Here is a 57,671-nt window from a genome sequence, read left to right on the forward strand (position 1 = left end):
CCGGAATCCGGGCAGCAACGGTTCGACGATCTCCCACAACGCATCCGGCACCAACCGGGAAGACAACGCATCGACCACGACCGTCATCATGCCGCACACACGATCTAACCCATAAGAGACACGCTCTCAGGGCGATCGCTGCCCCCACGATCGTGGCAACCACCGCAGCAACGGCCACCCACGCGACGAGCAGCGACACGATCACGTTCATGCCGTCTACACCGCTGCCGGACGGCGGAGGGTTACGCGGTTCCCGATCTTCACCCTGCGATTCACCCTGGTCCGAGTCCTGTTCGCGTGGTCGGTCCCGTTTGCGCCGCCCGGCAGAGGGTGCGGTGAGGTGGGCGGAGCCCGGGGAGCGGTCCGGCGTCGGGTCACCGGGCCCATGAGGCGTCCCACCCGGAACCGGCCGGAGGTCTGGCGGCGCCCCACACATAGAACCTGTTCCAATTTCGCCGTCTTGTGGCTATGGTCACATGCGTACACACGCACTGTGACGGAGGGCGATGCAGATGAAGACCAAGGGCGCGATCCTGTGGGGTCTCAACGAGCCGTGGTCGGTGGAGGAAATCGAGATCGGCGACCCGGTCGCGGGCGAGGTGCAGATCCGCATGGAGGCGGCGGGCATGTGCCACTCGGACCACCACATCGTCACCGGAGCGACGCCCATGCCGTCCTTCCCGGCGATGGGTGGCCACGAGGGTTCCGGTGTCATCACCGAGGTCGGCGAGGGGGTCGTGGGCCTCGAGGTCGGCGACCACGTCGTCCTGTCCTTCATCCCGGCCTGTGGCCGCTGCCCGTCGTGCGCCACCGGTCACTCGAACCTGTGCGACCTCGGCGCCGGCCTGCTCAGCGGCATGGCCATCTCCGACGGCACCTACCGGATCCAGGCGCGCGGCCGGAACGTGATCCCGATGTGCCTGCTCGGTACCTTCGCGCCCTACATGACGGTCAACCAGACCCAGGTCGTCAAGATCGACAAGGACATCCCGTTCGAGCTGGCCGCCCTCGTCGGCTGCGGCGTGCCCACCGGCTGGGGGTCGGCCACCCACGTCGCAGACGTCAAGCCCGGTGAGGCTGTCGCCGTCATCGGCATCGGGGGCGTGGGGATGAGCGCGCTGCAGGGCGCCGTCGCATCCGGGGCACGGCAAATCTTCGCGATCGACCCCGTGCCGTGGAAGCGTGAGCAGGCCCTGAAGTTCGGCGCGACGCACGCCTACCCGTCGATGGCCGAGGCGCTCATGCCGATCATGGAGACCACCTGGGGCCGCATGGCGGACAAGACGATCATCACCGTGGGCGAGATGCGCGGCGAATACGTCGAGGAGGCCCTGCAGCTGACGGCGAAGAACGGGCGCTGCGTGGTCACCGCGATGGGGCACATGACGGACATGGACGTGAAGCTGAACGCGTTCCTGTTCGCGATGCTGCAGAAGGATCTGCAGGGCAACATCTTCGGTGGCTGCAATGCTCGGGTCGACATTCCCAACCTGCTGGCGATGTACAGGTCCGGACAGCTCAACCTCGCGGACATGGTCACCCGCACCTACACCCTCGAGCAGATCAACGACGGCTACCAGGACATGCTCGACGGGAAGAACATCCGCGGTGTCATCAAGTACACCGACGCCGATCGGTGATCGCGCGGTAGCCTGCGCGGTCTTCTAGGCTGGGTACGTGAACAGCCTCGACGCGATCTCCGACTGGCCCGTCGACCACGCCGCCGCCGCGGTTCTCACCCGCGGCGGCGGTGTCGTCGCCGGGCACGGCGACCAGCTGCGGCTCTACCGTCTCGCGTCGGTCACCAAGCCGCTCGTCGCCTACGCGGTCCTCGTCGCCGTGGAGGAGGGTGCGCTCGAGCTGGATCAGCCCGCCGGTCCGGAGGGGTCCACCGTCCGCCACCTGCTGGCACACGCGTCGGGACTCGCCTTCGACGAGCGCCGGGCGCAGGCCGAGCCCGGGCGCAAACGGATCTACTCGAGCGCGGGCTTCGAGATCCTCGCGGAGCTCGTCGCGGGTGAGACCGGTATCCCGTTCCCCGAGTACCTCACCCAGGCCGTCTTCGAGCCGCTCGGCATGCGGGAGTCGTCGCTGCCGGGACCCGCCGGGCACGGGGGGCAGTCGTCGCTCGCCGACCTGACGCACTTCGCCGCGGAACTGCTCGCGCCCCGCCTGCTGTCCGCGCAGACCCTCGCGGAGGCCACTCGGGTGCAGTTCCCGGGGCTCGACGGGATCGTGCCCGGATACGGCATGCACAAGCCCAACGACTGGGGGCTCGGCTTCGAGATCCGCGGCCGGAAGAACCCGCACTGGACCGGTTCGGCCAATTCGCCCGAAACGTACGGGCACTTCGGTCAGTCCGGTACATTCCTGTGGGTCGATCCCCGCGCGGAGGTCGCGTGTGTCGCGCTGACCGACAGGGCTTTCGGCGACTGGGCCAAGCCGCGGTGGCCGGCGCTCGCGGACGACGTACTCGCTGAATTCTCAAATTCCTCATCCGTTCCCTAGCGAAACAGGAGTAACAGAGGCAGACTGTCCCCTGTCGCCACGCGCGACCGCTTCGATGTCAGGCCGTTGGGGAAGACGTCCCTCGTCGAAGTGGAGGTGTGTAGTGCGCGCGTCGAACCAGTTCGCGGATGCGACGACCGGGGTGGTCTACATCCACTCGTCGCCTGCTGCGGTCTGCCCGCATATCGAATGGGCAATGACCGCCACCCTCGATTGCCGTCCGGATCTCACCTGGATCGGTCAACCGGTCGACGTCGGACAACTGCGCACGACTGTGAACTGGGCGGGTCCCGTGGGGACCGCCGCACGCCTCGTCGACGCCCTCCGGGTGTGGCCGATGATCCGCTTCGAGATCACCGAGGACCCCAGCGACGGCGTCGACGGCGAGCGCTACAGCCACGTGCCGGGACTGGGGCTGTGGCGCGGCAACACGAGCGCGAACGGGGACGTCGTGGTCGGAGAGATGCGGCTGCGGGCGCTGCTCGCCGGCGGCAACATCGAGGAGGAACTGAACCGGGTGCTGGGAACGGCCTGGGACGAGGCGCTCGAGCCTTACCGCAGCGGCGGCGAGGGTGCCGAGGTGACCTGGTTGCGCCGGAACGTGGGGTAGGCCTAGGCCGCTGCGCGGCCGGTGCGTCCTTTGGGCTGCTGGGACAACCCGAAGGACGCACCGGCGGCGCAGCCGCCTACAGCGGGATGTTCTTGTGGCGGCCGCGGCGCGCCGGAGCCGCGGCCAGTGCCTGGGCGAGGGTGCTGCGGGTCGTCGCCGGATCGATCAGTTCGTCGACGACGCCGATCGACATCGCCCGGCCCACGCCGCCGGCGATGGCCTCGTGCTCGGCGGCGAGACGGTCGTGCAGTGCCTCCCGCTCCTCCTCCGGCGCTGCGGCCAGGGCCCGCTTGTGCAGGATTCCCACTGCCGCCTTGGCTCCCATCACGGCGACCTCGGCGTCCGGCCAGGCGAACACGGCGGTCGCGCCCAGTGCGCGCGAGTTCATCGCGATGTAGGCGCCGCCGTAGATCTTCCGCGTCACCAGCGTCACGCGGGGCACCTCGGACTCGGCGAATGCGTGCAGCAGCTTGGCTCCGCGACGGACCACACCCTCCCACTCCTGGCTCACGCCGGGCAGGTAGCCGGGCACGTCGACGATGACGACGAGGGGAACGCCGAAGGCGTTGCACAGGCGCACGAAACGCGCGGACTTCTCCGCGCTGACGGAGTCCAGGCAGCCGCCGAGTCGCAGCGGATTGTTCGCGATGACGCCGACCGTGCGGCCGCCGAGCCGGCCGAAGCCGGTGACGACGCTACGAGCCCACCCGGCCTGCAGCTCCTCGAAGGTGGACTCGCCCTCGACGTTGTCGAGCAGCTCGTGCACGATCGGGCGGACATCGTAGGCGCGGCGGGGGGATTCGGGCAGCAGCGCCCGCAGGTCGGTGTCGCCGCGACGGGCGGCGTCGAGGTCGAACTCGCCCTGCTCGGCGAGCATCGACACGAGGCGACGGGCCCGGTGCAGGGCATCGTCCTCGTCGTGGGCGGCGATGTGGGCGACGCCGGACTTCTTGGTGTGGGTGTCCGGCCCCCCGAGGGATTCCATGTCGACCTGCTCGCCGGTGACGCTGCGCACCACGTCGGGGCCGGTGACGAAGATGCGGGCCTCGGGCGCCATGATGACGATGTCGGTGAGTGCCGGGCCGTAGGCGGCGCCGCCCGCCGCGAAGCCGAGAACGACGGAGATCTGGGGGATCCGGCCGGAAGCGCGGACCATGGCCTCGAAGATCAGGCCGACGGCGTGGAGGGAGTCGACGCCCTCCGCGAGCCGAGCGCCGCCCGAGTGCCACAGCCCGACGATCGGGACGTCCTGTTCGAGGGCCGTGTCGATGGCGTCGACGATGTGCTTGCAGCCGTCCACGCCCATGGCGCCACCCATCACGGTGGCGTCCGAGCAGTACGCGACGGTCCGGACGCCGTCGATGGAACCGATCGCGGCAAGCATGCCGGACTTGTCCCGGGGGTGCAGCAAGCTCAGGGTGCCCGCGTCGAACAGCCGCTCGAGCCGCCGGAGCGGATCGCGGGGGTCGACGGCGGCATCGCGCGTCTGAGCAGGTTCCAGGACGGTCATCGCGTTCTCCTCGGGCAAGGCAAGAGCGGGGGATGGGCGCCGGGGGTGGGGGTCCCGTGACGAGACCCCCACCCCGACGGCGAGCGAAGTCCGGTCGGGTCAGACCCGGCCGAACGCGAGCGCAACGTTGTGCCCACCGAAACCGAACGAGTTGTTCAGCGCGAAATCGATCCGGCCGTAACGGGCTTCGCCCTTCACGACGTCGAGATCGATCTCTGGATCCTGGTTGTCCACGTTGAGCGTGGGCGGGATGACCCCGTCCCGCAGGCTCAGGACCGTCAGGACCGCTTCGAGCGCGCCGACCGCACCGATCGAATGCCCCAGGGCTCCCTTGGGTGCGTACACCGCGGCATGGTTGCCGACCGCGGCGTTGATCGCCTTCGCCTCGGCGATGTCGCCGATGGGCGTGGCCGTGGCATGCGCGTTGACGAAGCCGATGTCGGACGGCGACAGGCCGGCGCCACTGATTGCCTTCGTCATGGCACGGGCCGCGCCCGTCCCCTCGGGATCGGGTGCCACGATGTGGAATCCGTCCGAGGTGATGCCCGCTCCGAGCAGACGGGCGTGGATGGTGGCGCCGCGCGCCTTGGCGTGCTCCTCGGTCTCGAGCACCATCAGCGCGCCGGCCTCGCCGAAGACGAAGCCGTCGCGGTCCTTGTCGAACGGACGCGACGCCCCGCTCGGGTCGTCGTTGCGGGTGCTCAGCGCCCGCATCATGGCGAAGCTCGCGGTGGCGACCGCGTCGAGCTGGCCCTCGACGCCACCGGCGACGACGATGTCGGCATCGCCCATTGCGATCATCCGGTAGGCGTGGGCGATGGCCTCGTTGCCGGACGAACAGGCGGACACCGGCGTGAGCACGCCGGCCTTCGCGCCGAGCTCGAGGCCCACCGTCGCCGACGGGCCGTTCGGCATGACCATCTGCACGGCGAACGGAGACACCTTGCGATAGCCGGCGCTCCGCAGCTTGTCGACGGCGTCGATGAGCGCTTCGCCGCCACCGAGACCGGTGCCGATGACGACGCCGAGGCGCTCGCGGTCGACCTCCGGGCTGCCCGCGTTCTCCCACACGGTGCGGCCGAGGCCCAGCGCGAGCCGCTCGACGAAGCTCATGCGGCGGATCTCGACGCGCGAGAGGGTTTCGTCGGGGCTGGTCTTGAGCTTGCCGCCGATGCGAACCGGCAGGTCGAACTCGTCGACGAAACCGGTCAGCGTGTCGATGCCGCTCTCACCGGCGAGCAGGCCCTTCCACGTGGCATCCACGTCACCAGCGATCGATGTCGTGGCCGCGAGGCTGGTGACGACGACGTTGGGGAATGTCCCGGTGCGGGGAGAGGCGGAAGTCACGGTTGAGCTCACTCGTTGTCGTTCGTGGCCTGGACGCCCTCGGCCTCGAGCTTCTGGATGTAGGCGACGGCGTCACCGACGGTGCGGAGGCCGGCGAGGTCCTCGTCGGGGATCTTCACGCCGTACTTGTCCTCGGTCTGCACGGCGATCTCCACCATGGACAGGGAGTCGATGTCGAGGTCGTCGACGAACGACTTCTCGACGGTCACCTCGGAGGGCTCGATGCCGGTGACCTCTTCGATGATCTCCGCGAGACCGGCGATGATTTCTTCCTGGGTGGCGGCCACGTTGTGGCTCCCTTCTTCGTTTCGTCCTGCTGATCGGACCGGGTGGCGGATTCCGCCCGGATTCCGGGTGCCCGTCGAGGGCAGCTCCCGTACTGCGCGACGCGCGCGCAGCAAACTAGCCGACTCGGAGCGATTCGGCCAGCGCTGAGATCTCCTCAGGGGTCTTGAGTGCCGTGGTCGGCGTGCCGCGCATCTCCCGCTTGGCGATACCGACCAGGGTGCCGGCCGGGGGAAGCTCCACGACCGCCGAGACCTCGGCCGCGCGCAGGGTCGCGGTGCACAGGTCCCAGCGCACCGGTCGGGTGACCTGCGCGGCAAGCTTGGTCAGTGCGTCCGCTCCGGACGTGACGGGTGCCCCGTCGGAGTTGGACAGCAGCGTGCGGGTCGGATCGCTGGGCACGATCTTCGCCGCGGCCTCGGCGACGGCTTCCTGGGCCGGGGCCATGAACACGGTGTGGAAGGCGCCGGCGACCGGCAGGGGCCGGATCCGGGCCTTCTCCGGAGCATTCGCCGCGAGTTCCTCGAGTGCCGTGAGACGACCGGCGGCGACGATCTGGCCGGCCGCGTTGATGTTGGCCGGCGTCAGGTCGAGCTCGGCCAGCCGGGCGAGCACGTCCTCTTCCGTGCCGCCGAGCACGGCCGACATCCCGGTCGGCTCGAGCGCGCACGCCCGGGCCATCTCGGCACCGCGGACGGCGGCGAGCATGACCGCCTCGTCCGCGCTGATGACCCCGGCGATCGCCGCGGCCGCGAGCTCACCGACCGAGTGGCCGGCGACGATCGTGTCGTCCGGGACGAGGTTGCGGGACTCGAGTTCCTCGTAGGCCAGCAGGGCCGTCGCGACGACCAGCGGCTGGGTCACCGCCGTGTCGGTGATCTCCTCGGCCGTCGCGGTGGTGCCGAGGCGCTCGAGGTCGAGGCCCGAGGCCTTCGACCACAACTGGATGCGATCGCGGGCGCCGGGCTGCTCCAACCAGGAGGCGAGCATGCCGGGTGTCTGGGACCCCTGACCGGGGGCGAGCAGCGAAATCACGATGATCAGAGAACACCCTGGAGACGGCCTTGCGAGATGTCGGTAGGGATGAACTCTCGCGTGCTGTTTTGTAGGGTTCCAACAAAACAGCACGTCGGCGTCCACCATCGACGGAACGCCGCCTCCCGTTACGTGCCCGGTTCGCGCAGTGTGAAACGGGAGACTGGTGGGACTGGAGTTCGTAATTCGTTATGACTTCGAGCCAGCCTTCCCACGGTGGCGGCTATCCGCAACACGTAAGCATCACGGGGATTCGTCGGGTCGCGGCCGGTGACTTCTGTGATCCGCTTGAGCCGGTACCGGACGGTATTTGGATGAACAAACAGCTGTCGGGCACAGGTCTCGACAGCACCCCCACAGTCGAGGTATGCGTCGAGGGTGTCGGCCAGCGCCGCACCGGCCTCGGTGAGCGGAGCCACGACGTCGTCCTCGAGCGCGGCGATCGCCCCCGCGTCGCCGAGCAGCGCCCGCTCCGGCAGCAGCTCCGCCGCGTGCACCGGCCGCGGCGCTCCCCGCCACCCGGCCACCGCCCCCATACCGGCCATCGCCTCGACCGCGGACGCGTGCGCCGACGCGAGGGTGGGCGTGGTGGGACCGATCACCACCGGGTCGTCGGAGAAGCTGCGCATCAGCTCGGAGCGGAACGTCATCGCCTCGATGCTGCCGTGCATCTCCCCGCTGACCACCATCACGAGCCGCTCGCCCTGCACCACCGCCAGCGCGGCGCGGCCGTGCTGCTGCGCGATCGAGTGCACGGTCGTCACGACCGACACGCCCTCGTTCGGCGGGGGAGTACCGATGATCACGGTGGCCGGCGCCGTCGCATCCCAGTTCAGCGTCGCGGCGCGCGAGAGCATGTCCGAACCGGTGTCGCCGCGGACCACCGCGTCGACGACCAGCGCCTCGAGGCGGGTGTCCCAGGCGCCGCGGGACTCGGCCGCGCTGGCGTAGACCGAGGCTGCGGCGAAGCCCAGTTCCCGGCCGTAGCGCAGCGTCGCCTCGGTCAGCGCGACGAGTTGCTGCTCGTTGCGCGCCAGCGCGGGCAGCCACTGCTCGAAGAACTCCATGGCGGCGCGGACCATGTCCACGGTCTGGCGCAGCGTCAGCCGCCGCGCCAGATCCTGCGGGATCACCTGGAACGCGTCCAGGCTGAACCGCAGATCACTGTCGGGGTTGCGCACCCATTCGAGGAAGTCGACGACCGCCGTCTGGATGATCAGCTGCACGTTGGACCGCTGCGACGCGTCGAGATCCGCGAAGAACGGCAACTCCTCCTGCATCGCGTGGACGGCCTCGGTGGACAGCCGCCCGGAGAACTGCTTGACCCGGCGCAGGAGCGCGTCGGGTAGGGGATCACGCTCCGGCCGCGCCGGCGGCACCGGACGCCCGGTAGGGACGCCCGGTGCCCGCCTCGGACGCGGCTCTGCGGGTTCTGCGACCATGGGACGAAACTACGCCGTCGGCCGCAGCGGAGCGGGTCGGATCAGGCCACGCCGGGATCCGAGGTCTGCTCCGGAGCCGCCGCCACGTCGTCGATGCGGTACCGCTGGGCGGCCTCGACCGCCTGCGAGCGATCGATCGCGCCGTCCCGGCCGAGGGCGGCCAGCACCGCGACCACCGTCGACTCCGCGTCGATGTTGAAGAACCGGCGCGCGGCCGGGCGGGTGTCGGAGAACCCGAACCCGTCGGCGCCGAGCGTCGTGTAGTCGCCCGGCACCCACTGCCGGATCTGGTCCGGTACCGCGCGCATCCAGTCCGAGACCGCCACGAACGGACCGGCGGCGTCGGCGAGGACCTTGGCCACGTACGGCGTCGGGGCGTCGGCCCCCGGGTCGAGCAGCGCCTGCCGCTCGCACTCGACGCCGTCACGGCGCAGCTCGCCCCACGAGGTCACCGACCACACGTCCGCGGCCACGCCCCATTCGTCGGCGAGCATCTCCTGCGCCCGCAGCGCCTCGGGCATGAGCACACCGGAGGCGAGGATCTGCGCCTTGGGCCCGGCGCCCTCGCCGCGCCGGTACAGGTAGATGCCCTTGAGCAGGCCCTCGACGTCGAGGTTCTCCGGCTCGGCCGGCTGCACGTACGGCTCGTTGTAGAGGGTGATGTAGTAGAAGATGTTCTCGCCGCCGAACCCCTCGACACCCTCCGTGCCGCCGTACATGCGGCGCAGACCGTCCTTGACGATGTGCGCGAGCTCGTAGGAGAACGCAGGATCGTACGACACCACCGCCGGGTTGGTGGACGCCAGCAGCAACGAGTGCCCGTCGGCGTGCTGCAGGCCCTCACCGGTGAGGGTGGTGCGGCCGGCCGTCGCGCCGAGCACGAAACCGCGGGCCATCTGGTCGGCCGCCGCCCACAGTCCGTCGCCGGTGCGCTGGAAGCCGAACATCGAGTAGAAGATGTACAGCGGGATCATCGGCAACCCGTGCGTGGCGTACGAGGTGCCGACGGCGGTGAACGACGCGGTGGAACCGGCCTCGTTGATGCCCTCGTGCAGGATCTGCCCGACGACGCTCTCCTTGTAGGCGAGCATCAGTTCCGCGTCGACCGACGTGTACAGCTGGCCGTTGCGGTTGTAGATCTTCAGGGACGGGAACCACGAGTCCATACCGAACGTGCGGGCCTCGTCCGGGATGATCGGCACGATGCGCGGACCGATCTGCTTGTCGCGCAACAGCTCCTTCATGATGCGCACCAGAGCCATGGTGGTGGCCACCTGCTGCTTGCCGGAGCCCTTGCGGACCACCTCGTAGGCCTTGTCCTCCGGCAGCGTGAGCGGGGCCTTGGCGGTGCGGCGCTCGGGCAGGAACCCGCCGAGCGCGCGCCGCCGCTCGAGCATGTACTGGATCTCCGGGGAGTCGTTGCCCGGGTGGTAGTACGGCGGCATCTTCGGATTCGCCTCGAGTTCGGCGTCCGAGATCGGGATGCGCTGCAGGTCGCGGAAGTACTTGAGGTCCTCGAGCGTGAGCTTCTTCATCTGGTGCGTGGCATTGCGGCCCTCGAAGTGCTTGCCGAGGGTGTACCCCTTGATCGTGTGCGCCAGGATCACCGTCGGCTGGCCCTTGTGCGCCATTGCCGCCGCGTACGCCGCGTAGATCTTGCGGTAGTCGTGGCCGCCGCGCTTGAGGTTCCAGATCTCCTGGTCGCTGAGGTTCTTGACCAGTTCCTTGGTGCGCGGGTCGCGGCCGAAGAAGTGCTCGCGGACGAAGGCCCCGTCGTTGGCCTTGTAGGTCTGGTAGTCGCCGTCCGGCGTCGCGTTCATCAGGTTGACGAGCGCACCGTCCTTGTCGGCGTGCAGCAGGGCATCCCACTCACGACCCCAGACCACCTTGATGACGTTCCAGCCGGCGCCGCGGAAGAACGATTCCAGCTCCTGGATGATCTTGCCGTTGCCGCGGACCGGGCCGTCGAGGCGCTGCAGGTTGCAGTTGACCACGAACGTGAGGTTGTCCAGACCCTCGGTCGCCGCGACGTGCGCGAGACCCCGCGACTCCGGCTCGTCCATCTCACCGTCGCCGAGGAACGCCCACACGTGCTGGTCGGAGGTGTCCTTCAGGCCGCGGTCGTTCAGATAGTGGTTGAACCGCGCCTGGTAGATCGCGTTCATCGGGCCCAGGCCCATCGACACCGTCGGGAACTCCCAGAAGTCGGGCAGCAGCCGCGGATGCGGGTAGGACGGCAGGCCGCCGCCCTGGTCGGCATGGCTGGCCTCCTGGCGGAACCCGTCGAGCTGCTCGGCCGGGATGCGGCCCTCGAGGTAGGCGCGGGCATAGATGCCGGGGGACGCGTGGCCCTGGATGAAGATCTGGTCGCCGCCGCCGGAGTGGTCCTTGCCGCGGAAGAAGTGGTTGAAACCCACCTCGTACAGCGCCGCGGAGGAGGCGTAGGTGGAGATGTGGCCGCCGACCCCGATGCCGGGGCGCTGCGCGCGGTGCACCATGATCGCGGCGTTCCACCGGATGAAGGCACGGTAGCGACGCTCGACCTCTTCGTCGCCGGGGAACCACGGCTCGTTCTCGGTCGGGATGGTGTTCACGTAGTCGGTCGAGGTCAGCGCCGGGATCGAGACGTGCCGCTCGCCGGCGCGCTCGAGCAGGCGCAGCATCAGATACCGGGCACGCGCAGGACCGGCGGACTCGAGCAGTCCGTCGAAGGACTCGAGCCACTCCGTGGTCTCGGCCGGGTCTATGTCCGGCAGGTAGGAGGCCACGCCCTCGCGGATGACCCGCACGCGGCCGTCGGAGGCCCCGGTGGTGTTCGGCGAGGATCCCGCTTCCGAGGCGCCTTGTGTGTCGGCGCTCGTCGAGGAATCGGGCTCGTGGATCAGGTCTGTCAACGTCTGCTCCTCATCGTGGTGGGGCGCGCAGGTGTGGCGCCCGCTCCGTAGGCCGGCTCTTGTGGGAGCCGACTCATCGACATCTGAACGAGATGCACTGCTCATCTTCCCCCATCGCGCGGTGGGAGGCATCCCCCCGGGTGTGAAGCGGTCGCGAAGTGGGTATCCGGACCGTTCGGGCCCGCGCGGCGGAATCGGCGGTGCGGCGCTCCTCGCGGTAACGTCCCGGAAGAATGTTGTGACTTTCCTTGCGATTCGGCTTGCGTTGAGCCCCCCGAGGATGTTCGCTTTGAAAAATCGCTCGTGACATCCGGTACGCGGCAGGCCCGCGGCCCAACCGAAGGAGGACACCACCGTGGTCGCCGCGGCGGACGCCCAGAACTACGTTCAGAAGCTCGGTATCACCCACGACCAGGTGGTTCAGGAACTCGGTTGGGATGAGGACACGGACGACGACCTGCGGGCCGCCGTCGAGGACACCATCGGATCGGACCTGCTCGACGAGGACTCCGACGAGGTCGTCGACGTGGTGCTCCTCTGGTGGCGCGACAGCGACGGGGACCTCGTCGACGCGCTGATGGATGCGATCGGCCCCCTCGCAGACGAGGGCGTCGTCTGGGTGCTGACCCCGAAGACCGGCCGTGCGGATCACGTCGAGCCCAGCGAGATCGCCGAATCGGCCACGACCGCCGGCCTGACTCAGACCTCGACCGCCAACCTCGGCGACTGGGTGGGCAGCCGGCTGGTGCAGCCGAAGGCCGCCCGCACCAAGCGCTGAGCGCACCGCTCAGTTCACCTCCACCGAAGTAAGGACGACCGACGCGATGGCGATCGAGGTGGGTGCCGAGGCGCCCGATTTCACACTCAAGGACCAGAACAACCAGGAAGTGACCCTGTCGAGCTTCCGCGGGCACAAGAACGTGCTGCTCGTCTTCTACCCGCTGGCGTTCACCGGGGTCTGCCAGGGCGAGCTGTGCGCGGTGCGGGACGACCTGCCGACGTACGAGAACGACGACACCGCGATCATCGCCGTCTCGGTGGGGGCCTCGCCCACGCACAAGATCTGGGCGGCCGAGCAGGGCTACACGTTCCCGCTGCTGTCCGATTTCTGGCCCCACGGCGCCGTCGCCCAGGCCTATGGCGTGTTCAACGAGAAGTTCGGTTTCGCCAACCGCGGCACGTTCGTCGTGGACAAGGACGGCATCATCCGGTTCGCCGAGGAGAATCAGCCCGGCGAACCCCGTGACCAGGGCGCTTGGGTGCGAGCGCTGGCCGCGCTAAAGTCCTGAGGCACAGTCCGGCGGCGCGAGCCGTCGGATTTGCGGGCGTGTAGCTCAGTGGTAGAGCTCTGGTTTTACACACCAGCGGTCGGGGGTTCGAAACCCTCCGCGCCCACCACGGGGTGGTGGTGAAAGTCCTGTTCAGCGGCCGGTCCCTCACTGCTCGAGGGGTCTCTTGCCCACCCTTGCAGGGCTCGCGCCTCCGAAGGGCGCTCGCGACAGCAGCGAGGTCGTCGTCGAAGAGATCGGCGTACACGTCGAGGGTCATCGCCGCGGAAGCGTGAGCCAACGTCCGCTCCAAGGCCTTCACATCGACGCCTGCGGACACGGCCAGGCCGGCTGCGGTGTGCGGGAGATCGTGCGGCTCACCCGGGGTCTTTGGGCTCTGTCGTGGTCGGGCAGGGTTTGCTGTGCTCGTGTTGTGAAGGTGCCGCTGCTCACGTCGTTCGAGGGCTATCGGGCCAACCAGATAGGACGTGACCTGCTGGCTGGTTTGACGGTGTGGGCGGTTCTGGTGCCCGAGGCCCTCGCGTACGCCACGATCGCCGGCGTGTCCCCGGTGATCGGCCTGTATGCCGCGCCTGCGGCGCTGCTCCTCTACGCGCTGTTCGGCAGCTCCCGGCACCTGGTGGTGGGGCCGATGGCGGCCACCGCGGCGCTTTCGGGTGCTGCTGTTGCCAGCATCTCCGGTGACGCCGATGCGGCAGCGCTGACGGCCGGTCTGGCGCTGCTGGTCGGTGCGCTCGGGATTCTCGCGGGGCTGGCGCGTCTGGGGTTTCTGGCTTCCTTCATCTCCGAGCCGGTGCTGAAGGGGTTCATCGTCGGCTTGGCGCTGACGATCATCGTCGGCCAGCTCCCGAAGCTCTTCGGAGTCCCGAGGGGGGAGGGGGACTTCTTCGAAAAAGCCTGGCACCTGCTCACGTCGCTGGGTGAGACCAACGGCTGGACGTTGGCCGTCGGCACCGGCTCCCTTGCGGTCGTACTGGTCCTGCACAGGGTGTCGCCCCGGCTGCCCGCACCGCTGGTCGCGGTCGTCCTGGGAATCGTCGCCGTCTCGGTCCTCGGCCTCGACGCGAAGGGAGTGGAGATCGTCGGGCGGATCGAAGGCGGGCTACCTCCGCTTGGGCTCCCCAGCCTCCCTGGATCCGACTACGTCGCGCTGCTCGCGTCGGCGGCAGGGATCCTGCTGGTGGCGTTCGCCGAGGGCGTCGGTGCAGCCAAGAACTACGCCGCCAAGGAACACTACGAGATCGATCCGAACCAGGAGCTGCTCGGGGTGGGCACAGCGAACGTCGGCGCGGGACTGTTCTCCGGGATGATCGTCAACGGGTCCCTCTCGAAGACCGCGGTCAACGTCTCGGCCGGGGCGGTGTCGCAGATCTCCGGCATCGTCGTGGCGGCGCTGACGGTGATGACGCTGCTGTTCCTGACCGGTCTGTTCGCGAACCTGCCGGAGGCCACCCTCGCTGCCGTGGTGATAGCGGCCGTCACGAAGCTCGTCGACTTCCGGACGCTGCGCAAGTACGCGCGTCTGGCGACCCCGAGCCTGCGGCGGATCTACGGCGTCGCGGCGTACGCGGACTTCCTCGCCGCGGCGAGCGCCATGGTGGGTGTGCTGGTATTCGACATCCTTCCCGGACTCTTCCTCGGTGTCGCGGTGTCAGGCCTGCTCCTGCTGTTCCGGGCCTCGCGGCCCCACGTCGCCGAGCTGGGCCGCACACCGGACAGAAGCCGCTGGGTCGACCTGCAGCGCCATCCCGACGCGCTCACCGAGCCCGGGATCGTGGTGCTGCGCCCCGAGGCTGGGCTGATCTACGCCAACGCCGACAACGTGGCAGCCGCCGTACGCGGCTATGTCCGGGACGACACGCGGGCCGTCGTCCTCGACACCGCAGCTGTGCCGGGAATCGACATCACCGCCGTCGCGATGCTGGACCGGCTGTATGCCGAACTCGAACACCACCACATTCGGCTGCTCTTCGCGGGCGAGATCGGCCAGGTGCGCGACCTGCTCAGCGCGACCGGCATCGCCAGTGTCGTCACAGACGCATACCCGACCGTCGACGCGGCCGTCACCGCGGCCCGTCGCAACCTCGACCACCCGCCGGACACCGACCATAAACCAGCGTGATTCCCTGACGGCCGGTGGAGAGGCACCCGCCGTCAGGGCCGACCATTTCCGGTCGCTACCCGAGCGGTTCGATGTCGGGCAGTCTCCATGTCTTGTCGAACCACGGTTCCAGCGGACCGTAGAGCCGGAATGCCACGAACCAGCTCTTGCCGGGCAGCGTCTGGATCCAGTTTCGGCTGTCCTTGGGCCGTTCGGGACCGAAGTGGACGTCGACCGAGCTGTCGTCGTTCGGGGCGAGGTCCTCGTCTTGACTGGAAATCGACGGCCAGTCCTGTCCGATCTGCAGCATCGAGCGGGTCTGGGTGTCGTAGGCGATGACGGACCAGAAGTCGACGGCCGGAACATTCGCGGGCACGTGCAGCCGGTAGGTCTTGCCGCCGTCGAAGTGCGCGCCCTCGGCATCGACGAAGTCGAAGGCGTACTGGGATCCGGTGCCGATCATCTCGACCTCGAGGGCCGGACTGATCAATGCCCCCACAAAGTAGTACTGGGCAGCGGAATCCAGCAGGGCGACGCCGTCCTCCTGGAAGCGGTAACCGCCGAGAAACCCGGTGCGCCAGGCACTGTCCGGGTAGTAGTAGGACTCCGGCCGGCGGAACCGGTAAGCGAGGGCGCGGGCGGTGGCGTCACCCACGGCGGCGGCTTCGGTGAGGATGGCCCGCATCCGCTCGTCGGGGTCGAACGGCTGGCCGTGCCGGATGCCGAGCGAGGCGAACATCCCCAGCGTGAGGGGATCGGACGACTCGGGCGGCTCGGACTGGACGGTCTCGGCGAGCAGCTCCCACGCCCGATACCCGGCGGGTGGGACGAAGACGATCGATTCGGGGGACGTGTTCACGAAACGGAGCGGCGGCGGGTCGGCGGCCTCTGCCAGCGGATAGACCCGGGTCGTGGCCTTGACGGTCTCGACACCGGGGTGGGGATCGCCGTGCTCGTCGAGGAAGCCCCGCCACATCAGCCACAGGACGTAGGTGCGCGGCCGCACCACGAAGTAACCGTCGGGGACTTCTCGGTCGTACGCGGGCGGCAGGAACAGGTACTTGCCGCCCTGGCCCTTGTCCGGCCCGGTCAGGCCGATGTCGACGACCCACCGCTGCCAGGAATCGTTGATCATGCCCAGCACGCCCGGTGGGCTTTCGAGAACAAGCGGGCCGTCGTGCAGGTCGATCAGCATGGTGCTGTACGAGGTGTTGTTGTTGCCGGTGAGGACCACGCTGCGCGGGTAGACCAGATCTTCCCAGATCGCCATGGTCGAGTTGGCCGGACCCCACGCCAGCAGCGCCTTACGCACCGCTGCCACGCTCGGCGCCGGCAGGGCCAGCAGATACGCCTGCACCGCCCGCTGGAAGTCCAGGTTGTCGAACAACGTCCGGGTCGTCTCGTCGTCCGGGAAGCCGTCGAAGAACCGCAGCGTGCCCAACCGGGTGCGGACCTCGTCCGGCACCTCGATACCAGGCGGAATCGGGGTGCTGTTCGCATGTGAGGTCATCGAGTCCTCCTGTGTCGACAGCCCTTGCCGGGATGGTCCGCCGCCGACCCGACCGCTCGCGCCACTCACCAAGGATGGGCCATTCCTGCCCTCACTGTCTGCCGGATTGACGAGAGAACAGGTGACGGCGTGGTACACCCGTTACGGACTCGAGGGCGCCAACGGTGGCGTTCGTGAACCGCTGCCTTGGGTGGAAGGAGCACACTCACCTGGGTGAGGCCGACCTGGAGGACGCCGGCCGATCTGGCGAGCTTGCGCCTCCGAGAGGGCGCTCGCGCGACCACCTCGAGGTCGTCGTCGAAGAGGCGACGAGCTGTCAGTGCGTTCGTTGAGCCAGTCGAGCGTGCTTCGGTGATCTTCACCGAACCGTGTCGAGACCCGAACGATGGCCGCGGCGTCGAAGCCGGCTGCGTACATCAGGCTCTGTCCGGGTGCCCGTGATCGGTTCGCTCGAGTTGGTTCTCGATGATGACGGTGCGGCCGTTGTCGTCCTCCGCCTGGATGTCGAAGCAGAATTCGCCGACAGCGACCTGTGCGGGCGGCACCGGCCACCGGCGGCCGATTCTCCCAATCGATGGCCCGCCGCTTTTGAAAGGCACAGAAACGGGTAGGAGGAGTTCGCGAGGTTACCCCGGACTGGAAGGCCCAGCTTCGGTCCGTTGCGGTCACCGGGAGAGGTAGAGATGGGGTTCTGGCTCTACAAATGCAATGCCGCGGAAGGCGGGCCGTCCGTATACTGCGGTGACTGGCTACGGGGCGTGTTCAGTCGAGGTGCCCCTGTCGAGTGGGGCGGGGACTACTCGACGTTGTCGGGCGAGGTGTCCAAGCATCTCGCCGAAGAAGTGACGGCCGGGGACGTGGTGGCGGCCTATCAGACCGATTCGAAGTCCGTGGTCGGGTTCTGCACGGTCACCAAGCTGACTGGGGAGCCCGGCGTTCGCAGAATCTACTTGCAGCCCATCCACTGGCTGACGCCGGCGTTCCCGGTGCACGAGCGAAAAGCGGGGACGCCCCTGGAGAGCTCGAATGCAGTCAACGGCCCCGCGGTGTTCCGCGAACTGCCGGATGCCGAGATGCAGGCCCTCGTGACGCTCAGTGGCGCACCCGATCGTGTGCTCGAGGGCAAGCCCGCACAGGACGGATGGCGTCCTGTTCCGATACGCGATCCCAGTGAATTGATCGTGCCCCTCGACGAGGTCTGGGCCGGCCACACCCGCGGCTACTACGGCCTGGAAGAGTCGTGGCGGCAGGACGGCGTGGTTCTCGCACCCAAGTCGGTGACGTTCTTCGCGAGCTTGGACGATCTGCGGGACTACCTGCGGTGGAGGGTCGGGCAGTGGGAGGCGGACGGGTACGTGAAGACCGTCGGCGTGGAATTCCGAGCCACGGCGGCCCAACTCGTCGACGGTGACGAAGGCACCGGCGCAACGGTGACGTTGGAACCGTTCACCTACCGCGACACCCCTCCCGAGTTCGGAGGGACCGGCGACTGACGCCCGGAGGTGCCGTTCCGTCGGCTACCGCGTGGTCGTCCCCGCCCTCTCAGCCGCGCCGCAGGTCGAGCGCCTGAAGGATGCAGCCCAGCGCTGTTCGTCTGCTGCCGGCACTCGGAGAAAGTCAGTCGAGGGCGTAGTAGCGGTTGTAGGTCCCGTAGCCAGTTGGTTTGCGTCCGATGACTCCGCGCTCAACCAGTCTTTGCAGCCGGTCCTCGGCCTCACGGCGGGTGATGAAGAGCGAACCGGCGACGGTGCCCTCCGACTGGAAGGCGTCGTTCTCGACGAACAACTCGAAGGTTTGCCGGTCGCGGTCGTCGTCGAGCCGAGACTGTATCGCCCGACGGTGGTCGACGGACAGGCGATGTGCGGCCTCGGCGGGCTGGGCCTGGTGCGGTTCTTCGGCTTCCGCTTCGGCAGCCGTACCCCTGTCGCGGCGGGGGACAGCTCGAGCAGCGCAGCGGCACGCGCACTCGACAGCCGCTTGCGTCGGGAGACGAACAGGTCGTAGCTCTCGCGGTCGCGTCGGGTCGGTAGCAGGGCTTGCACCTCACGCCTGAAAGTCATGATCGCATCGAAGGGGTCGGGCTCCGCGGAGGGCACCGTCTCGGACTCTTCGGCCGGGGTGCCGGCATTCATCGCCGCGATGTTCTGACACTCGCTCTCGTCGACGTTGTCGGTCGGGCGGTAGATGCCGTCGGACAGTTGCTCGACCCGGCCCCTCACGACAAGCATCGCGAGTCGCTCCAGGGCGTCCTCCGGGGTGATGCCCCATCTCCTGGCGAGGTACGTGACGGTCACCGGCTTCCGTCGAGCACGCGCGATGTGCAGGGCTTCGAGTGCCCCGTCCTCCGAGCAACCGGCGGATCCTTCGTCCGGCACGTCATTCGGGGCGGGACCGGCATCGTCAACGACGGGTGCGAGGCCCGCGAGGGCAGCGGCCGCGGCCGCGGCAGCGGATGGGTCGTCGTCCTCGATGACGATGCCGTTGGGCAGAGTGATTTTCACGATTCCTCCGGTGGTGTACGGGGCCGATCTGCCGGGTCCGGTTGCAGAGCGTGAGGACTGTTCGACGTGCGAGTGAGGGGGTCGATCGCATCGACAAACGTCCTCCGCGAGGCCTTCGTGCCCCGGAGTGGCGTTGTCGTCGCCTGCTACGACCCGGGTCCACGCGAGTCGGGGGGCGAGACGAACTCGACGGGTACGTCGTTGACCACGTTTTCGGTGAACGAGAAGCTTCCGTCCTCGTAGTGGGTCGGTCTCGCCAGGCGTAGCAGCCTGCCCTCGTCGTAGACGCCCATCACCCGCCAATACTCCTCGGCCCACCAGACTCCCTGGCCGAGCCGAACTTCGCCGGGTCTCACGGGGACCTCCTGGTCGGAATCGAGTTCCCGCCGTCGACAGGAGTATCGGCCATGTGCCCGGTCATGTTCCCGCGCCCATCGCGGCAACCAGGACCGGCAGGTCGTCCGCGACGACGAGGGACAGGGGGCTCTCGTGGGGCTTGCCGCTGTGCGTGATGATCAGGGCGGTCGGCGGGAGTCCGCCGTCGGCGGGTGGGGAGAGCTTCTTGATGGCCTGCGGCACGGTCGTCTTGCGGGACAGATGGACGGCTCGATCGTGGGGCTCGACGAACTCCAGCGCCGCACCCACGGTCTCGCCTTCGACGATCTCGTCGGTGGCCAGGCGGTGCGCGAGCCAGCGTGCGATGCAGTTGGTGGTCAGCAGACCACGGTAGGTGCGGTCGTCGTAGATGGGAAACTGCGAGTAGTCGTGCCGGCGGATCTCCTCGAGGACCGAGCGGAGCGGATCGTCCAGCCCGAAAGACGCGAGAGGACGTTGCGGGAGCACGTGCAGCACCGTCGGCGGACTGATGATCTTGTCCCGCAGCCTCTCGATCGCCTCGACGATCTCCGGCACCGGGTCGGCAACGGGTCTGCCGCCGTAGTAGTCGTGGTGCACCAGGGCGTTACGCAGATCGGCGAACGCGCGCAACGCCGGCAGATCGAGCCGGGTGTGGTGTCGCCGCGCGTATTCCTCGGCCATCCTGACGAAGCCGGTCCGGCCGTCGTCGGTCTGGAGCCTCCACTTGAAATGGTTCTCGATCGCGGTGAAGGCGGCCAGGAATCGGATCGCACCGCTTACCTCGTCCATTACGTTCCATCTTCCTGAGACAGGTCTGCCCTTCGCAGACGGGAGTGGGCATCGATGAGATGTGACGCGTCTGTAGGACTCCCATCCTCCGCCTTCGCGGATACCTACCGCCGAGGGCCGCTCGGGGAGCCGGCAGCCGGCCGGGTGTCTCCGATCAGCACACCGCCCGACCGACCCCGCCCGGTTCGACCCTTCGGACCTGTTGTGGCCCAGACCGAACGGAGTCGCGAAATCGTCGGCGAACGGCGGAGCCAGGCACGCCGCCGATTCTCGCCGTCCGGCCGTCCGGAGCTCGTACCGTCGAACGCACGGGCCGGTGGTGGTGCCACCGGCCACGGGCAGAATCGAGGCTCGTCGTGCGCCTGCGTGGTACCGCAACGTTGACCGCCGGGGTTGCACCCGCTTTTCCGGGCATCGCCCTTCCGTCGCTGCCGCGGCAGCGGTCGATTTCTGCGGGGGCCCGCGGGCAGACGGGTGCGCCGGCACGCTCCTCCCAGGGGTTTTGCCGCTGGGAGAGCCTCGTCGCGCCGGGACTCGACAAATGGTGAGCCGGTGGGAACCGGACCTCAGGGCCCTGTTCCTCCCCCTCGCGGTCCAGAACTTCCTGATGGTCTACAACTCGACCGCCATGAACGTGGCCATGTCGGCCATAGTCGCGGATCTGCAGACCACCCTGACCGCCGTACAGTCGGCAATATCGCTGTATTCCCTCGTCATCGCTGCGTTCCTGATCACGAGCAGCAAACTCGGAGGCCGCCTCGGCTACCGACGAACCTTCGTCCTCGGCGCGGAGATCTTCGGGCTCGGCACGCTCGTCACTGCCGTCGGCCCGAATATCGCCTTCATGCTGGTCGGCTGGTCCCTGCTCCAAGGGATCGGCGTGGCACTCATGATCCCGGCCATGCTTGCCCTGCTCACCGACGCCCTGACCGGCGCCACGCGGACGAGGGCTCTGTCGACGATCGGGACGGTCGGCGGAGTCGCCGCGGCGGCAGGCCCCATCGTCGGTGGCGTGATCACCAGCTACCTGAGCTGGCGGGTGTCGTTCCTCATGGGAACCGTGGTGACGGTTGTCGTGCTGCTGCTCATGCGCCGGGTCGCCGAACCGGGACGACGCAGCGTTCCGGCGGAGGATCGTCGGTTCGACGTCCCGGGAGCGGTGTTGTCCGCGACCGGATTCGGACTGCTCGTCGTCGGGACCCTGCTGGCCGGCCGGTACGGCCTGGTCCGGGCCCGGCAGGACTTCGAGGTGCTCGGGTACACGGTGCTCGAACGGGGTGGGGTGTCGCCCGTGCTCGTGCTGGGCGGCGCCGGGCTGGTGGTCCTGGTCGCGTTCGCCGTATGGGAGCACCACCTCGTGACGAACGGTCGTGATCCGCTGGTGCGGATCGCGGTGCTGCGAAACCGGACGACGCGGGCCGGTTCGGAGACCCTGGCGATGCAGGCGCTGGTGACCGCGGGTGTCCTGTTCCTGGTGCCGGTCTTCCTGCAGACGACGCTGGGTTTCGACGCCCTGTGGAGCGGCCTGGCAATGCTGCCCGTGACGCTGGGGCTGATCATCGCCGCCTCGGCGGCGGCGCGGCTCGTCGCCGGCCGCCGAATGACCCATCGGGCCGCCCAGCTGTGGTCGTTCCTGTTCATGATCGCGGGCTGCGTCGCGGTGGCCGCCATGTTCGACCCGGGCGAGACGGGGCAGACCGCGACGGGCCTGGCGCTCGCGCCGGGACTCTTCCTCCTCGGTGTCGGCCAGGGCATGACGATGACGCTGACCGACCTGATCCAGTCGACGCCGCCGGCCGAGGAGATGAGCGACGTGACGGGACTGTCGCGGAGCATCAACTACCTCGGGAGCTCACTCGGAGTGGCACTGGCCGGTGCGTTCATGACGACGGCGCTGATCTACTCGTTCCAGTCCGGGGTGGACGACAGCGCCGTGCTGAACGCCGCGGAGAAGCAGTTCGTCCGGCAGACGGTAGACCAGCAGGTTCAGGTCACCGCGCTCAGCGACGACCAGGTCGGTGCCAATCTCGCGTCGCGGGGCGTCGGGGGTCCCGATGCCGACGAGCTCGTGCGGATCAACGCCGACGCCAGGAACCGGGCCCTGACCGTCGCCGTCGGCGCCATGGCCTTCATGTCGACCGTCGGCTTCGTTGTCGCGCTACGACTCCCGCGGGTACCTGCGCGGGGTCGGTGACGGGTGGCCGCGCCACCCGCGCGTCGCGTGCCCCCGGCACGAGTTCCTTGGCGGAACCGTGTCTTTCACGCACCGGGAGTGCATGCGTCTGGCATAGTCGGTCCCGGTCCGACGTCCGGGTGGTGGTGGGGTGTGCCGTGGCTTTCGTGATTCGCCGATCCGTCCGTAGCGCTGTGTTCGCCGTCGCGCTCGCACTCGTAGCGACCCTGTCCGGTGCCGGCGGTTCGGGCGCCGAACCGCTGCTGCCCGTTCCCGACCCGGACCGGTTCTACGCCGCGCCGGCCGATCTCGCGGCCCGCGCGCCGGGCGATGTGCTGCGGGTCCGGCAGTTGCCGCCGTCGTACTACTTCCCGGGCAGCACGGTGTGGGAGGTGCTGTTCCGCACCACGGATTCGCAGGATCGGCCCATCGCGGCGAACACGACCTTCGTGCGGCCGGCGCATCACGTGCCGAACGGACCGCTGCTGTCGTATCAGCACATCATCAACGCGCTCGGGCACAAGTGCAAGATCGTCTCCCAGCTCTACACCAGCCATCCGTTGCACCAGATCCGGGAGGCCGCCGGCCTCAATCTCGCGTTGGCACGCGGATGGGCGGTGGCGCTGCCCGACCATCTCGGCCCGCGGATGGCGTACGGCGCCGCCAAGCTCGGTGGCCGGGTCACGCTGGACGGAATCCGCGCCGTGCAACGAGTGCCGGAACTGCAGGTGGCGCACAGCAAGGTCGCGCTCGGCGGCTATTCGGGTGGCGGGATGGCCACGTCGTGGGCCGCGGCACTGGCGCCGGAATACGCCCCCGAGCTGAACATCGTGGGAGCGGCCGAAGGCGGGGTCCCGATGAACCTGGTGAAGATGGCCGAGAGCCTGGGCACCGCGCCGCACCCGGCGTTCGGCCTCGCCATGGCTGCCGCCCTCGGGCTCGAACGCGAGTATCCCGCCCGCATCCACGTCACTCCGCAGTTGAATGCCCAGGGGCACTGGCTGAAACAGTTGATCGCCAACGGATGCACCAACGAGATCATGTTCTGGGGCGTCGGTCGCAGTGCCGCCGAGATGACCGACAACCAGCACTTCCTCGACAACCCGGAAGCGCGGACGGTGATGGAGGAGAACAGCCTGGAGCTGTATCCCGGCGTGCCGAAGGCGCCGATATTCGAATGGCACAGCCCGACGGATGCGCTGATCCCCGTCGACTCCGTGGTCGACACGATGCGCCGCTACTGCGCAGCCGGCCTGCCGGTGCAGACCCTCCTGACCCCGACCCCGGACCACCTCTCCGCCGCCGCCCTCGGCCTGTTCCCGGCCCTCGACTGGGTCGACGCGCGGTTCCGCGACGAGCCTCCGCCCAGCACCTGCTGACACGCCCCGCACCCGGGTTTGCGCAACTGCCCACGTCGGTATCGGGGTGGTCCTACACTCGGCGCATGGCCGAGCTGCGGGTGGCGGACGAACCGGTGGACTCTTCGAAGCTCGACAACCGGGCGCCGTCGGTGGCCCGGCTGTTCGTCGACCGGGTCGCGGCGACGCCCGAGGCCGAGGCCTTCCGGTACCCGAAGGGCGACGGCTGGGAGAGCGTGACCTGGCGCCAGGTCGGCGACCGTGTGGACACGCTCGCCGCGGGCCTGATCGCCCTGGGGGTGCAGCCCGAGGATCCGGTCGCGGTCGCGTCGTCGACCCGGTACGAATGGGTGCTCGCCGACTTTGCGGTGATGTGCGCCGGCGCCGCGACCACCACGATCTATCCCACGACCAACGCCCCCGACGTCGCCTTCATCGTCGCCAATTCGGGCAGCGCCGTCGTGGTCGCGGAGGACCGGACCCAGATCGACAAGCTCGCCGCCCACCGCGCCGACCTGCCGAAGCTGCGGACGGTGGTGGTCATCGACGGCGAGGGCGACGGGGACTGGGTCATCACCCTCGCCGACCTGGAGGACAGAGGCCGGAAACTGCTCGCCGAGTCGCCCCGCGTCGTCGCCGACCGGGTCGAGGCGATCCGGCCCGAACAGCTCGCCAGCATCATGTACACCTCCGGCACCACCGGGAAGCCGAAGGGCGTACTGCTGCCGCACTCGGGGTGGACGTACACGGCTGCGGCCGTCGACGCGGTGAACATCCTCGGTCCCGACGATCTGAACTTCCTCTGGCTGCCGCTGTCGCACGCCTTCGGCAAGGTCATGCTGGCGCTGCCCCTGCAGATCGGTTTCACCACCGTGATCGACGGCCGCGTGGAGAAGATCGTCGAGAACCTCGCCGTCGTGCACCCCACCTTCATGGGCGCGGCACCGCGCATCTTCGAGAAGGCACACGCCCGCATCGAGGCGATGATCGCCGAGGAGGGCGGGGCGAAGAAGAAGATCTTCGACTGGGCCTTCGGCGTCGGACTGCGTGTCTCGCAGGCCCGGCAGGAGGACCGCGCACCGTCTCGCCTCGACAGGCTCCGGTACCGGCTCGCCGACCGTCTCGTGTTCTCCACCATCAAGGAGCGTTTCGGCGGTCGCCTGCGGTTCTTCGTCTCGGCGGCGGCCCCGCTCGACCGTGCCGTGGCGCAGTGGTTCGACGCAGCCGGCATCATCATCCTCGAGGGGTACGGCCTGACCGAGACGTCCGCCGCGTCGTTCATCAACCGCCCGTACGCGTACCGGCTCGGCACCGTCGGCTGGCCCTTCCCGGGCACGGAGGTGCGGATCGCCGACGACGGGGAGGTACTCCTGCGCGGGCCGGGCGTCATGGACGGCTACCACGAGCGGCCCGACGCCACAACGGAGGCCCTCGAACCCGACGGCTGGTTCCACACCGGCGACATCGGGGAACTCGACGCCGACGGTTTCCTGCGGATCACGGACCGCAAGAAGGATCTGTTCAAGACCAGTCAGGGCAAGTACGTCGCGCCGTCCGCGATCTCCGCCACCTTCAAGGGCATCTGCCCCTACGCCAGCGAGATCGTCGTGTACGGCGAGAGCCGGCCCTACTGCGTCGCCCTCGTCGGTCTCGATGCCGAGGCGATCACCGACTGGGCGGACAAGAACGGCATGGCCGGCAGGGAGTTCGGCGAGATCGCCCGGGACGAGCGGACCCGCGAGCTGATCGCCGGGTGCATCGACCGGCTCAACGATCGGCTCAACCGCTGGGAGCAGATCAAGAAGTTCACCGTCCTCGATCGGGAGCTGTCCATCGAGGCGGGGGACCTGACGCCCAGCATGAAGCTGCGCCGCAAGCTGGTGGTCGACAATTACGCCGACCGGATCGAGCAGCTCTACGTCTGACGTCCGTCGCCGGGTCCGGCACCCTGCCCCGCATCGTCCTCGCCCTCGGCCTGGTCCGGCTGGGTCCGGGCGCTCGATTTCAGCTGCTCGGGGTCGGCGTCGGGGTCCTGGGAAGCGTCGTACTATTCCGGGTTTCCGGTGTTCTCGGTCATGGCCGAGGGATGCACCGGTCGCGGCGGTCCTGAACCACCGTCGTCCTGGTCCGGTGTCCTGCGGGACCTGCTACCGGGTACTTGTGCCGACCGTCTCGTACGCCTCCGCCAGCAGCGCGACGACGCCGTCGTCGAGCTGATCCGGGGTGGCGATGCTCAACCGATGGGTCGTCACCTTTCCGGTGGTCGGGAAGGCCTCCCGCAGCTGCGGGTGATGGACCCGCCGCGGCAGGTCGATCGCGATCTCGAGCCGCGACGAATAGACGAACGCCGCCGCGAACACACGACCGCGCCCCCACCGCACCTCGGCGGGGCGGACCTGCTCCTCGACGTCGTCGCCGAGGCCGAGCACGAGCGTGCGGAGCCGGCAGAACATGTCGACGGCGGCGGCGTCCTTGTCGGCCAGGTAGTCGTCGATCGTCGCGTGCATCGCGGGCTCCTCGCCTGGGTGGCTCAACGGGACCGGCCGTAACGGTCGGCGAGTTTGTCTTCGGTGCTGCGCTCCGCCGGGGTGCGCTCCGCCGGAACGGGCACCGGTTCGGCCTCGGGTCCGGCAGCCGGCGCCGGGTTCTTCCGCTTGCGGCGCTCGCGCAGCTCCGCCCACACGAAGTACCCCAGGCCCAGCGGGGCCATGATCCCGAACGCCACCCACTGCAGCCCGTACGACAGGTAGGGGCCGGCGTCGAGCTGCGGCAACGGGATCGTGCCCAGCCCCCCGGCCTGGTTCTCGGACAGCTGCAGGTATCCGCCCGTGAGCTCCAGGCCGGTGAACGCCGTGATCTGTGCAGGGTCGATCGAGTAGACCTGGGTGTGGCCGGCGTCGCGGAACGGGAGCTTGCCCTCGGCGGTCCCCTCGGACATCCGGAGGCGGGCGTCGACGGTCACCGGACCGGCCGGTGCCGGGGCGAACGCGGGGATCTCGGTGCCTCGCTCCGGGCGCACGTATCCACGGTTCACCAGGACGGTGCGGCCGTCGGCGAGCCGGAAGGGCGTGAGCACCTCGTAGGCGGGGGAGGACTCGACGCTGCGCAACCGCACCAGCAGGTCCGCATCCGGGACGTAGGAGCCGGTCGCGACGACGCGCCGCCACTCGTCCTCCGGTGCCGGCGCGGGGCCGGTCAGCAGCTCCTCCACCGGCACGGGTTCCGTGGCCAGCGAGGCGGTGATCCGGTCGTTGCGCTCCTCGGTGGTGGTGTTCTTGCCGAGCTGCCACGGCGCGAGCACGGTGAAGCACGCGTAGGCGAAGCCGCCCACCACCAAGGCCAGCACCAGCCAGCTCGGGCGGAGCAGGAACGTCAGTCGTTGCACGTAACCACGGTAGCCGGTGACGCGGGCCTCATTGCCGTCGCACCCAGTCGAGCAGGCCCGGGATCGCCGCCTCGATCTGCCGCCGCACCAGTTCGAACTCGTGCCGGTCGCCGTAGTACGGATCCGGTACCGACTCGCCCTCGGCGTCCGGGTCGAAGCTGCGCAGCAGCACCCGGCGCTCGGCGGGCACCCCGAGCTGCGCGAGCACCCGGTCGTGGCCGGCGTCCAGTGCGACCACCAGATCGGCGGCGAGCTGCTCGTCGGTCACGCGCCGGGCGCAGTGCCCGGTCGGGTAGCCGTGCCGCCGCAACAGGTCCGTGGTGCGTGGATCCGCGTCCTCGCCGGCGTGCCAGTCGCCGGTGCCGGCGCTGGTGACCCGCACGCGCTCGGCGAGACCGGCCCGGCGGAGGTGCTCGGCGAAGATCTTCTCGGCCATCGGCGACCGGCAGATGTTGCCGGTGCACACGAACGTCACGTGCAGGCGCTCAGCGGTCACCGGTCAGCACTCTCGTCAGTTCGCCGACGCTCGCCGTGGACCGGTGCGCGACGGCCGCCTCGTCGGCCGCGCCGTACCCCCACTCGACGAACACCGTCGGAATACCCCACCGCGCCGCGCCCGTCACGTCGTGCTCGCGGTCGCCGACCATGACCACGCCCGCAGTGCCGCCGTCCTCGGCGGCGACCGGGTCCACCCCGAGCGACGCCAGACTGTGCGCGATCACGTCCGACTTCGCCCGCCGGCTCCCGTCGTCGCTCGCGCCGCCGATGAACTCGAAGTGGTCGGCCAGCCCGAAGTGCTCGAGGATGCGGACGGCGAAGCCCTGGTTCTTCGACGTCGCGACGGCGAGCCGGCTGCCGGCGTCGCGCACCCGTTCGAGCATCGCCGCCACCCCGTCGAACACGGAGTTCTCCGCCCAGCCGCGCGCGTCGTAGCGCTCGACGTACGCGGTCAGGGCCCGAGCCACCTGCTGTTCGTCGAGACCGAGCCCGCGCAGTGTGTCGATCATCGGCGGACCGAGGACCCGCTGCGGCTCGTCGTGCGCCGGTTCCGGAACGCCCACCGTGGCGAGCGCATGCCGGAACCCGTCGAGCACGCCGGCCGCCGAGTCCGTGAGGGTGCCGTCGAGGTCGAACAGCACGACGGGCGCGGGCAACAGCAGTGGGTGCAGGTCGGCGAGAGTCGTCACGTGCCCATTGTCCCGGCTCCCGGCGAAGCCCGCCGCGTAGGGTCACGGGCAGCATCCGGGGAGACGACGGAGGAGGAGCGATGACCGCGGTGACGCTGCGCGAGGTGATCGACGTGCTCGAGACGGCCTACCCACCGTCGCTGGCCGAATCGTGGGACTCCGTCGGGCTGGTCGCGGGTGACCCCTCCGAGGCCGTGAGCAGGGTACTGCTCGCGGTCGACGCCACCGCCGCCGTCGTCGACGAAGCCCTCGCCTGGGGTGCGCAGTTGCTCCTCGTGCACCATCCGCTGCTGCTGCGCGGCGTCGACACCGTCGGCGCGCACACCCCGAAGGGCGCCCTGATCCATCGGCTCATCCGCGGCGGCTGTGCGCTGTTCACCGCCCACACCAACGCCGACCGTGCCGACCCGGGCGTGTCCGATGCGCTGGCACAGGCGCTCGGCCTGACCGGCCTGCGGCCGATCGAGCCCAAGCCCGAACCGGCCGTCGACAAGTGGGTGGTCCTCGTGCCCGCCGACTCGACCGAGACGGTGCGCGCCGCCCTGTTCGACGCCGGCGCGGGCCGGCTCGGCAACTATCGCGAGTGCTCCTGGACCACCTCCGGGACCGGACAGTTCCGTCCCGGGGCCGGGGCGGATCCGGCGGTCGGCACCGTCGGCGAACTCGAACGCGTGGCCGAGGACCGCATCGAGGTCGTGGCCCCGCGGTCGGTGCGCGGCCGGGTGCTTGCTGCCCTGCGCGCGGCGCACCCGTACGAGGAACCCGCGTTCGACGTGCTCGAACTCGCCGATCTGCCCGGCTCGCGAGGTCTGGGCCGGGTCGGTGAACTCCCGGCGCCGCAGACGCTGCACGAGTTCACCGAGCGGGTCGCGGCCGCGCTGCCGGCCACCGAGTGGGGGGTGCGCGGTGCCGGCGACCCAGACCGGATGATCCGCACCGTTGCGGTGTGCGGCGGCTCCGGCGACTCCTTCCTCGGCGCCGTCGGCCGGCTCGGCGTCGATGCCTACGTCACCGCGGACCTGCGGCACCATCCCGCCGACGAGCACCTGCGCGCCGGCGGCCCCGCGCTTGTCGACGTCGCGCACTGGGCCAGCGAGTACCCGTGGTGCGCCCAGGCGAAGGGTGTGCTCGACGACGCGTTCGCCGACCGCGACGGCTGGTCGACCCGCGTCAGCGCGCTGCGCACCGATCCCTGGACCACCGCCGCCCGGTAGGTCCGGGTTCCCCGTGACCGGCCGCGCGGTACGGTAGGCAGCTACCACCCCCCTTGATCTCGCCGCCGAAAGCAGGAACCCGCCGAGTGAACGTCGAACCCGCCGTGCAGTCCAAGCTCCTGGCCCTCGCCGCTGTGGACGCCGAGGTGACCCGCCTGGCGCACCGGCGCCGCACCCTGCCCGAACAGCAGGAGGTCGAGCGGCTCGAGGCGGAACGCACCGCGCGCCGGGACGCCGCCGTCGCCGTCGAGATCATCCTCGACGACCTCGACCGCGACATCCGCAAGCTCGAGGGGGAGGTCGAGGCGGTCCGCCAGCGGGAGGAACGCGACCGCACGCTCCTCGCCGCCGGCAGCGTGGGCGCCAAGCAGCTGTCCGAACTCCAGCACGAGCTGACCAGCCTCGAACGCCGGCAGGCCCTGCTCGAGGACGAGCTGCTCGAGGTCATGGAACGCCGGGAGGCATCCAAGGCCGATCACGACCATGCCGGCGCGCGGCTGTCGAGCGTCGACGAGGAACTCGCCGACGCCGCCCGCCTGCGCGACGAGGCGCTCGCCGACATCGAGGTCGCCGAGCAGCGGTGCCTGAGCGACCGCGCGGCACTCGTGGAGGCGTTCCCGGCCGAGCTGGTCGACCAGTACGAGGCGCAGCGGACGAAGACGGGCATCGGCGCGGCCCTGCTGCGGGCGCGCCAGTGCGGCGCATGCCGCCTCGAGCTCGACCGCGGCGAGATCTCTCGCATCGCCGCCGCCGCCCCCGAGACCCTCGTACGCTGCCCCGAGTGCAACGCGATCCTGGTGCGTACCAAGGAATCCGGGATTTGAGCCGGGTAGTTGTCGAGGCCGACGGCGGCTCGCGCGGCAACCCGGGCCCCGCCGGCTACGGTGCCGTGGTCTTCGGCGCCGACCACGAGACGGTGCTGGCCGAGCGCAGCGCGAGCATCGGCCGCGCCACCAACAACGTGGCCGAATACCAGGGCCTGATCGCCGGATTGACCGCCGCCGCCGAACTCGGGGCCGACGAGGTCGACGTCCGGATGGATTCCAAGCTCGTCGTCGAGCAGATGTCGGGCCGCTGGAAGATCAAGCACCCGGACATGATTCCGCTCGCCGCCCGCGCCCGCGAGCTGGCCCGGGGATTCGCGCGGGTCGAGTTCACCTGGGTGCCGCGCGCGGAGAACGCCCACGCCGACCGGCTCGCCAACGAGGCGATGGACGCTGCCGACTCGGCCGCTTCGGGTTCCGAATCCGCCTCACCCGCACCGGCATCGGCTGCCCCGCCGGCGAAATCGCCCGGCTGGACCGGCGCCGTCGGCACGCCCACCCGGATGCTGCTGTTGCGGCACGGGCAGACCCCGCTGTCGGTGGAGCGCCGCTACTCCGGCCGCGGCAACCCGCCGCTGACGGAACTGGGCCGCGCGCAGGCGCGCGCGGCCGCCCGTCGCATCGCCGAGCGCGGCAACGTCGCCGCGGTGGTGTCGTCGCCGCTCGGGCGGGCCCGGGAGACGGCCGATGCCGCGGCGTCGGCGCTCGGTCTGCCCGTGACGGTGCACGAGGGCCTCATCGAGACCGACTTCGGCAAGTGGGAGGGGCTGACCTTTCTCGAGGCGGCGCAGCGCGATCCCGATCTGCACCGGCGCTGGCTGGGGGACACGTCGGTGCGCCCGCCGGGTGGGGAGAGCTTCGACGAGGTCCGCGGCCGTCTCGCCACCGTCCGCGACGATCTGGTCGCGGAGTACAGCGGGGCGAACGTGCTTGTCGTCTCCCACGTCACGCCGATCAAGACGCTGCTACGGATGGCGCTCGACGCGGGGCCGTCGCTGCTGTACCGACTGCACCTGGACCTCGCGTCGCTGAGCATCGCCGAGTTCTATCCCGACGGCGGCGCGGCCGTGCGGCTGGTCAACGACACCTCGCACCTGTAGGCGCCGTCGGCGCCGGTGCGTCCTTCGGGCCGCGCCCACCGCCCGAAGGACGCACCGCCGGCAACGTCCCGGCCGCTCACACCTGGAGTTTTCGGAGCGTGCGCAGGTTCCGCGTCGTGGTCACCGCCTTGTAGCGCGGTTTGCCCGTGTTCCGGCCGAAGGCGCTCTTGACCGTCTGCCCGCGCTCGACGTCCCAGTAGAGGACCCCGTTGCCCCGGGCGACGCGCTCGACCGCCGGGTCGAGACCGTTCGCCGTCGCCGCCAGTTCGTCCAGAACCGCGGGATCGGCGACGAACATCGCGTACGCGTGCCGGCCGTCGCGCTCCTCGAACGGGTAGGCGTCGACGATCGCCGCGACGGCCGGCTGAGCGTGGACGAACACGAACGCCTCGTACCCGAATCGATGACGCAGCGCCGCCTCGATCCGCGCCTTCGCGTCGGCGGTGTCGGCGGTGTCGGCATCGAACACCACGTTGCCCGAAGCGAGCACGGTGCGGACGTTGCCGAAATCGAGCCCGGCGAACACCTCCTTCAGATCCGCCATCGCGATGGTGATGCCACCGACGTTGATTCCCCGCAGCAGAGCCACATATCTCGCCATGGCGGTACCGTAGTTCGCATTTGCGACAGGTGAGGCAGTACCCTGATCGACGCGGACGAGTTGGCCGGGCGACCGCGGCTCAGGGAACCGGCACCGTGGCGGTGCCAGGCCCTGGATCGAGGAAAGTCCGGACTCCACAGAGCAGGGCGGTTGCTAACGGCAACCCGAGGTGACTCGCGGGACAGTGCCACAGAGAACAGACCGCCCACCCCTCGGGGTGGGTAAGGGTGAAACGGTGCGGTAAGAGCGCACCAGCGCCCCGGGTGACCGGGGCGGCTCGGTAAACCCCGCCCGGAGCAAGGTTGAAGGCCGCACCGACTCGTTCGGTGCGGCTGCGCAGGTGTCCGAGGGCTGCTCGCCCGAGCCTGCGGGTGAACCGCTCGAGGTACCCGGCGACGGTGTGCCCAGATGGATGGTCGCCACCCCGCCTCGGCGGGGTACAGGATCCGGCTTACAGGCCGGCTCGTCCGCCCACCCGGCTCAGATCGGGGAGACGACCAGCAGGTGCGCCCAGTAGGAGGCGGCCTCGTGCCCCAGATAGGGGAGCAGGAAGTCGTAGAGCAGGTACGACATGCGGTGCCTTTCGAGTCGTCGAGCGGGGACCAGGGGCCGACGGTACCAGCCGCGCCGCGCGTGCGGGTTACCCCGAAACTCGGCGCCGGTTGGGGCAGACTGGGCGTCATGAGCGACGAAGGCTGGTACTACGACGTACATACCGGAAAGGTCAGCCAGGGAAAGGACCCCGGTGCGCTGAACCGCATGGGGCCGTATCCGGACCGCGCCACCGCCGAACGGGCGCTCGAGATCGCGGCCGAGCGCAACAAGGCCGCGGACGAGGCCGACGAGGAGTGGAACCGCTGAGCGGTTCCGCAGCACGGTGACGAACACCCGCATCGTCGTCGCGCCCGCGATCGACTTCGGTGCCGTCCGCGCCGAGTTCGCGCTCGACGACAGTTATCCCCTGCCCGCCGTCGCCGAGGCCGAGGCCGCGGTCGACCGCTGGGCCGCCGCGCGGGTGGACCGCACGGATCTGCCGCTGGTGACCATCGATCCGCCGGGCTCGATGGATCTCGACCAGGCGCTGCACCTCGAGCGCACCGTCGACGGCTTCGTCCTGCACTACGCGATCGCCGACGTCGCGGCCGTCGTCGCACCCGACGGCGCGCTCGACCGGGAGAGCCGGCGCCGCGGACAGACCTACTATCTGCCCGACGGGTCGGTCCCGCTGCACCCCCGGCCGTTGTCCGAGGATTCGGCCAGCCTCCTTCCCGGCCGCGTGCGTCCGGCGGCGCTGTGGCGCATCGTTCTCGACGACGCCGCCGAACCCGTGGACGTGAACGTGCGGCGCGCACTGGTCCGGTCCGTCGCCCGATTCGACTACGCCGGAGTGCAGGCCGGTGTCGACGCCGGGGTCGTGCACCCGTCGATCGCGGCACTGCCCGAGTTCGGCGGGCTCCGCGAGGCCGCGGCCCGGGGACGCGGCGCGATCGAACTGCGCCTGCCCGAGCAGGACGTGGTCGCCGACGGGAACGGCTGGCGGCTGACCACCCAGCCGCGCACCGACGTCGACGACTGGAACTCCCACGTGTCGCTGCTGACCGGGATGTGCGCGGCGCAACTGATGCTCGACGCGCGGATCGGGCTGCTGCGGACCCTGCCGCCGGCCGCCCCCGAGGCCGTGGCACAGCTGCGGCGCACCGCCGCCGCCCTGGGAGTGCCGTGGCCGGACCAGGTGCCGGTGGGTACCTTCCTGGCCGGCCTCGACGTGAACCTGCCCGGCACCCTGGTGCTGATGAGCGAGGCGCCGGCGCTGCTGCGCGGCGCGTCGTACGTGGCGTTCGACGGTGAGATTCCGGAGCAGCCCGGACACGGGGCGATCGGTGCGCCGTACGCACACGTCACCGCGCCGCTGCGACGGCTGGCCGACCGGTTCGTGACGGAGGTGTGCCTGGCGCTCAGCGCGGGCACCGACGTGCCGGACCCGGTGCGCGCCGTGCTCCCGGAGCTTCCCGAGACCATGTCCGGCTCCGACGCCCTCGCCGGGAGGGTGACCCGCGCGTGCATCGAACTCGCCGAGGCGACGGTCCTCGCCCCGCACGTGGGGGAGTCGTTCGATGCGACGGTCCTGCGTGCGGCGAACGGCCGCCGGGACGCCGAGGTGTTCGTGCCCGACGCCACCGTGATCGCCCCGTGCGCCGGCGAGCCGAAGGAGGGCAGCCGGATCCGGATCCGGCTGACGCACGCCGATCCGCAGGCCCGGAAGGTGCGGTTTGCGTACCCGGCGTGACGCCGCTGCCGGGCGGAAGCGGGGCCTGCTCGTCGGTGTCGCGGTCCTCACGGCGGTGCTCGTGGTCCTCGCGGTGCTGGTGTTCCGCGCGATGCCGAGCAGGTACCTGCCCTGGGACACCGCCGACTTCCCGGGAGTGGACGCCTCGGCGTTGACACTCCCGCAGGCGCGGATCGTGGAGTTGCTCGGGGACGAACACCGGGCGCAGCGGCCCGGGACGTTCTACTCCGAGGGCGCGGAGGAGCCCTGGTGCGCGAACTTCGTCAGCTGGATCATGCGGGAAGCGGACCGGCCGCTGGCCAATCCGCATTCCGGGCACTGGCGGATCCCCGGCGTGTACACCCTGCAGGAGTACTACGAGTCGGTGGGCCGATTCGAACCGGCCGCCGACGGCTACCGGCCGGCGGTGGGCGACGTGGTGCTGTACGAGAACGAACTGTGGGTCGGCCAGCACACCAACATCGTCGTCGCGGTCGACGGCGACACCGCGACGACGGTCGGCGGCAACGAACTCGGCCGCATCCGCGTCCACACCGTCGACTTCACGTCCGACTCGGCGGTCGTCGGGTTCGGCCGCCTCGAGTGAGGATCAGCGGAAGCGGTCGGTCGCCTCGAGCAGGTGATGGGTGATGCCGGGCTCGTTCGCGGCGTGCCCGGCGTCGTCGACGACGACGAGTTCCGAGCCGGACCACGCCTTGTGCAGTTCCCACGCGCTCGCCGCGGGGCAGACCACGTCGTAGCGACCCTGCACGATCACGCCGGGGATGGTGCGCAGCCGTCCGGCGTCGCGCAGCAGCTGCCCCTCCTCGAGGAAGCCGCGGTTGCGGAAGTAGTGGTTCTCGATGCGCGCGAACGCGAGAGCGAAACGCGGTTCCGACGTCTCCACGACCCGCTCCGGGGTGGGCAGCAGGGCGCTGGTCGCTCCCTCCCACGTCGACCACGCCACGGCGGCCCGCAGCGCGACGTCGGGGTCGGGCGAATGCAGCAGCCGGTGGTACGTGTCGACGGGATGCTCACCGTCCGGTGCACCGGCCAGCGGCTCCAGGAAACGCTCCCACAGCTCGGGGAACAGCTGCCCGGCGCCACCGTTGTAGTACCAGTCGATCTCGCTGCTGCGCAGCAGGAAGATGCCGCGCAGCACCAGCTCGGTGACCCGGTGCGGGTGGCGTTGCGCATAGGCCAGGGCCAGCGTCGACCCCCACGAGCCGCCGAACACCTGCCAGCGGCCGATCCCCAGATGCCGCCGCAGGGTCTCGATGTCGGTGAGCAGATACTCGGTGGTGTTGGCGGACAGATCGGCGCCGTCGGCGACGTGCGGCACCGACCGACCGCAGCCGCGCTGATCGAACAGCACGATCCGGTACGCCTCCGGATCGAAGAACTGCCGGTGCGCGGGCAAGGTGCCGCCGCCCGGACCGCCGTGCAGGAACACCACCGGCTTGCCGGCGGGATTCCCGCTGACCTCCCAGTAGATGCGCTGGCCGTCGCCGACGTCGAGCAGGTCCTGCTCGTACGGCTCGATCGGCGGGTACGGCTGCCGCAACGGCATCAGAAACCGACCAGCGCGGAGGCGAGGGTCGGGATCTGCAGGGCCTCGAGTGCCTGGCTGCGCACCTCCGGGCACTGGGCCGAGGCGATCGTGTCGACACGGTCACGGTCCTGGGCGAGCGCCAGCATGTCGATCCCGTTGCGGGCCGCCCACTCGCCGACCAGCAGGTTCAAGCCGGGCTTGCTCATGGACGGGGTGTAGGTTCGCCAGCTCTGCAGCTGGGCCTCCATCTGCGAGCACAGCTCGGCGGCCTGGGCCTCGGTGACCCCACCGGGCAGCGCGCTCGGCGCGGTCGCCACGCCGGTGCCGGTCGTCGGCTGCGTCGAGGCGGTGGCCGAGCCGGTGGGGGCGGGCTGGCCGCCGGACGCGCACCCGCCCAGGGCGGCGATCGCCGCACCGGCGACGGCAACGGCGAGCAGTGTGCGACGGGGACGAATCATGTGGGGTGCACCTCGCGGGTCGGTAAGGCCCGGCCTACGGGTGAGCGGAACCTCCGGCCGGCCGGACCGGCCGCAGGTTCCCCTCGTCCTGCCGGATCAGAAGGAATGCTCGGGACCGGGGAACGTCCCGGCCGCCACCTCTGCAGCATATTCGGCCGCGGCGCGGCGTAGTTCGTCGCCCACGCTGCCGAACTTCTTGACGAACTTCGCGGTCTTGCCGCTGGTGTATCCGGCCATGTCCTGCCACACGAGGACCTGGGCGTCACACTCGTTGCCGGCACCGATCCCGACCGTGGGGATGGTCAGCTTGCGGGTGACCTGGCCGGCGATGTCGGCGGGCACCATCTCCATGACCACGGAGAAGGCGCCGGCCTCCTGCACGGCGATGGCGTCGGCGATGAGCTGTTCGGCGCCGTCGCCGCGGCCCTGCACACGGAATCCGCCGAGGCTGTTGACCGACTGCGGGGTGAACCCGACGTGGGCCTGGACGGGGATGCCGGCGGCGGCGATCGCGGCGATCTGCGCGGCGACCCGCTCGCCGCCCTCGAGCTTGACGGCGTGGGCGCCGCCCTCCTTCATGAAGCGGATGGCGGTGGCGAGAGCCTGCTCCGGCGACGCCTCGTAGGTGCCGAACGGCAGGTCGGCGATCACCAGGGCGTGCGGTGCGCCGCGCACCACGCCGCGCACCAGCGGGAGCATTTCGTCGACCGTGACCGGCACGGTGGTGTCGTAGCCGTAGACGACGTTGGCGGCGGAGTCGCCCACGAGCAGCACCGGGATACCGGCCTCCTCGAAGATGCGGGCGCTCGAGTAGTCGTACGCCGTCAGCTCGGCCCAGCGACGGCCCTCGGCCTTCATGGCCTGCAGATGATGGACCCGCGTCTTGCGCCGGGGGGAGGCGGACGGGGCGGAGCCGCCGTAGAGGGCAGCGGTGGATTCGGACATCAGAGGTCCCTTTCTGCCTCGAGGCCCGTGCGGGTCCCCGGGTTGGGTGATGACGGTCTCAGTCTGCCACCGGCTCCATTCGGGCAGTAGCGGCGCCGGCGGTGCGATTGGTCACATCCGCCGGATGCGGCGGCGATCCGGACCCGAACCGGCCGCGCCGGCGCGGGTGCGGCCCGTGGCACCATCGCTGGGTGTCCTCCCTGTCTCTCCGCGTCCCGGCGCGCACCGTCGCGGTGGCCGCCGTGGTGCTGCTCGCCGCCGGCTGCAGCACCACGACCGAGACCGCGCCGCCGCGGACGCCGCCGATCGGCGTCCCGGCCGGCCTCGAGCAGTTCTACGGGCAGCAGGTGCAGTGGGGGTCGTGCCGGGACTACGGCACCGACGCCGCACAGCTGCCCCGCCGCGTGCAGTGCGCGCGGATCACGGTGCCGCTGGACTACGACGTGCCGAACGGGGAGACGATCACGGTGGCGATCTCCCGCTCGCCCGCGTCCGGGCAGCGGATCGGCTCGCTGCTCGTCAATCCCGGCGGGCCGGGTGCGTCCGGGATCGGGCTCGCCACCGTGGCCGACGGCACCGAGCTGACCGACCGGTTCGACATGATCGGATTCGATCCCCGCGGCATCGGGGCCTCCGAGCCCGCGGTGCGCTGCCGCACCGACGCCGAGGCGGACGCCGACCGCGCCACCGACGACGGCGACATGAGCCCCGAGGGCATCGCGCGGACCGAGCAGCGGCACCGCGATTACGCCGACGCGTGCGCGCAGCGCGCCGGGACCGGCCTGCTCGCCCACATGGGCACCCGCGAAGTCGTGCGCGACATGGACGTGCTCCGCTCGGTCCTCGGCGACGAGAAACTGAACTACCTCGGGTTCTCGTACGGCAGCCGGATCGGCACGCTCTATGCGGAGACCTTCCCCGACCGGGTGCGGACGATGGTGCTCGACGGTGCGCTCGATCCCGAGCAGGACCCCCTCGACGAGGTCCTGCTGCAGGCGGCCGGATTCCAGACGGCGTTCGACGCCTTCGCGGCGGACTGCGCCCGCTACGACGACTGTGTGCTCGGCGCCGCCCCGGCCGCGGCGGTGGGCCGGTTCCGGGCACTGGTGGACCCGCTGATCGCGGCGCCCGCGGAGACCACGGATCCGCGCGGCCTGAGCCACCGGGACGCGATCACGGGGGTGCAGCAGGGCCTGTACTCGCCGCGGCTGTGGGGCTCGCTGCGGGCGGGACTCGCGGCGCTGACCGAGGGCCGGGGCGACACGTTGCTGCTGCTCGCCGATCTGTACGAGGGACGCGGCGACGACGGCACCTACAGCAACTCCACCGACGCCTTCAATGCGATCCGGTGCGTGGACGACCCGCCGGTGACGGACGCGGCGGTCGCGGCCGAGGCCGACCGGCTGTACCGGCAGGCCGCGCCGTTCCTCGACGACGGCCGCGCGAGCGGCGCCGCGCCGCGGGATCTGTGCGCCTTCTGGCCGGTGCCGCACACCGGTGAGCCGCACACCCCGGACGTGCCGGGCCTGCCGACCGTGCTCGTCGTCTCCACGACCGAGGATCCCGCCACGCCGTATCAGGCGGGTGTGGACCTCGCGCGGCAACTCGGCGGCGCACTCGTCACCTTCACGGGGACCCAGCACACCGTCGTGCTCGACGGCGAGGCCTGTGTCGACGACCCGGTGATCAGGTACTTCGTGACCGGGCAGGCGCCGGCGGCGGACCCGCGCTGCTGACGGCGCGACGATGTGAGCGACACGCCGGGACCACAACCCGCGGATGTAACACGGATTTAACGCACTGTGCCTAGTCTCGGCCGTATGGATCGCCAGAAGGAGTTCGTGCTCCGCACCCTCGAAGAGCGCGACATTCGGTTCGTGCGCTTGTGGTTCACCGACGTGGTCGGAACGCTCAAGTCCGTGGCGATCGCCCCGGCCGAACTCGAAGGGGCCTTCGAGGAGGGCATCGGGTTCGACGGATCGGCCATCGAGGGATTCTCCCGCATCTCCGAGGCCGACATGGTCGCCCGGCCGGACGCCTCGACCTTCCAGGTGCTGCCGTGGGCCGACAGCAAGGGCCAGCAGTACTCGGCCCGCATGTTCTGCGACATCACGATGCCCGACGGCACCCCCAGCTGGGCCGACCCGCGGCACGTGCTGCGCCGCCAGCTCAACAAGGCCTCCGACCTCGGCTTCAGCTGCTACGTACACCCCGAGATCGAGTTCTTCCTCGTCGAGAACGGCGAACCGGGCGCGCCGCCCGTCCCGGCCGACGACGGCGGCTACTTCGACCAGTCGGTGCACCGCTCGGCCCCGAACTTCCGCCGCCACGCCATCGACGCGCTCGAGTCGATGGGCATCTCCGTCGAGTTCAGCCACCACGAGACCGCGCCCGGTCAGCAGGAGATCGACCTGCGCTACGCCGACGCGCTGTCCATGGCCGACAACGTGATGACCTTCCGCTACGTGGTCAAGGAGATCGCGATGTCGGAGGGCGTGCGCGCGACGTTCATGCCCAAGCCGTTCCGCGAGCACGCGGGCTCGGCCATGCACACCCACATGAGCCTGTTCGAGGGCGAGAACAACGCCTTCCACGATCCCGACGATCCGCTGCAGCTCTCGGCCACCGGCAAGGCATTCATCGCCGGGGTGCTCGAGCACGCCAACGAGATCAGTGCCGTGACCAACCAATGGGTCAACTCCTACAAGCGCATCGTGCACGGCGGCGAGGCGCCCACCGCGGCCTGCTGGGGCCCGTCCAACCGTTCGGCTCTGGTGCGGGTGCCGATGTACACGCCGAGCAAGGCGTCCTCGCGCCGGGTGGAGATCCGCACACCCGACTCGGCCTGCAACCCGTACCTGACGTTCGCGGTGCTCCTCGCCGCCGGTCTGCGCGGCATCGAGAAGGGCTACGAGCTCGCACCCGAGGCCGAGGACGACGTGTGGGCACTGACCTCCGCGGAGCGGCGCGCCATGGGGTACCGCGAGCTGCCGACCGACCTCGACATCGCCCTGCGCGAGATGGAGAAGTCGGAACTGGTGGCCGAGGCGCTCGGCGAGCACGTGTTCAACTTCTTCCTCCGCAACAAGTGGACGGAGTGGGAGAACTACCGCAGCCAGGTCACCCCGTACGAGCTGGATCAGTACCTGGGCTTGTAACCCTTGCCGGCCGCGGCCGCACGGGGGAGTCGCCGCGGACCGGAGGGGTTGACGACGACGAAGAGGTGAGGTCCGTGCCCACTCGGGCGGTAGTGTCCCGCGCCGGAACGACGGTGGCGCCATGGTAAGACCGCCGTCGGCGCGTTCGGCGATACCGAGCGCCGGTCGGCTCGGCCTCCTCGCCCCGACCGCCCCGGACGAGCTCCGGCAGCTCGGCTGGACCGACACCGACAGCACCGAACTGTTGTGGGCCCTTTCCCGCGCACCGGACGCGGACCTCGCGCTGCGCACCCTTGCCCGGTTGCACGACGCGCTCGGCGACGGCTGGGCGGAACTCGACGCGGCACTGCGCACCGACAAGGGGTTGCGCGGGCGGCTGTTCGGCCTGTTCGGCGGGTCGTCCGCCCTGGGCGACCACGTCGTGGCCCACCCGGATCGGTGGCGTGGCCTCGCCGGGAAGCTGCAGCTGCCCGACAGGCGGACCCTCACCGACCGGATGCTCGGCTACGTCGACGCCGAACCCGAGGCCGGGACGAGGGACAACCGTCTGATCCACCGGGCGAAGATCACCGGGCCGGCCGCCGTGGCCGCGCTGCGCACCGGCTACCGGGACCAGCTGGCGCTGCTCGCCGCCGCGGATCTCGCGGCCGTCGTCGAGAACGAACCGGTCCTGCCGTACCTCGAGGTGGGGCAGCGGCTCGCGGACCTCGCCGACGCGGCCCTGACGGCGGCCCTCGCCGTGGCCGTCGCCGGCGTCGTCCCGGACGGTCCCTGCCCCGTCGACCTGGCCGTCATCGCGATGGGCAAGTGCGGGGCCCGCGAGCTCAACTACGTCAGCGACGTCGACGTCGTGTTCGTCGCCGAGCCGGCCGACGCCCGCGCCAGCCGCATCGCCGGGGAGATGATGCGGATCGGCACCTCGGCGTTCTTCGAGGTCGACGCCGCGTTGCGTCCCGAGGGCAAGCGCGGGGAACTGGTCCGCACCCTGGACTCGCATGTCGCGTACTACCAGCGCTGGGCCAAGACGTGGGAGTTCCAGGCACTGCTCAAGGCCCGGCCCATGACCGGCGACCTCGACCTCGGTCGGCGCTACGTCGAGGCGCTCAGCCCCATGGTGTGGACGGCCTCCGAGCGGGACGCGTTCGTGCCGGAGGTGCAGGCGATGCGCCGGCGCGTCGAGGAACTCGTGCCCGCCGAGCTGCGCGAGCGGGAACTCAAGCTGGGCCGGGGCAGCCTGCGCGACGTGGAATTCGCGGTGCAGCTGCTGCAGCTCGTGCACGGCCGCGCCGACGAGTCGCTGCGCGTACCGAACACCGTGCAGGCGCTGTCCGCCCTCGCCGACGGCGGCTACGTCGGGCGCGACGACGCCGCGAACCTGCGGGCCTCCTACGAGTTCCTGCGGCTGCTCGAGCACCGTCTGCAGCTGCAGCGGCTCAAACGCACCCACACGCTGCCGCCCCCGGAGGACCGGGAGGCGATGCGCTGGCTCGCCCGCGCCGCGCACATGCGCCCGGACGGACGGCACGATGCGCTCGGAGTGCTCGAGTCGGAGATCAAGCGCAACTCGGCGCGGGTGCGCAAGCTGCACGCGAAGCTGTTCTACCGGCCTCTGCTCGAGTCGGTAGCCCGGGTGGACAAGGAGGCGCTGCGGCTGTCGCCCGACGCCGCGGTCCGGCAGCTCGCTGCGCTCGGCTACAGCGCACCGGAGAACGCGCTCGGCCACCTGACGGCACTGTCCGGCGGTGCCTCCCGCAAGGCCCGCATCCAGGCGCTGCTGCTGCCGCAACTGCTCGAGGCGCTGGGGGAGACGAGCGACCCCGACGCCGGGCTGCTCGCCTACCGCCGCCTGTCCGAGGCCCTCGTCGACCGGGTGTGGTTCCTGCGGACGCTGCGCGACGAGCCGTCCGTCGCGGACCGGCTCATGACCGTGCTCGGGTCCTCCGCCTACGTGTCCAACCTGCTGTTGCGGGCCCCGGACGTCATCCGGCTCTACGCCGACGGCGCCGGCGGGCCCCGGCTCCTCGAACCGCGGCCCGACGAGGTCGCCAAGGCCATCGTCACCTCCTCGGCCCGCTACGACGCCCCCGACAAGGCGATCAACGCGGCCCGGTCGCTGCGCCGGGCCGAACTCGCCCGCGTCGCGAGCGCCGACATCCTCGGGATGCTGGACGTACCGCAGGTGTGCCGCGCGCTGTCCGCGGTGTGGGCGGCGGTGCTCGAGGCTGCCCTGACCGCGGTGATCAAGGCGTCCGAGCAGGAGGACGGGCCGGCGCCGGCGCGGCTCGCCGTGATCGGCATGGGCCGTCTCGGCGGTGGCGAACTGGGCTACGGGTCCGACGCCGACGTGCTGTTCGTCTGCGAGCCGAACGCCGGGGCGGACGAAACCGCCGCGGTGAAGTGGGCGAACCAGGTCGCCGAGCGGGTGCGCACCCTGCTCGGCGCGCCGAGCACGGATCCGCCGCTCGAGGTCGACACCGGCCTGCGCCCCGAGGGGCGCAGCGGACCCATGGTGCGCACCCTCGCGTCCTATCAGGCGTACTACACCCAGTGGGCGCAGACGTGGGAGGTGCAGGCACTGCTGCGGGCCGACGCCGTCGCCGGCGATGCGGAGCTCGGGTTGCGGTTCCTGCACATGATCGACGCCACCCGGTACCCGGCCGGCGGCGTGTCGGACGACGCGGTGCGCGAGATCCGGCGGATCAAGGCCCGGGTCGACTCGGAACGGTTGCCGCGCGGTGCCGATCCCGCCACCCACACCAAGCTGGGCCGCGGCGGCCTGGCCGACATCGAGTGGACCGTGCAGCTGCTGCAGCTGCAGCACGCGCACCACATCGAGTCGCTGCACAACACCTCGACGCTCGAGACGCTCGATGCGATCGGCGCCGCAGAACTGCTCAGCAGCGCGGACGTCGCACTGCTGCGCGACGCGTGGCTCACCGCCACCCGCGCCCGCAACGCGCTCGTGCTGGTGCGCGGCAAGCGGACCGACCAGCTGCCGGGTCCGGGCAAGCTGCTGTCGGCGGTCGCCCAGGTCGCCGGCTGGTCGGGTGGTGACGCCTCCGAGTTCCTCGACCACTATCTGCGGGTCACTCGACGTGCGCGGGCGGTCGTGGAGCGGGTGTTCGGGACGTGAGGCCCGTCCTCCCGTGGAACCAGCTCAGGAATTCATCGTGACTGCTGCCCCGATCCCCCCGACCGTCGACGATCTCGCCGCCGCCCTCGACGCTCTCCGTGCCCGGGTGCCGCTGGTGCAGTCGCTCACCAACGTCGTCTCCGCCAACTTCCTGACCAACGTCCTGCTCGCCGCCGGCGCGAGCAACGCCCACATCGACAACGTCCACGAGGCCGCCGGATTCGCCCGCATCGCCGGGGGCGTGCTCATCAATCTCGGCACCCCCGACGACGGGACGGCGGCGGCGTTCACCCTCGCCGCCGAGGCCGCCCGGGACGCGGGCACCCCGTGGGTGCTCGATCCCGTCGGCGTGGGGGGCCTCCCGTGGCGCACCGGCCTGGCCGCGGATCTGCTCCCGTTCCGTCCGACGGCGATCCGCGGCAACGCCTCCGAGATCATCGCGCTGGCCGGTCCGGGCGGCGCCACCCGCGGCGTCGACAGCTCCGACGACCCCGCCGCCGCGGTGCCGGCCGCGCTGGCGCTGCTGGCCCACGCCGACGCGGTGTCCGCCTCCGGTCCCGTGGACCACCTCGTCGGCCGCGACGCCGCCGGTGCGACGACCGGCCTGCGCATCGGCGGCGGCAGTGACCTGCTCCCACGCGTGACCGCCACCGGCTGCGCGCTCGGCGCGCTCGCGGCGGCATACCTCGCCGTCGCCCCCACGGCGCTGATCGGACTCGCCGCCGCGCACGCCCACGTGGCGGTGGCCGCGGAGATCGCCGAAGGGAACTCCACGGGCCCGGGCTCCTTCGCCGTCGCGTTCCTCGACGCCCTGTACGCGGTGAACGCGGACGTCCTCCGGGTCCGCGCCCGCGTCGAACCGCTGGACATCCCCGCGCAGGCGTGAGGGCCGATCCCCCCGGACGTCGGGTGCCGCCAGGGTGGTGATTCCCCTGCGGGACTGGATAATTCGGGCAAGACGCTCGATGCGTGCCCGGTGATGGTGCGGGAGAACACGTTCGTCGAGGCGGTTCTGCGAGATCGGTCGGGCGCATGCGGCACCACCGTGCATCCCCCGGGTCGCGAGGGGCGCACGGTGGTGCGCGATGCGGTGCGCGAAGCGAGGGGTCAGCGGCAGACTACGACGAGGCCGATGCCCAACCACACCTGCCGTTCGACGCGGTCGAACTCGTCGTCGTCGTGGTCGTACACGTAGTCGACTTCGGTGCGATAGCCGCGATCCCGTTGTTCGGTGACGCGACACTCGCCGGACAGACTGCCGGCGCGGTTGGTGATCCGGTACGGGATGCCTTCCGCGTCCAGGAGGGCGATCGCCTGTTGTTCGCTGAGGCCGACGACGTCGGGCGCGGGTTGCGCTGCGGCGATGCCGGATCCGAGAAGGAGGGTGGCGGCGGCCGCGCACAGGGCGGCCGGGAGGGTGGTGCGCATGACAACGTCCTTTCGGGAACGATGTCGCGATGGAGTGAATCCGGTGGGGGACACCCGGTCCGCCCGGGCACGGCGGTGAGCGGGGTCCGTCAGATGTGGTCTATCGGCGCGGTCGGGAGGACGGGACCGGGCGGCGGCGCGCGGCCCCGCGGCGCGGACGACGGTCCGGCCGTGGACGACAGTGCCCCGGCATGGCGGGGTGTGCAAGCTTTCATCGGCAGTTCCCCAGGCGCTCCGGCCCGGAACCGGCCGACGCCACCTCAGGGTACTCCCGGCTCCTGACAAATCCGGCAGAACTGGCAGCCTCGCCGGAACGGGCCGGTGTCGGTGTCCTCGGCGTCGGCGCCCTCGGCGTCGGTGTCCACGGCGCGGACTTCTCCACCGAACGGCACCGTTCGCGAGTCGGGCGACGGCTCCCGGAACGAGCGCGGCCGGGCCGGTCCGCTACGGCGCATCGAGCCGGCCGGGTTTGCGTCGCCGGTGGTGCGACGCCCGCCCGCTGATCACGGTGACCATTTTTCGAGTGTGTCGCGGGTCACACTTGAACATTATGATTCGTTGAGAATTCGTGTGTTGACGGAATCAATCAGCTATGTCGATCATTGCTGAACCAGTTGATGTGACTCGAGCGACGCTGCGCAACGCATGTCGCAGCAAAGGAACGGTGGTGTGCGATGACCGAGACCGCGGTCCGCGAGATCGAGCGTCTTCCCTACGACCTGGACGACCGGTACCGCTCCGGCTCGGGCACGGTGCTGCTCACCGGCGTCCAGGCGATCGCCCGGCAGCTCGTCGAGCAGCACGTCCGTGACATCCGCGACGGACGTCGCGTGGCCACGTTCGTCTCCGGGTATCCGGGCAGCCCCCTCGGCGGCCTCGACAAGCTGCTGCACGGCATGCCGAAGGTCCTCGCCGAGCACGACATCACCTTCGTGCCCGGTTTCAACGAGGAGCTCGCCGCGACGTCCGTGTGGGGAAGTCAGGGCCGGCTCGGGGCGGGCACGCCCACCCACGACGCTGTCGTCGGTGTCTGGTACGGCAAGGGCCCCGGCCTGGACCGGGCCACCGACGCGCTGCGGCACGCCAACATGTACGGCGTCGACCCGAACGGCGGCGTGCTGCTGATGGTCGGCGACGACCCGGCATCGAAGTCGTCGACCGTGCCCGCGGTGAGCGAACGGTCCCTCGCGGCCCTCGGCATCCCGGTGCTCTTCCCCCGCAACGCCGCCGAGATCGTCTCGATGGGCCTGCACGGGGTCGCGCTGTCGCGCGCCTCGGGCTGCCTCGTCGCGCTCAAGATCGTCGCGGACGTCGCCGACGGCGCGTGGTCCGTCGACGGTTCGGTCGCGGACCTGCGCATCACCGTTCCCGAGATCGATTGGGAAGGAAAGCCGTTCGTATACCGTCAGCGTCCGATGGCCGCGCCGAGCGACAGTGTGATCGCCGAGGCCGACCTGTACGGGCCGCGCTGGGCGATGGTCCACGCCTACGGGAAGGCCAACGGGCTGGACGTCGTGGAGGTCGACCCCCCGCACGCCCGGATCGGGCTGGCCGCCACCGGCACCACGTTCGACGCGCTGCGGCAGGCGCTGCTCGACCTCGGGGTCACCGACGTCGACCTGCATCGCGCCGGGATCCGGCTGCTGCGCATCGGCATGCCGTACCCGATCGGTCCCGACCTGGTACGCGAATTCGCTTCCGGTCTCGACCAGCTCGTCGTCGTCGAGGACAAGACCGCGTTCGTCGAAACCCAGATCCGCGAGATCCTCTACGGCACCGACGCCCCGCCGCGCATCGTCGGCAAGAAGGACGCCGACGGCCGGCCGCTGATGCCCGTCGACGGCGAACTGACCGCCGGCCGGATCCGCGGGCCGCTGCGCCGGGTACTGCGCGGCCACGTGGACCTCGGACCCGCGCCGCTCCCGTCGCTGCCCCTGGAGGTGCTGTCGGCCAAGCGCACCCCGTACTTCTGCAGCGGCTGCCCGCACAACCGCTCCACCGCCCTGCCGGAGGGCTCCATCGGCGGCGGCGGCATCGGCTGCCACGCGCTCGTCACGATGTCCGGCCGCGCAGACAGCGCCGTCACCGGCCTGACCCAGATGGGCGGCGAGGGCGCGCAGTGGATCGGTCAGGCACCGTTCACCGACATCCCCCACATGTTCCAGAACCTCGGCGACGGAACGTATTTCCATTCCGGCCAGCTCGCCGTGCAGGCGTGCGTCGCGGCCGGGGTGAACATCACCTTCAAGCTGCTCTACAACGACGTCGTCGCGATGACCGGGGCGCAGGACGCCGAGGGCGCGCTGACGATTCCCGCGCTCACCCACAAGCTCACCACCGAGGGGGTGCGGCGGATCATCGTCTGCTCCGACGAACCGAAGCGGCACCGCAAACGCTCCCTCGCGCGCGGCGTCACGGTCTGGCACCGCGACCGGCTCGACGAGGCGCAGCGGCTGCTGCGCGAGGTCCCGGGCGTCACCGTGCTCATCTACGACCAGCACTGTGCGGCCGATGCGCGGCGGCAGCGCAAGCGCGGCACCCTGCCCGCCCGCACCACGCGCGTGGTGATCAACGAGGCGGTGTGCGAGGGTTGCGGCGACTGCGGCGTCAAGAGCAACTGCCTGTCGGTGCAGCCGGTCGACACCGAGTTCGGGTCCAAGACCCGCATCGACCAGACGTCGTGCAACACCGACTACTCCTGCCTCGACGGGGAGTGCCCGTCGTTCGTGACGGTCGAGGTCGCGCCCGGACGTACGCCGCAGCGCCGCAACCCCCCGGTGCCCCCGGCCGTGCCCGACCCCGAGCCCGGCTCCGCGGCGGGCACCCGCAACGTCTTCCTCGCCGGCATCGGTGGCACCGGCATCGTCACCGTCAACCAGGTGCTCGCGACCGCCGCGCTGCGCGCCGGCTTCGACGTCGAATCCCTGGACCAGATCGGCATGAGCCAGAAGGCCGGCCCGGTGGTCTCGCACCTGCGGTTCGCCGCCGAGGGTCTCGAGCCCGGCAACCGGGTGACCACCGGCGGGGCGTCGTGCCTGCTGGCGCTGGACCTGCTCACCGCGGCGGATGCGAAGAACCTCGCCTACGCCGATCCCGCCACGACCGTCGCGGTGGCATCGACGAGCCGCACCCCCACCGGGGACATGGTGTACGACAGGTCGATCCGCCACCCCGACGAACAGGAGCTGCTGTCCCGGCTGGACGCGGCGACCCGCCGGTCGGCCTCGTTCGACGCCCTTGCCGCCGCGCAGGCACTGTTCGGCGACACCGCCGCCGCGAACTTTCTGATCGTCGGCGCCGCCCATCAACTCGGCGGCCTGCAGATCCCCGCCGAGTCCGTCGAGGAGGCGATCGAGATCAACGGTGTCGCGGTGGCGGCGAACATCGCGGCGTTCCGGTGGGGCCGCGTGGCGATCGCCGACTCCGGCGCGTTCGCGGCCGCAACCGAACCGGCCCGCCCGCAGCCGAAGGCCACCGTCGCACCGGACGCCCTGTTCGCGGACACCACCCTCGACGGCGAGGTGCTGCGGCTCGTGCGGGTGCGTGCCGCCGCGCTCATCGACTTCCAGGGCGAACGCCTCGCCGCCCGCTACATCGACCGGGTGCAGTCCGTGTGGGAGGCCGAACGCCGTGTCACCGACCGCACCGACCTCAGCGAGGCCGTCGCGCGCGGGCTGTTCAAGTTCACCGCCTACAAGGACGAGTACGAGGTCGCGCGACTGCTCGTCGACCCCACGTTCCTCGACGAGGTACGCGCCCAGGTGCCCGGCGGTGAGCAGCTGACCTACCGGCTGCACCCGCCGGTCCTGCGGGCGCTGGGCCGCACGACGAAGATCGGGTTCGGACCGAAGTCGCACGCGGCGCTGCGGGTGCTGGCCAAGGGCAAGCGCCTGCGCGGCACCAAGCTCGACCCGTTCGGCTACGCCCACGTCCGGAAGGTCGAACGCGCCCTGCTCGCGCACTACACCGCCACGGTCGATCGGCTCGCCGCTGACCTCGATGCCGACACCTACGACCACGCGGTCCAGGTCGCGGCACTGCCGGACACGGTCCGCGGCTACGAGGACGTCAAGCTGCGCTCCGTCGAGCAGTACCGCGCGCGGCTCGCCGAACTCGGCGTCGAGATCGACGTCTGAGCAGCCACCGATTCTCGGCCCCCGAACACGTTCTCCCGGAAAGGAACCCATCACGTGACCACCTCGATCCTCGCCCGCCCGACCACCTCCGACGCCGCCCCCGGTGTCTTCGGCCGATCCCGGCGCCTGTCCGACCGCCCACACGAGCAGGTCGTCTTCTGTCAGGACGCCGCGACCGGCCTGCGCGCGATCGTCGCGATCCACTCCACCGCGCTCGGGCCCGCGCTCGGCGGCACCCGTTTCTACCCGTACGCCGACGAGGCCCGGGCGCTCGAGGACGTGCTGCGGCTGTCGTGGGGCATGACCTACAAGGCCGCGGCCGCGGGTGTGAACCTCGGCGGCGGCAAGGCCGTCATCCTCGGTGACCCCGCCACGGACAAGAGCGAGGCGCTGCTCGCCGCGTACGGACGGTTCGTCGAGTCCCTCGGCGGCCGCTACATCACCGCCGCCGACGTCGGTACCCACGCCGGCGACCTGGATGTGATCGGCCGCCATACCTCGCACGCGGTGGGACGCACTCCCGCGGCCGGCGGATCCGGGGACAGTTCGCCGCTCACCGCGCTCGGCGTGTTCCAGGCGATGCGCGCCGGAGCCGAGCATGTCTGGGGAACAACGACTCTCGCCGGCCGCACCGTGGGTGTGGAGGGGCTCGGGAAGGTGGGCTACGAACTGGTGGGGCTGCTCACCGCGGACGGTGCCGACGTGGTGGTCTCGGACGTGAACCCGGTGGCCCTCGCCCGGGTGGCCGCCGCGTTCCCGGCGGCACGGGTCGCCGACGGCGTCGTCGCGGCGCCACTGGATGTGTACGCACCGTGTGCCCTGGGTGGAACGCTGACCCCGTCGACCGCCGGGGTGCTCGGTGCGCGTCTGGTGTGCGGTGCGGCGAACAACCAGCTGGCCCGCCCGGAGGTCGAGGACATCCTGCGCGACCGCGGCATCACGTGGGTGCCGGACTACGTCGCCAACGCCGGCGGCCTGATCCAGGTCGCGGGGGAGGTCGACGGATCCGACCCGACCGTCGTCCGGTCCCGGGTGGATGCGATCTTCGACCGCACGGCCGAGATCTTCGAGATGTCGCGGACCCTGGACATCGGGCCCGGCGCGGCCGCGAACCGCGTCGCCGAGCGGTGCATCGACGCCGCCTGACGGACGGAAGAGGCGACGTCGACAGCGAGGGGGAGGCACCGCGGTGCCTCCCCCTTTTCGCGTGCGCCGAGGACTTTCTCGCGTACCCGGAGGGCCCGATGGGCCCTCAGGGCCGGTCGCTCACCGGCGCGGAGCGCCCGTGCCCGGAGTCGCGGGTGAGGTGTTCGAGCAGGGGCTGTGTCCGGTACGCCACCGGCGTCGTCAGCGCCAGCGTGGTCGTGGTGTGCGCGACGCCCTCGATCGCATGGATGCGTTCGAGCTGCTGGAGCAGATCCTCCTGCGACTGCGCCGCCATCCGGATGAGCAGGTCCTCCCGTCCCGTCGTCGCGTGCACCTCGAGCACCTCGGGGAACCGCTCGAGCTCCGCGATGACGTGACCCATCCGCGCCTGCACCAGTTCTGCGCCGATGAACGCCTGCAGCGGCAGGCCCAGCTTCGGTAGATCGACCACCGGCCGGTATCCCGACACGGCGCCGGATTCCTCGAGCTTCCGGATCCGCGACTGGACGGTGTTGCGGGCGACGCCGAGCTTCGCTGCCAGATCGACGATGCCGGCCCGCGGGTTGTGTGTGAGCTCGGCGAGAAGAGCCGCGTCGAGCCGATCGAAACTGAGCACGGTGACACCCTTTCCATTGTGATACGCATCACATTTGAGCATTGTGAATAGCTGGTGCGGAAGATGTTGACACGAATTGTGACAGTGCCATGATTGCTGCACTGAATTGCTCACGCAATCCCGCTCTGCGACACCACAATGCGTCGCCTGTGAGTGTCACCCCCCGGTCGCCCACGAGGTCCGGCGGGCCCACAACCCCATCCCGAGGAGCACACCATGCCCGGAGTCGGCATCTGGCGCACCAAATCCGTCGAACAGTCGATCGCGGACACCGACGAACCCTGTTCGCGGCTGCGAAGGGAGCTGACCGCCAAGGACCTGACCGTGTTCGGCGTCGCCGTGGTGATCGGCGCCGGCATCTTCACCCTCACCGCGCGCACCGCGGGCAACGTCGCCGGCCCGTCGATCTCGCTGGCATTCGTGCTCGCCGCGATCACGTGCGGTCTCGCCGCCCTGTGCTACGCGGAATTCGCGTCGACCGTCCCCGTCGCCGGCAGCGCCTACACCTTCTCGTACGCCACCTTCGGCGAGTTCGTCGCCTGGATCATCGGCTGGGACCTGATCCTCGAGTTCGCGCTCGCCTCCGCCGTCGTCGCCAAGGGCTGGTCGCTGTACCTCGGTGGCATGCTCGGCGGCAGCGGGCACACCACGATGCACCTCGGGCCGCTTGCGGTCGACTGGGGTGCACTGCTCATCGTCGGCGCGATCACGGTCGTGCTCGTCGTCGGCACCAAGGTGTCGTCGCGGGTGTCGGCCGTCGTCACCGCCGTCAAGGTTGCGGTCGTCCTGCTGGTCATCGTGGTCGGCGTCTTCTACATCGACAAGAGCAACTACTCGCCCTACATCCCGCCGGCCGAGGGAGCGCAGAGCGCCGCGAGCGGCGTGCACCAGTCGCTGTTCTCGGCGCTCACCGGGGCCGACGGCAGCAGCTACGGGTGGTACGGCCTGCTCGCCGCCGCGAGCCTGGTGTTCTTCGCCTTCATCGGATTCGACGTGGTCGCCACCACCGCGGAGGAGACGAAGAACCCGCAGAAGGCGCTGCCGCGCGGCATCTTCGCCTCACTCGCCATCGTCACGGTCCTCTACGTCGGCGTGACGCTGGTACTGACCGGCATGGTGAAGTACACCGACCTGCGGACGGGCAGCGCGCTCGTCGGCGACGGCAGCGCCACGCTGGCCACCGCGTTCGAGGCGCACGGCATCACGTGGGCGCAGATGGCGATCAACATCGGCGGCCTCGCCGGCCTCACCACGGTCGTGATGGTGATGATGCTCGGCCAGACACGCGTGCTGTTCGCGATGTCCCGGGACGGGCTGATGCCGCGGCAGCTGGCCACGACGGGCCGCAAGGGCACCCCGGTGCGCATCACCCTGCTGGTCGGCGGCATCGTCGCCGTCCTCGCCGCGGTGTTCCCGATGGGTGTGCTCGAGGAGATGGTCAACATCGGCACGCTGTTCGCCTTCGTTCTGGTGTGCATCGGCGTGATGGTGCTCCGCCGGACCCGCCCCGACCTGCCGCGCGGGTTCCGGGTGCCGCTGGTGCCGCTGGTGCCGATCCTCGCGGTCCTCGCGTGCGGCTGGCTGATGCTCAACCTGTCCGTCGAGACGTGGATGCGGTTCGTGGCCTGGATGGCCCTGGGAGTGGTGATCTACTTCGTCTACGGTCGGCGCAAGTCGGTGCTCGGACAGCGGCTGCGGGCCGGGGCGGCCGAGCGGGCGGAGGCGCCGCAGGTCGTCCGCGAGCCCGAGCCGGTGTAGCGCGGCGAACGGGCGCGGCCCCGGAGCGACCGCTCCGGGGCCGCATCCGTGCGACGGCGTGCGCGCGGTATCGGCGGTCTCACCGGGAGCACCGGTCCGGGCCGGATCCCGTCACGCGCTGTCTTCTCGCACGCCGCCGGCGGAGGGGCGTGCCGCGGTCGGGCACTGGGCGAGAATCGCAGTGCCCATCCAGCGTCGGAGATATCGCCGCAGGTCGTCGTCGCTGCGCGGAGGGTTGCCGGGGGAGACGAAGAACGACTGCATCGTGCGCAGCACGTATTCGACGAGCTCGCCGAGGGCCGCGTCGTCGTACCCGTAGCGCGCCCAGTCGACGTCGAAACGCTTGATCATCGTCATCCCGAACTCGCGCGCCTCTTCGGAGGTGAGACCGTCGGGATGGACGTTCGAGTACGTGCCCGTGAGCAGGATGCCCAGATGCGGCGTGCGGCGTACCTCGGCGAGGGTGTAGACCACGCCTTCGGTCATCGCGTCGACGGGATCCTCGAGGCCGCGGATGTGCCGGGCCAGTCGGGCGAGGAATCCGTCGACCGACGCGATCGCCGCGGCCCGCATCAGTGCATCCGCGCTGGGGAAGTAGCGGTACACCGTCTGGCGGATGACGCCCAGCGACTCCGCGACATCGGCAATGCTGATGGCCGAACCCGTACGACCGATCAGATCGACTGCAGCGGAAACGATCCGGCGGGACGCTTCGTCGTCGTTCTCCGGGGGGCTGCCGCCCCACCCGCGTCTCCGTGCCACTGCTCCGCTTCCTCGGATCGCACCGCATCCGGAAACGACGGGCTCTCCGCATGGTGGGGCCTGTCGGCCGTCCGCTCGAACGACCGACGGTAGCACGGGGGTGACCCGTCGCTCGCGGCGCCGCCCACCGTTTCGATAACACGTTCTCATCATACGTATCGGGCACTCTGTGTATGATCGCGGCACCGTGGCTCGGGGCTTCCGCGGGGGCGCCGGCCCAGCCCATTTCCGGACGACGAGGGGTAGCGCGTGACCGATCTGCAGATCCGAAAGATGAACTTCGCGTTCGAGGACTACGATGTGCCCTTCCTGTGGAACGAGGCGAATCCGGCCTTCTCGAGCATGGCCAACGCGGTCTCGTTCCTGGCGATCGGCTTCGAGAAGATGATCGTGAAGATGATCCTCCAGACCAAGCCGCTGATCACCGACCCCGAGGTCGCTGCGGAGGCGGACGCCTTCATGCGTCAGGAGGGGCAGCACTCGACCGCACACCGCCAACACGTCAAGGCCCTGATCACGCGGTACCCGGGGCTCCGGGAGACTCTCGACGACGTCGTCGGAGAGTTCGACCGGCTCACCGCGGAGACCTCGCTGAACTACCGCCTCGCCTACACCGCGGATCTCGAAGCGACCTTCACCCCGGTGTTCAAGCTGATGCTCGACAACGAGGCGGCCCTGTTCCGGCCCGGAGACGACCGGGTGGCGTCGCTGTTCATCTGGCACTTCGTCGAGGAGGTCGAACATCGGAGTTCGGCGCTCGTCGTCTTCGACTCCGTCGTCGGCTCCGACCTCTACCGGATGCGCGTGGCCCCCTCGGTCTTCCGCCATGTGCTGAAGGTCATCCGGCTGGCCTGCGAGGGCTTCAACGAGCATGTTCCCTTGGAGGACCGGAAGATCGACGCTCTGTCGATGTTCGCGTCCTACCGGCGCAAGCAACGCCTGCGCACGTGGTTGCCGCTGCTGCACGCGGAGGACCACGGCCCGATGCCACGCGCGTTCGACGATCTGCCGCTCGGTGAGCAACTCGTCGCCCTGGCGGGAGTCGTCCGGAGCCAGTTGCCGAAGCACAACCCGGCCCACGAGAAGCTACCGGCACTCGCGGACGTGTGGTTCAGGCGCTACGAGGACGGCTACGACGTCACGCGCTGGTACACCGCCGACGCGGTCGCATCGTAGGGAGCCGGGGCGATGACCGACCTGTGCTCAGCCACCTTCGCCGAACTCGCCACGTCCCTGGGCTTCTCGTGCGAGGAAGCCGGTGGCCTCGTCGAGGTCCGCAACCCGTCGGCACTGGAGAACTGGACCCTTCCGGTCCTCGAGGTCACCATCGTGCTCGGCGCCGTGCTCGCACTCGTGCTCGCCGTCGTGCGCCTGCGTCGCCACGGCGACCCCACCAACCTGGTGCTCTGGTTCGGCGCCACCGCCTACCTGTTCCTCATCGAGCCACCGCTGTACTTCCCCGCCGCCTTCGGCATCGAGGAGCACGTGGACACGATGTTCGCCCACAACGTGTTCACGGTGGAGTTCCTGTGGGGCCGGCTCCCGCTGTACATCGTCGCGATCTACCCGCTGATGGCCACGCTGGCATTCGAGATCGTCAGAATGCTGGGCGTTTTCCGGCGCTATGGAGTTCTCGTCGGTGCGGTCTGCGTGGGCTTCGTGCACCACGCGTTCTACGAGATCTTCGACCACCTCGGACCGCAGCTGCGATGGTGGCACTGGTCGGTGGCGAACCCGATCAACCAGCCCATGTTCGATGCGGTCCCGCTCCCGAGTGTGGTGGTGTTCGCCGCGCTCTGGCCGATGTCGCTCGCGTTGTGCGTGCAGTTCTTCGTCGGTCGCCACGCCGACCGTGGCCGGCACTTCTCCGGTCTCGAGCTGGCGTGGCGCACGGTCGTGATCGGCCTGCTGGCGTCGCTGGGCACGTTCGTCCTCCCGCTCCCGGCGACGGTCCTGGGCATGGGAAGTACGACGGTCCGGGGAGTGCTGTACGCGCTGGAACTGGTCGTCGTCACGCTCGTCGCGAGCGTGGTGCTCGTGCGCCGATGGGTGCGGCTGCGGCGGGGCGCGCCGGATGTTCCTCCCTACACGAACCGCTTCGTCCAGGCCTACAGCGTGGTGTACCTGTCCGTCATGGCGATCCTCTGGGCGACCGCGTTGCCCGACTTCTTCCGTGCCGTCGACGGCGTGACGAGCACCGGAGATCCGGTGGGAAACCTGTGGTACACGCTGGCGTGTTTCGTCGTCGCACTGCTCTGCGTGGCCGCCACGTTCACCGTGCAGCGCGGAGGGGGCGAACCGGACGACACCCCTCCCGCCCACGAGCGGGACGCGACGCACGTCGCATAGCAGGTTCGGCGCACGCCGAAGGCGGCCGGCGGCGGGGGAGTCGCGTGCACCGGGCGACGAGGCCGCAGACACGAATCCACCCGCCGTGCGGAATCGCAAGGCGGGTGGATTCGTGACGAACTACGTGCGGAACGGGCTCAGCAGTCGTAGTACAGCTGGAACTCGTAGGGGTGCGGCCGCAGGTTGACCGGCGCGATCTCCTGCTCCCTCTTGATCGAGACCCAGGTCTCGATCAGGTCGCTGGTGAACACGCCGCCCTCGGTGAGGTACTCGTGGTCGCGCTCGAGGTTGTCGATGACCGATTCGAGGCTGGTGGGAGCCTGCGGGATGTTCTTGGCCTCCTCCGGCGGGAGCTCGTAGAGGTCCTTGTCGACCGGGGCCATCGGCTCGATCTTGTTCTTGATGCCGTCGAGACCGGCGAGCATCTGCGCGGCGAACGAGAGGTACGGGTTGCCCGAGGAGTCCGGGGCGCGGAACTCGAGGCGCTTGGCCTTCGGGTTGTTGCCGGTGATCGGGATGCGCACGGCGGCCGAGCGGTTGCGCTGGCTGTAGACCAGGTTGATCGGAGCCTCGTAACCCGGCACCAGACGGTGGTACGAGTTGATCGTCGGGTTGGTGAACGCGAGCAGCGACGGCGCGTGGTGCAGGATGCCACCGATGTACCAGCGCGCCAGGTCCGACAGGCCCGCGTAACCGGACTCGTCGTGGAAGAGCGGCTTGCCTTCCTTCCACAGCGACTGGTGCACGTGCATGCCCGAACCGTTGTCACCGAACAGCGGCTTCGGCATGAAGGTCACGGACTTGCCGTGCTTCCAGGCGGTGTTCTTGACGATGTACTTGAACAGCTGCAGATCGTCGGCCGCACCGAGCAGGGTGTTGAACTTGTAGTTGATCTCGGCTTGACCGGCGGTGCCGACCTCGTGGTGGCCGCGCTCGAGCTCGAAGCCGGCGTTCTGCAGGTTGGTGGAGATCTCGTCGCGCAGGTCCACGTAGTGGTCGTACGGTGCGACGGGGAAGTAGCCGCCCTTCGGGCGGACCTTGTAGCCGAGGTTGGGGCTGCCGTCGGCGTTGAGCTCGACGCCGGTGTTCCACGAACCGGAGACCGAGTCGATCTCGTAGAACGCGCCGTTCATCTGCGAGTCGTAGCGGATCGAGTCGAAGATGTAGAACTCGGCCTCGGCACCGAAGAACGCGGTGTCGGCGATGCCGGTGCTGACGAGGTACTCCTCGGCCTTGCGGGCGACGTTGCGCGGGTCCCGGCTGTAGGACTCACGAGTGAACGGATCGTGGACGAAGAAGTTGATGTTCAGCGTCTTGGCGGCCCGGAAGGGATCGATGCGCGCGGTGGTGACGTCGGGCAGCAGCATCATGTCCGATTCGTGGATGGACTGGAAGCCGCGAACGGACGAGCCGTCGAACGCCAGGCCGTCCTCGAACACGTCCTTGGTGAACGCACTCGCGGGAATCGAGAAGTGCTGCTGAACGCCGGGGAGGTCGCTGAATCGGATATCGACGTACTCGACGTTTTCGTCCTCGATGTACTTGATGACCTCTTCGGCCGAGGTGAACGCCACGCTTGTGCTCCTTCAGTCAATGCGCGCCATGGGGATGGGGCGTCTGCGTCGGATACAGACCGTATTGAGCTGGTGTTGCCCGACCATCAATCCCATGTTTCACCGATGTTACAGCTCGTCTTCCGGTGTCGTGAGGACTCTTTTTGTGGTAGAAGTCACCGGCGGGTACGTGGGGTCGGGCCGGTCCGCCCGTTGCACCCTATCCTGGAGAGCATGGCACGCATGACCGGCAGCTGGCTCTCCGGACCCGCTGCGGCGATCCCCAAGGGGCAGGACAAGGCCCAGGACTACCGCGGGCAGTTGCTCGGCCTGCCCCAGGACGGCCCGGGCGCGCTCGCGGGCACCGGCCGGCGGGCGGGCGCACTGGCGA

At 70.0% G+C, this 57,671-nt stretch carries 49 protein-coding genes, 1 tRNA gene and 1 other RNA gene (1 of these 51 running past the window's edge); 28 read left to right on the plus strand and 23 right to left on the minus strand.

Annotated elements, in window-relative coordinates; genetic code table 11:
* The first annotated feature begins 512 nt into the window (after positions 1-512).
* The 3 genes from G6038_RS15025 (at position 513) to G6038_RS15035 (ending at position 3,118) form a co-directional block, all read left to right on the plus strand.
* Complete coding sequence (locus tag G6038_RS15025) at positions 513-1,640, plus strand: NDMA-dependent alcohol dehydrogenase (protein ID WP_165038693.1); 1,128 nt, start codon at positions 513-515, stop codon at positions 1,638-1,640.
* 37 nt (positions 1,641-1,677) lie between these two features.
* A complete protein-coding gene (locus G6038_RS15030; RefSeq protein ID WP_165038651.1) occupies positions 1,678-2,508 on the plus strand; it encodes a serine hydrolase domain-containing protein in 831 nt (276 codons plus the stop codon).
* Positions 2,509-2,611: 103 nt separating this feature from the next.
* Positions 2,612-3,118, plus strand: coding sequence for a DUF3145 domain-containing protein (locus G6038_RS15035; protein WP_165038652.1), 507 nt, complete (start codon positions 2,612-2,614; stop codon positions 3,116-3,118).
* A gap of 76 nt (positions 3,119-3,194) precedes the next feature.
* On the opposite strand, the gene G6038_RS15040 is transcribed toward G6038_RS15035, so the two are convergent.
* The 6 genes from G6038_RS15040 to aceE all read right to left on the minus strand — a co-directional run bounded on the left by G6038_RS15040 (position 3,195) and on the right by aceE (position 11,631).
* The gene (locus G6038_RS15040) at positions 3,195-4,628 is read right to left on the minus strand and encodes a carboxyl transferase domain-containing protein (RefSeq protein ID WP_165038653.1); all 1,434 of its coding nucleotides are present in this window, start codon (positions 4,626-4,628) and stop codon (positions 3,195-3,197) included.
* Positions 4,629-4,727: 99 nt separating this feature from the next.
* Positions 4,728-5,975 (minus strand): KasA/KasB family beta-ketoacyl-ACP synthase, encoded by a 1,248-nt coding sequence (locus tag G6038_RS15045; RefSeq protein WP_165038654.1) that lies wholly within the window; start codon positions 5,973-5,975, stop codon positions 4,728-4,730.
* Between the two features lie 8 nt (positions 5,976-5,983).
* Complete coding sequence (gene acpM / locus G6038_RS15050; RefSeq protein ID WP_006947659.1) at positions 5,984-6,262, minus strand: meromycolate extension acyl carrier protein AcpM; 279 nt, start codon at positions 6,260-6,262, stop codon at positions 5,984-5,986.
* Positions 6,263-6,377: 115 nt separating this feature from the next.
* Positions 6,378-7,295, minus strand: a complete 918-nt coding sequence (locus G6038_RS15055) for an ACP S-malonyltransferase (RefSeq protein ID WP_165038655.1) — start codon at positions 7,293-7,295, stop codon at positions 6,378-6,380.
* A gap of 128 nt (positions 7,296-7,423) precedes the next feature.
* Positions 7,424-8,674, minus strand: a complete 1,251-nt coding sequence (locus tag G6038_RS15060) for a helix-turn-helix domain-containing protein (RefSeq protein WP_165038656.1) — start codon at positions 8,672-8,674, stop codon at positions 7,424-7,426.
* A 104-nt stretch (positions 8,675-8,778) separates the two neighbouring features.
* On the minus strand, positions 8,779-11,631 hold the full coding sequence (gene aceE, locus G6038_RS15065; RefSeq protein WP_165038657.1) for a pyruvate dehydrogenase (acetyl-transferring), homodimeric type: 2,853 nt from the start codon (positions 11,629-11,631) through the stop codon (positions 8,779-8,781).
* A 355-nt stretch (positions 11,632-11,986) separates the two neighbouring features.
* Between aceE and G6038_RS15070 the strand changes: the two genes are divergently transcribed.
* The 4 genes from G6038_RS15070 to G6038_RS15085 all read left to right on the plus strand — a co-directional run bounded on the left by G6038_RS15070 (position 11,987) and on the right by G6038_RS15085 (position 15,042).
* Positions 11,987-12,409 (plus strand): DUF3052 domain-containing protein, encoded by a 423-nt coding sequence (locus G6038_RS15070; RefSeq protein ID WP_006947669.1) that lies wholly within the window; start codon positions 11,987-11,989, stop codon positions 12,407-12,409.
* A gap of 46 nt (positions 12,410-12,455) precedes the next feature.
* On the plus strand, positions 12,456-12,920 hold the full coding sequence (locus G6038_RS15075) for a peroxiredoxin (protein ID WP_100055359.1): 465 nt from the start codon (positions 12,456-12,458) through the stop codon (positions 12,918-12,920).
* Positions 12,921-12,954: 34 nt separating this feature from the next.
* Positions 12,955-13,029, plus strand: a tRNA-Val gene (locus tag G6038_RS15080).
* A 303-nt stretch (positions 13,030-13,332) separates the two neighbouring features.
* Positions 13,333-15,042: a SulP family inorganic anion transporter gene (locus G6038_RS15085; RefSeq protein WP_165038658.1), complete on the plus strand. Its 1,710-nt coding sequence runs from the start codon at positions 13,333-13,335 to the stop codon at positions 15,040-15,042.
* Between the two features lie 55 nt (positions 15,043-15,097).
* Here the strand turns inward: G6038_RS15085 and G6038_RS15090 are convergent, their stop codons facing one another.
* The gene (locus tag G6038_RS15090; RefSeq protein ID WP_165038659.1) at positions 15,098-16,531 is read right to left on the minus strand and encodes a DUF1254 domain-containing protein; all 1,434 of its coding nucleotides are present in this window, start codon (positions 16,529-16,531) and stop codon (positions 15,098-15,100) included.
* 416 nt (positions 16,532-16,947) lie between these two features.
* Complete coding sequence (locus tag G6038_RS31875) at positions 16,948-17,076, minus strand: hypothetical protein (RefSeq protein WP_276613849.1); 129 nt, start codon at positions 17,074-17,076, stop codon at positions 16,948-16,950.
* A gap of 138 nt (positions 17,077-17,214) precedes the next feature.
* On the opposite strand from G6038_RS31875, the gene G6038_RS15095 reads away from it, so the two are divergent.
* Positions 17,215-18,024 carry a hypothetical protein gene (locus tag G6038_RS15095; protein WP_165038660.1) on the plus strand — a complete coding sequence of 270 codons (810 nt, stop codon included), beginning with the start codon at positions 17,215-17,217 and terminating at the stop codon, positions 18,022-18,024.
* A 24-nt stretch (positions 18,025-18,048) separates the two neighbouring features.
* Here G6038_RS15095 and G6038_RS15100 read toward each other — a convergent pair whose 3' ends face one another.
* From G6038_RS15100 to G6038_RS15110, 3 genes are all read right to left on the minus strand, one after another.
* Positions 18,049-19,032 (minus strand): hypothetical protein, encoded by a 984-nt coding sequence (locus G6038_RS15100; RefSeq protein WP_165038661.1) that lies wholly within the window; start codon positions 19,030-19,032, stop codon positions 18,049-18,051.
* Positions 19,033-19,178: 146 nt separating this feature from the next.
* Positions 19,179-19,388, minus strand: coding sequence for a hypothetical protein (locus G6038_RS15105; RefSeq protein ID WP_240918512.1), 210 nt, complete (start codon positions 19,386-19,388; stop codon positions 19,179-19,181).
* A 61-nt stretch (positions 19,389-19,449) separates the two neighbouring features.
* Positions 19,450-20,178, minus strand: a complete 729-nt coding sequence (locus tag G6038_RS15110) for a CBS domain-containing protein (protein WP_165038662.1) — start codon at positions 20,176-20,178, stop codon at positions 19,450-19,452.
* 541 nt (positions 20,179-20,719) lie between these two features.
* On the opposite strand from G6038_RS15110, the gene G6038_RS15115 reads away from it, so the two are divergent.
* The 3 genes from G6038_RS15115 (at position 20,720) to G6038_RS15125 (ending at position 25,634) form a co-directional block, all read left to right on the plus strand.
* The gene (locus tag G6038_RS15115) at positions 20,720-22,372 is read left to right on the plus strand and encodes an MFS transporter (RefSeq protein WP_165038663.1); all 1,653 of its coding nucleotides are present in this window, start codon (positions 20,720-20,722) and stop codon (positions 22,370-22,372) included.
* Between the two features lie 137 nt (positions 22,373-22,509).
* On the plus strand, positions 22,510-23,730 hold the full coding sequence (locus G6038_RS15120; RefSeq protein WP_346772824.1) for a lipase family protein: 1,221 nt from the start codon (positions 22,510-22,512) through the stop codon (positions 23,728-23,730).
* Between the two features lie 65 nt (positions 23,731-23,795).
* Entirely contained in the window at positions 23,796-25,634 is a 1,839-nt protein-coding gene (locus G6038_RS15125) for a long-chain fatty acid--CoA ligase (protein WP_165038664.1), read from the plus strand.
* A 222-nt stretch (positions 25,635-25,856) separates the two neighbouring features.
* Here the strand turns inward: G6038_RS15125 and G6038_RS15130 are convergent, their stop codons facing one another.
* Genes G6038_RS15130 through G6038_RS15145 form a run of 4 tightly spaced genes read right to left on the minus strand, consistent with a single transcriptional unit; the run spans position 25,857 to position 28,281 of the window.
* A complete protein-coding gene (locus G6038_RS15130; protein ID WP_165038665.1) occupies positions 25,857-26,216 on the minus strand; it encodes a DUF5655 domain-containing protein in 360 nt (119 codons plus the stop codon).
* A gap of 23 nt (positions 26,217-26,239) precedes the next feature.
* Complete coding sequence (locus G6038_RS15135) at positions 26,240-27,094, minus strand: SURF1 family protein (RefSeq protein WP_165038666.1); 855 nt, start codon at positions 27,092-27,094, stop codon at positions 26,240-26,242.
* Between the two features lie 28 nt (positions 27,095-27,122).
* A complete protein-coding gene (locus G6038_RS15140; protein ID WP_029544276.1) occupies positions 27,123-27,590 on the minus strand; it encodes a low molecular weight protein-tyrosine-phosphatase in 468 nt (155 codons plus the stop codon).
* On the minus strand, positions 27,580-28,281 hold the full coding sequence (locus G6038_RS15145; RefSeq protein ID WP_165038667.1) for an HAD hydrolase-like protein: 702 nt from the start codon (positions 28,279-28,281) through the stop codon (positions 27,580-27,582). The genes G6038_RS15140 and G6038_RS15145 overlap by 11 nt, the downstream gene beginning before the upstream one ends.
* Before the next feature lie 80 nt (positions 28,282-28,361).
* Here G6038_RS15145 and G6038_RS15150 point away from each other — a divergent pair, with 80 nt between their 5' ends.
* From G6038_RS15150 to G6038_RS15160, 3 genes are all read left to right on the plus strand, one after another.
* On the plus strand, positions 28,362-29,495 hold the full coding sequence (locus G6038_RS15150; RefSeq protein ID WP_165038668.1) for a Nif3-like dinuclear metal center hexameric protein: 1,134 nt from the start codon (positions 28,362-28,364) through the stop codon (positions 29,493-29,495).
* An 86-nt stretch (positions 29,496-29,581) separates the two neighbouring features.
* Positions 29,582-30,319, plus strand: a complete 738-nt coding sequence (locus tag G6038_RS15155) for a C4-type zinc ribbon domain-containing protein (RefSeq protein WP_165038669.1) — start codon at positions 29,582-29,584, stop codon at positions 30,317-30,319.
* Positions 30,316-31,419 carry a bifunctional RNase H/acid phosphatase gene (locus G6038_RS15160; RefSeq protein ID WP_165038670.1) on the plus strand — a complete coding sequence of 368 codons (1,104 nt, stop codon included), beginning with the start codon at positions 30,316-30,318 and terminating at the stop codon, positions 31,417-31,419. Before G6038_RS15155 ends, G6038_RS15160 begins: the two co-directional genes overlap by 4 nt.
* A 76-nt stretch (positions 31,420-31,495) precedes the next feature.
* Here the strand turns inward: G6038_RS15160 and G6038_RS15165 are convergent, their stop codons facing one another.
* On the minus strand, positions 31,496-32,020 hold the full coding sequence (locus G6038_RS15165; RefSeq protein WP_165038671.1) for a DUF1697 domain-containing protein: 525 nt from the start codon (positions 32,018-32,020) through the stop codon (positions 31,496-31,498).
* Positions 32,021-32,076: 56 nt separating this feature from the next.
* Between G6038_RS15165 and rnpB the strand changes: the two genes are divergently transcribed.
* From rnpB to G6038_RS15185, 4 genes are all read left to right on the plus strand, one after another.
* An RNA gene (rnpB, locus tag G6038_RS15170) (RNase P RNA component class A) lies at positions 32,077-32,490 on the plus strand.
* 211 nt (positions 32,491-32,701) lie between these two features.
* Entirely contained in the window at positions 32,702-32,881 is a 180-nt protein-coding gene (locus tag G6038_RS15175) for a hypothetical protein (RefSeq protein ID WP_165038672.1), read from the plus strand.
* Between the two features lie 16 nt (positions 32,882-32,897).
* A complete protein-coding gene (locus tag G6038_RS15180; protein ID WP_165038673.1) occupies positions 32,898-34,307 on the plus strand; it encodes an RNB domain-containing ribonuclease in 1,410 nt (469 codons plus the stop codon).
* The gene (locus G6038_RS15185; protein ID WP_165038674.1) at positions 34,291-34,893 is read left to right on the plus strand and encodes a CHAP domain-containing protein; all 603 of its coding nucleotides are present in this window, start codon (positions 34,291-34,293) and stop codon (positions 34,891-34,893) included. The genes G6038_RS15180 and G6038_RS15185 overlap by 17 nt, the downstream gene beginning before the upstream one ends.
* A 3-nt stretch (positions 34,894-34,896) precedes the next feature.
* Here G6038_RS15185 and pip read toward each other — a convergent pair whose 3' ends face one another.
* From pip to panB, 3 genes are all read right to left on the minus strand, one after another.
* Positions 34,897-35,856: a prolyl aminopeptidase gene (gene pip / locus G6038_RS15190; RefSeq protein WP_165038675.1), complete on the minus strand. Its 960-nt coding sequence runs from the start codon at positions 35,854-35,856 to the stop codon at positions 34,897-34,899.
* Positions 35,856-36,296, minus strand: a complete 441-nt coding sequence (locus tag G6038_RS15195; RefSeq protein ID WP_165038676.1) for a hypothetical protein — start codon at positions 36,294-36,296, stop codon at positions 35,856-35,858. The genes pip and G6038_RS15195 overlap by 1 nt, the downstream gene beginning before the upstream one ends.
* 96 nt (positions 36,297-36,392) lie before the next feature.
* Positions 36,393-37,241 carry a 3-methyl-2-oxobutanoate hydroxymethyltransferase gene (gene panB, locus G6038_RS15200; RefSeq protein ID WP_100059167.1) on the minus strand — a complete coding sequence of 283 codons (849 nt, stop codon included), beginning with the start codon at positions 37,239-37,241 and terminating at the stop codon, positions 36,393-36,395.
* Between the two features lie 191 nt (positions 37,242-37,432).
* On the opposite strand from panB, the gene G6038_RS15205 reads away from it, so the two are divergent.
* The 4 genes from G6038_RS15205 (at position 37,433) to thiM (ending at position 44,418) form a co-directional block, all read left to right on the plus strand.
* Positions 37,433-38,977, plus strand: a complete 1,545-nt coding sequence (locus G6038_RS15205) for an alpha/beta hydrolase (protein ID WP_165038677.1) — start codon at positions 37,433-37,435, stop codon at positions 38,975-38,977.
* Between the two features lie 84 nt (positions 38,978-39,061).
* Positions 39,062-40,399, plus strand: coding sequence for a glutamine synthetase family protein (locus G6038_RS15210; RefSeq protein ID WP_029544266.1), 1,338 nt, complete (start codon positions 39,062-39,064; stop codon positions 40,397-40,399).
* Positions 40,400-40,520: 121 nt separating this feature from the next.
* On the plus strand, positions 40,521-43,532 hold the full coding sequence (locus tag G6038_RS15215; RefSeq protein WP_165038678.1) for a bifunctional [glutamine synthetase] adenylyltransferase/[glutamine synthetase]-adenylyl-L-tyrosine phosphorylase: 3,012 nt from the start codon (positions 40,521-40,523) through the stop codon (positions 43,530-43,532).
* Positions 43,533-43,569: 37 nt separating this feature from the next.
* A complete protein-coding gene (gene thiM / locus G6038_RS15220) occupies positions 43,570-44,418 on the plus strand; it encodes a hydroxyethylthiazole kinase (RefSeq protein ID WP_346772825.1) in 849 nt (282 codons plus the stop codon).
* A 221-nt stretch (positions 44,419-44,639) separates the two neighbouring features.
* Here thiM and G6038_RS15225 read toward each other — a convergent pair whose 3' ends face one another.
* Complete coding sequence (locus G6038_RS15225) at positions 44,640-44,960, minus strand: PASTA domain-containing protein (protein ID WP_165038679.1); 321 nt, start codon at positions 44,958-44,960, stop codon at positions 44,640-44,642.
* 674 nt (positions 44,961-45,634) lie between these two features.
* Here G6038_RS15225 and G6038_RS15230 point away from each other — a divergent pair.
* Both G6038_RS15230 and G6038_RS15235 read left to right on the plus strand, forming a co-directional pair.
* On the plus strand, positions 45,635-49,096 hold the full coding sequence (locus G6038_RS15230) for an indolepyruvate ferredoxin oxidoreductase family protein (protein WP_165038680.1): 3,462 nt from the start codon (positions 45,635-45,637) through the stop codon (positions 49,094-49,096).
* Between the two features lie 54 nt (positions 49,097-49,150).
* Positions 49,151-50,242 carry a Glu/Leu/Phe/Val dehydrogenase gene (locus tag G6038_RS15235; protein WP_165038681.1) on the plus strand — a complete coding sequence of 364 codons (1,092 nt, stop codon included), beginning with the start codon at positions 49,151-49,153 and terminating at the stop codon, positions 50,240-50,242.
* A gap of 106 nt (positions 50,243-50,348) precedes the next feature.
* Here the strand turns inward: G6038_RS15235 and G6038_RS15240 are convergent, their stop codons facing one another.
* A complete protein-coding gene (locus tag G6038_RS15240) occupies positions 50,349-50,858 on the minus strand; it encodes an Lrp/AsnC family transcriptional regulator (protein WP_165038682.1) in 510 nt (169 codons plus the stop codon).
* A 216-nt stretch (positions 50,859-51,074) separates the two neighbouring features.
* Here G6038_RS15240 and G6038_RS15245 point away from each other — a divergent pair, with 216 nt between their 5' ends.
* The gene (locus tag G6038_RS15245; protein WP_165038683.1) at positions 51,075-52,616 is read left to right on the plus strand and encodes an amino acid permease; all 1,542 of its coding nucleotides are present in this window, start codon (positions 51,075-51,077) and stop codon (positions 52,614-52,616) included.
* A 111-nt stretch (positions 52,617-52,727) separates the two neighbouring features.
* On the opposite strand, the gene G6038_RS15250 is transcribed toward G6038_RS15245, so the two are convergent.
* Positions 52,728-53,378, minus strand: coding sequence for a TetR/AcrR family transcriptional regulator (locus tag G6038_RS15250; protein ID WP_165038684.1), 651 nt, complete (start codon positions 53,376-53,378; stop codon positions 52,728-52,730).
* 249 nt (positions 53,379-53,627) lie between these two features.
* Here G6038_RS15250 and G6038_RS15255 point away from each other — a divergent pair, with 249 nt between their 5' ends.
* Both G6038_RS15255 and G6038_RS15260 read left to right on the plus strand, forming a co-directional pair.
* Positions 53,628-54,554 carry a metal-dependent hydrolase gene (locus G6038_RS15255; RefSeq protein ID WP_165038685.1) on the plus strand — a complete coding sequence of 309 codons (927 nt, stop codon included), beginning with the start codon at positions 53,628-53,630 and terminating at the stop codon, positions 54,552-54,554.
* A 12-nt stretch (positions 54,555-54,566) separates the two neighbouring features.
* A complete protein-coding gene (locus G6038_RS15260; RefSeq protein ID WP_165038686.1) occupies positions 54,567-55,727 on the plus strand; it encodes a hypothetical protein in 1,161 nt (386 codons plus the stop codon).
* 137 nt (positions 55,728-55,864) lie between these two features.
* Here G6038_RS15260 and glnA read toward each other — a convergent pair whose 3' ends face one another.
* The gene (glnA, locus tag G6038_RS15265; RefSeq protein WP_165038687.1) at positions 55,865-57,301 is read right to left on the minus strand and encodes a type I glutamate--ammonia ligase; all 1,437 of its coding nucleotides are present in this window, start codon (positions 57,299-57,301) and stop codon (positions 55,865-55,867) included.
* A 213-nt stretch (positions 57,302-57,514) separates the two neighbouring features.
* Here glnA and G6038_RS15270 point away from each other — a divergent pair, with 213 nt between their 5' ends.
* A protein-coding gene (locus tag G6038_RS15270; RefSeq protein WP_165038688.1) for an RDD family protein crosses the window boundary here: on the plus strand, positions 57,515-57,671 show its start. The gene runs 320 nt beyond the window's last position; the window shows 157 of its 477 coding nt (coding positions 1-157); its start codon is at positions 57,515-57,517; its stop codon lies beyond the right edge, outside the window.

It is taken from the genome of Rhodococcus sp. 14C212 (assembly GCF_011058195.1).
GTDB classification, from domain to species: domain Bacteria; phylum Actinomycetota; class Actinomycetes; order Mycobacteriales; family Mycobacteriaceae; genus Rhodococcus; species Rhodococcus aetherivorans.

Coding starts and splice junctions, on each gene's coding strand:
- G6038_RS15025 (WP_165038693.1), top strand. CDS start 513: ATGAAGACCAAGGGCGCGATCCTGTGGGGTCTCAACGAGCCGTGGTCG.
- G6038_RS15040 (WP_165038653.1), bottom strand. CDS start 4,628: ATGACCGTCCTGGAACCTGCTCAGACGCGCGATGCCGCCGTCGACCCC.
- G6038_RS15075 (WP_100055359.1), top strand. CDS start 12,456: ATGGCGATCGAGGTGGGTGCCGAGGCGCCCGATTTCACACTCAAGGAC.
- G6038_RS15090 (WP_165038659.1), bottom strand. CDS start 16,531: ATGACCTCACATGCGAACAGCACCCCGATTCCGCCTGGTATCGAGGTG.
- G6038_RS15095 (WP_165038660.1), top strand. CDS start 17,215: ATGGGGTTCTGGCTCTACAAATGCAATGCCGCGGAAGGCGGGCCGTCC.
- G6038_RS15110 (WP_165038662.1), bottom strand. CDS start 20,178: ATGGACGAGGTAAGCGGTGCGATCCGATTCCTGGCCGCCTTCACCGCG.
- G6038_RS15115 (WP_165038663.1), top strand. CDS start 20,720: ATGGTGAGCCGGTGGGAACCGGACCTCAGGGCCCTGTTCCTCCCCCTC.
- G6038_RS15125 (WP_165038664.1), top strand. CDS start 23,796: ATGGCCGAGCTGCGGGTGGCGGACGAACCGGTGGACTCTTCGAAGCTC.
- G6038_RS15130 (WP_165038665.1), bottom strand. CDS start 26,216: ATGCACGCGACGATCGACGACTACCTGGCCGACAAGGACGCCGCCGCC.
- G6038_RS15150 (WP_165038668.1), top strand. CDS start 28,362: ATGACCGCGGTGACGCTGCGCGAGGTGATCGACGTGCTCGAGACGGCC.
- G6038_RS15165 (WP_165038671.1), bottom strand. CDS start 32,020: ATGGCGAGATATGTGGCTCTGCTGCGGGGAATCAACGTCGGTGGCATC.
- G6038_RS15175 (WP_165038672.1), top strand. CDS start 32,702: ATGAGCGACGAAGGCTGGTACTACGACGTACATACCGGAAAGGTCAGC.
- pip (WP_165038675.1), bottom strand. CDS start 35,856: ATGCCGTTGCGGCAGCCGTACCCGCCGATCGAGCCGTACGAGCAGGAC.
- G6038_RS15195 (WP_165038676.1), bottom strand. CDS start 36,296: ATGATTCGTCCCCGTCGCACACTGCTCGCCGTTGCCGTCGCCGGTGCG.
- panB (WP_100059167.1), bottom strand. CDS start 37,241: ATGTCCGAATCCACCGCTGCCCTCTACGGCGGCTCCGCCCCGTCCGCC.
- G6038_RS15210 (WP_029544266.1), top strand. CDS start 39,062: ATGGATCGCCAGAAGGAGTTCGTGCTCCGCACCCTCGAAGAGCGCGAC.
- G6038_RS15215 (WP_165038678.1), top strand. CDS start 40,521: ATGGTAAGACCGCCGTCGGCGCGTTCGGCGATACCGAGCGCCGGTCGG.
- G6038_RS15225 (WP_165038679.1), bottom strand. CDS start 44,960: ATGCGCACCACCCTCCCGGCCGCCCTGTGCGCGGCCGCCGCCACCCTC.
- G6038_RS15230 (WP_165038680.1), top strand. CDS start 45,635: ATGACCGAGACCGCGGTCCGCGAGATCGAGCGTCTTCCCTACGACCTG.
- G6038_RS15245 (WP_165038683.1), top strand. CDS start 51,075: ATGCCCGGAGTCGGCATCTGGCGCACCAAATCCGTCGAACAGTCGATC.
- G6038_RS15260 (WP_165038686.1), top strand. CDS start 54,567: ATGACCGACCTGTGCTCAGCCACCTTCGCCGAACTCGCCACGTCCCTG.